Annotated in this window: 51 protein-coding genes (1 of these 51 only partly in view); 1 reads left to right on the top strand and 50 read right to left on the bottom strand. The window is 50.2% G+C overall.

The genetic code is table 11. From position 1 onward, the window contains the following. The 13 genes from AK95_RS27070 to lspA all read right to left on the bottom strand — a co-directional run. Positions 1 to 117: the 5' portion of a TetR/AcrR family transcriptional regulator gene (locus AK95_RS27070; protein ID WP_071223013.1), read on the bottom strand. 468 nt of this gene lie to the left of the window's left edge; the window shows 117 of its 585 coding nt (coding positions 1–117); it begins with the start codon at positions 115 to 117; its stop codon lies off the left edge, out of view. 205 nt (positions 118 to 322) lie between these two features. Further along, positions 323 to 964, bottom strand: coding sequence for an orotate phosphoribosyltransferase (pyrE, locus tag AK95_RS27065; protein WP_071223012.1), 642 nt, complete (start codon positions 962 to 964; stop codon positions 323 to 325). Beyond that, on the bottom strand, positions 961 to 1698 hold the full coding sequence (gene pyrF, locus AK95_RS27060) for an orotidine-5'-phosphate decarboxylase (RefSeq protein ID WP_071223011.1): 738 nt from the start codon (positions 1696 to 1698) through the stop codon (positions 961 to 963). Before pyrF ends, pyrE begins: the two co-directional genes overlap by 4 nt. Positions 1699 to 1717: 19 nt before the next feature. Next, positions 1718 to 4927: a carbamoyl-phosphate synthase large subunit gene (gene carB, locus AK95_RS27055; RefSeq protein WP_071223010.1), complete on the bottom strand. Its 3210-nt coding sequence runs from the start codon at positions 4925 to 4927 to the stop codon at positions 1718 to 1720. 1 nt (position 4928) lies between these two features. Then, on the bottom strand, positions 4929 to 6065 hold the full coding sequence (locus tag AK95_RS27050; RefSeq protein WP_071223009.1) for a carbamoyl phosphate synthase small subunit: 1137 nt from the start codon (positions 6063 to 6065) through the stop codon (positions 4929 to 4931). A 60-nt stretch (positions 6066 to 6125) separates the two neighbouring features. After that, complete coding sequence (locus AK95_RS27045; protein ID WP_071223008.1) at positions 6126 to 7427, bottom strand: dihydroorotase; 1302 nt, start codon at positions 7425 to 7427, stop codon at positions 6126 to 6128. Positions 7428 to 7547: 120 nt separating this feature from the next. Further along, complete coding sequence (locus AK95_RS27040) at positions 7548 to 8459, bottom strand: aspartate carbamoyltransferase catalytic subunit (RefSeq protein WP_201259439.1); 912 nt, start codon at positions 8457 to 8459, stop codon at positions 7548 to 7550. Next, entirely contained in the window at positions 8459 to 9019 is a 561-nt protein-coding gene (gene pyrR, locus AK95_RS27035) for a bifunctional pyr operon transcriptional regulator/uracil phosphoribosyltransferase PyrR (RefSeq protein WP_071223006.1), read from the bottom strand. The genes AK95_RS27040 and pyrR overlap by 1 nt, the downstream gene beginning before the upstream one ends. Positions 9020 to 9335: 316 nt before the next feature. Then, positions 9336 to 10589, bottom strand: a complete 1254-nt coding sequence (locus AK95_RS27030) for an LL-diaminopimelate aminotransferase (protein WP_071223005.1) — start codon at positions 10587 to 10589, stop codon at positions 9336 to 9338. 153 nt (positions 10590 to 10742) lie between these two features. Then, a complete protein-coding gene (abc-f, locus tag AK95_RS27025) occupies positions 10743 to 12707 on the bottom strand; it encodes a ribosomal protection-like ABC-F family protein (RefSeq protein ID WP_071223004.1) in 1965 nt (654 codons plus the stop codon). Between the two features lie 142 nt (positions 12708 to 12849). Then, positions 12850 to 13005 (bottom strand): hypothetical protein, encoded by a 156-nt coding sequence (locus AK95_RS34625; RefSeq protein ID WP_201259437.1) that lies wholly within the window; start codon positions 13003 to 13005, stop codon positions 12850 to 12852. Positions 13006 to 13159: 154 nt separating this feature from the next. Further along, positions 13160 to 14131, bottom strand: a complete 972-nt coding sequence (locus tag AK95_RS27020; RefSeq protein ID WP_071223003.1) for an RluA family pseudouridine synthase — start codon at positions 14129 to 14131, stop codon at positions 13160 to 13162. Continuing rightward, a complete protein-coding gene (gene lspA / locus AK95_RS27015; RefSeq protein WP_071223002.1) occupies positions 14131 to 14631 on the bottom strand; it encodes a signal peptidase II in 501 nt (166 codons plus the stop codon). Before lspA ends, AK95_RS27020 begins: the two co-directional genes overlap by 1 nt. Positions 14632 to 14840: 209 nt before the next feature. On the opposite strand from lspA, the gene AK95_RS27010 reads away from it, so the two are divergent. Next, positions 14841 to 15587: a TraR/DksA C4-type zinc finger protein gene (locus AK95_RS27010; RefSeq protein ID WP_071223001.1), complete on the top strand. Its 747-nt coding sequence runs from the start codon at positions 14841 to 14843 to the stop codon at positions 15585 to 15587. A gap of 73 nt (positions 15588 to 15660) precedes the next feature. On the opposite strand, the gene AK95_RS27005 is transcribed toward AK95_RS27010, so the two are convergent. The 37 genes from AK95_RS27005 to AK95_RS26825 form a co-directional block, all read right to left on the bottom strand. Beyond that, positions 15661 to 16008 (bottom strand): DUF5665 domain-containing protein, encoded by a 348-nt coding sequence (locus AK95_RS27005; protein ID WP_071223000.1) that lies wholly within the window; start codon positions 16006 to 16008, stop codon positions 15661 to 15663. A gap of 237 nt (positions 16009 to 16245) precedes the next feature. Further along, positions 16246 to 19338, bottom strand: coding sequence for an isoleucine--tRNA ligase (gene ileS, locus AK95_RS27000; RefSeq protein ID WP_071222999.1), 3093 nt, complete (start codon positions 19336 to 19338; stop codon positions 16246 to 16248). A 401-nt stretch (positions 19339 to 19739) separates the two neighbouring features. Beyond that, positions 19740 to 20234, bottom strand: a complete 495-nt coding sequence (locus AK95_RS26995) for a DivIVA domain-containing protein (protein WP_071222998.1) — start codon at positions 20232 to 20234, stop codon at positions 19740 to 19742. 172 nt (positions 20235 to 20406) lie between these two features. After that, positions 20407 to 21189 carry a YlmH family RNA-binding protein gene (locus tag AK95_RS26990; RefSeq protein WP_071222997.1) on the bottom strand — a complete coding sequence of 261 codons (783 nt, stop codon included), beginning with the start codon at positions 21187 to 21189 and terminating at the stop codon, positions 20407 to 20409. A gap of 14 nt (positions 21190 to 21203) precedes the next feature. Continuing rightward, on the bottom strand, positions 21204 to 21473 hold the full coding sequence (locus AK95_RS26985) for a YggT family protein (protein ID WP_071222996.1): 270 nt from the start codon (positions 21471 to 21473) through the stop codon (positions 21204 to 21206). Positions 21474 to 21481: 8 nt separating this feature from the next. After that, positions 21482 to 21928 (bottom strand): cell division protein SepF, encoded by a 447-nt coding sequence (locus AK95_RS26980; RefSeq protein ID WP_009589651.1) that lies wholly within the window; start codon positions 21926 to 21928, stop codon positions 21482 to 21484. Positions 21929 to 21930: 2 nt separating this feature from the next. Continuing rightward, the gene (locus AK95_RS26975) at positions 21931 to 22620 is read right to left on the bottom strand and encodes a YggS family pyridoxal phosphate-dependent enzyme (RefSeq protein ID WP_071222995.1); all 690 of its coding nucleotides are present in this window, start codon (positions 22618 to 22620) and stop codon (positions 21931 to 21933) included. Between the two features lie 8 nt (positions 22621 to 22628). Then, positions 22629 to 23486, bottom strand: a complete 858-nt coding sequence (gene pgeF, locus AK95_RS26970) for a peptidoglycan editing factor PgeF (protein ID WP_071222994.1) — start codon at positions 23484 to 23486, stop codon at positions 22629 to 22631. Positions 23487 to 23555: 69 nt separating this feature from the next. After that, the gene (locus AK95_RS26965; RefSeq protein WP_233354800.1) at positions 23556 to 23855 is read right to left on the bottom strand and encodes a YlmC/YmxH family sporulation protein; all 300 of its coding nucleotides are present in this window, start codon (positions 23853 to 23855) and stop codon (positions 23556 to 23558) included. A gap of 199 nt (positions 23856 to 24054) precedes the next feature. Beyond that, positions 24055 to 24837 (bottom strand): RNA polymerase sporulation sigma factor SigG, encoded by a 783-nt coding sequence (gene sigG / locus AK95_RS26960; protein WP_006209087.1) that lies wholly within the window; start codon positions 24835 to 24837, stop codon positions 24055 to 24057. A gap of 77 nt (positions 24838 to 24914) precedes the next feature. Beyond that, entirely contained in the window at positions 24915 to 25637 is a 723-nt protein-coding gene (gene sigE / locus AK95_RS26955) for an RNA polymerase sporulation sigma factor SigE (RefSeq protein WP_071222992.1), read from the bottom strand. Between the two features lie 170 nt (positions 25638 to 25807). Next, positions 25808 to 26854, bottom strand: coding sequence for a sigma-E processing peptidase SpoIIGA (spoIIGA, locus tag AK95_RS26950; RefSeq protein WP_083397741.1), 1047 nt, complete (start codon positions 26852 to 26854; stop codon positions 25808 to 25810). A gap of 388 nt (positions 26855 to 27242) precedes the next feature. Further along, on the bottom strand, positions 27243 to 28373 hold the full coding sequence (gene ftsZ, locus AK95_RS26945; RefSeq protein WP_071222990.1) for a cell division protein FtsZ: 1131 nt from the start codon (positions 28371 to 28373) through the stop codon (positions 27243 to 27245). A gap of 57 nt (positions 28374 to 28430) precedes the next feature. Further along, entirely contained in the window at positions 28431 to 29714 is a 1284-nt protein-coding gene (ftsA, locus tag AK95_RS26940; protein WP_009589690.1) for a cell division protein FtsA, read from the bottom strand. Positions 29715 to 29929: 215 nt separating this feature from the next. After that, positions 29930 to 30685 (bottom strand): cell division protein FtsQ/DivIB, encoded by a 756-nt coding sequence (locus tag AK95_RS26935; protein ID WP_071223069.1) that lies wholly within the window; start codon positions 30683 to 30685, stop codon positions 29930 to 29932. A 60-nt stretch (positions 30686 to 30745) separates the two neighbouring features. Next, entirely contained in the window at positions 30746 to 32029 is a 1284-nt protein-coding gene (gene murA / locus AK95_RS26930) for a UDP-N-acetylglucosamine 1-carboxyvinyltransferase (RefSeq protein WP_071222989.1), read from the bottom strand. A 16-nt stretch (positions 32030 to 32045) separates the two neighbouring features. Continuing rightward, a complete protein-coding gene (murB, locus tag AK95_RS26925) occupies positions 32046 to 32951 on the bottom strand; it encodes a UDP-N-acetylmuramate dehydrogenase (RefSeq protein WP_071222988.1) in 906 nt (301 codons plus the stop codon). Positions 32952 to 33109: 158 nt separating this feature from the next. Continuing rightward, complete coding sequence (gene murG, locus AK95_RS26920) at positions 33110 to 34219, bottom strand: undecaprenyldiphospho-muramoylpentapeptide beta-N-acetylglucosaminyltransferase (RefSeq protein ID WP_071222987.1); 1110 nt, start codon at positions 34217 to 34219, stop codon at positions 33110 to 33112. Between the two features lie 5 nt (positions 34220 to 34224). After that, positions 34225 to 35322: a stage V sporulation protein E gene (spoVE, locus tag AK95_RS26915; RefSeq protein ID WP_071222986.1), complete on the bottom strand. Its 1098-nt coding sequence runs from the start codon at positions 35320 to 35322 to the stop codon at positions 34225 to 34227. 49 nt (positions 35323 to 35371) lie between these two features. Then, the gene (gene murD / locus AK95_RS26910; RefSeq protein WP_071222985.1) at positions 35372 to 36805 is read right to left on the bottom strand and encodes a UDP-N-acetylmuramoyl-L-alanine--D-glutamate ligase; all 1434 of its coding nucleotides are present in this window, start codon (positions 36803 to 36805) and stop codon (positions 35372 to 35374) included. Positions 36806 to 36808: 3 nt separating this feature from the next. After that, the gene (mraY, locus tag AK95_RS26905) at positions 36809 to 37774 is read right to left on the bottom strand and encodes a phospho-N-acetylmuramoyl-pentapeptide-transferase (RefSeq protein WP_071222984.1); all 966 of its coding nucleotides are present in this window, start codon (positions 37772 to 37774) and stop codon (positions 36809 to 36811) included. Between the two features lie 4 nt (positions 37775 to 37778). Continuing rightward, entirely contained in the window at positions 37779 to 39197 is a 1419-nt protein-coding gene (locus AK95_RS26900; protein WP_071222983.1) for a UDP-N-acetylmuramoyl-tripeptide--D-alanyl-D-alanine ligase, read from the bottom strand. Then, positions 39197 to 40681: a UDP-N-acetylmuramoyl-L-alanyl-D-glutamate--2,6-diaminopimelate ligase gene (locus tag AK95_RS26895; protein ID WP_071222982.1), complete on the bottom strand. Its 1485-nt coding sequence runs from the start codon at positions 40679 to 40681 to the stop codon at positions 39197 to 39199. The genes AK95_RS26900 and AK95_RS26895 overlap by 1 nt, the downstream gene beginning before the upstream one ends. Before the next feature lie 60 nt (positions 40682 to 40741). Beyond that, positions 40742 to 42685, bottom strand: coding sequence for a stage V sporulation protein D (locus tag AK95_RS26890; RefSeq protein ID WP_071222981.1), 1944 nt, complete (start codon positions 42683 to 42685; stop codon positions 40742 to 40744). A gap of 86 nt (positions 42686 to 42771) precedes the next feature. Continuing rightward, positions 42772 to 45078 carry a penicillin-binding transpeptidase domain-containing protein gene (locus AK95_RS26885; protein WP_071222980.1) on the bottom strand — a complete coding sequence of 769 codons (2307 nt, stop codon included), beginning with the start codon at positions 45076 to 45078 and terminating at the stop codon, positions 42772 to 42774. An 18-nt stretch (positions 45079 to 45096) separates the two neighbouring features. After that, positions 45097 to 45510, bottom strand: coding sequence for a cell division protein FtsL (locus AK95_RS26880; protein WP_071222979.1), 414 nt, complete (start codon positions 45508 to 45510; stop codon positions 45097 to 45099). 33 nt (positions 45511 to 45543) lie between these two features. Then, positions 45544 to 46497 (bottom strand): 16S rRNA (cytosine(1402)-N(4))-methyltransferase RsmH, encoded by a 954-nt coding sequence (gene rsmH, locus AK95_RS26875; RefSeq protein ID WP_071222978.1) that lies wholly within the window; start codon positions 46495 to 46497, stop codon positions 45544 to 45546. A gap of 76 nt (positions 46498 to 46573) precedes the next feature. Then, positions 46574 to 47011, bottom strand: a complete 438-nt coding sequence (gene mraZ, locus AK95_RS26870; protein ID WP_009590832.1) for a division/cell wall cluster transcriptional repressor MraZ — start codon at positions 47009 to 47011, stop codon at positions 46574 to 46576. A gap of 207 nt (positions 47012 to 47218) precedes the next feature. Next, the gene (locus AK95_RS26865; protein ID WP_071222977.1) at positions 47219 to 48487 is read right to left on the bottom strand and encodes an adenosylhomocysteinase; all 1269 of its coding nucleotides are present in this window, start codon (positions 48485 to 48487) and stop codon (positions 47219 to 47221) included. Positions 48488 to 48527: 40 nt separating this feature from the next. Further along, positions 48528 to 50159, bottom strand: coding sequence for a bacillithiol biosynthesis cysteine-adding enzyme BshC (gene bshC / locus AK95_RS26860; protein WP_071222976.1), 1632 nt, complete (start codon positions 50157 to 50159; stop codon positions 48528 to 48530). 188 nt (positions 50160 to 50347) lie between these two features. Then, complete coding sequence (locus AK95_RS26855) at positions 50348 to 51286, bottom strand: ABC transporter ATP-binding protein (RefSeq protein ID WP_071222975.1); 939 nt, start codon at positions 51284 to 51286, stop codon at positions 50348 to 50350. Then, positions 51283 to 52278, bottom strand: coding sequence for an ABC transporter ATP-binding protein (locus tag AK95_RS26850; protein ID WP_071222974.1), 996 nt, complete (start codon positions 52276 to 52278; stop codon positions 51283 to 51285). Before AK95_RS26850 ends, AK95_RS26855 begins: the two co-directional genes overlap by 4 nt. Positions 52279 to 52291: 13 nt before the next feature. Continuing rightward, on the bottom strand, positions 52292 to 53242 hold the full coding sequence (locus AK95_RS26845; protein WP_071222973.1) for an ABC transporter permease: 951 nt from the start codon (positions 53240 to 53242) through the stop codon (positions 52292 to 52294). 2 nt (positions 53243 to 53244) lie between these two features. Then, complete coding sequence (locus AK95_RS26840) at positions 53245 to 54177, bottom strand: ABC transporter permease (RefSeq protein WP_071222972.1); 933 nt, start codon at positions 54175 to 54177, stop codon at positions 53245 to 53247. A 209-nt stretch (positions 54178 to 54386) separates the two neighbouring features. Beyond that, on the bottom strand, positions 54387 to 56048 hold the full coding sequence (locus AK95_RS26835) for a peptide ABC transporter substrate-binding protein (protein ID WP_071222971.1): 1662 nt from the start codon (positions 56046 to 56048) through the stop codon (positions 54387 to 54389). A 149-nt stretch (positions 56049 to 56197) separates the two neighbouring features. Continuing rightward, positions 56198 to 56584 carry a DUF3397 domain-containing protein gene (locus AK95_RS26830; protein ID WP_071222970.1) on the bottom strand — a complete coding sequence of 129 codons (387 nt, stop codon included), beginning with the start codon at positions 56582 to 56584 and terminating at the stop codon, positions 56198 to 56200. A 12-nt stretch (positions 56585 to 56596) separates the two neighbouring features. Beyond that, complete coding sequence (locus AK95_RS26825) at positions 56597 to 57553, bottom strand: ketopantoate reductase family protein (RefSeq protein WP_071222969.1); 957 nt, start codon at positions 57551 to 57553, stop codon at positions 56597 to 56599. Positions 57554 to 57671: the final 118 nt, after the last annotated feature.

The raw sequence follows: 57671 nt of genomic DNA, 5'->3' as shown, positions 1-57671 counted from the left end.
CGTCATCTTGGAAACGGGGACCGCTTCGGCAATCTGCTCCATGCTCGTCTGCAAAATCCCCTGCTCCATGAACAACCGCTTCCCGGCTTCAAGCACTGCTTCTTTCTTTGTATTCATCTGTTAGACTAAATCCCTTCTATATCAGCATAAGGACACCGATAGCTGGCTGCAGCCGCGTACAGTCCTAATGTAACGATCCAGCCACCCGCTGTCAACCCGGCATCCTCCGCGGATTATCTTTGGCTTTAGAATATAAAAAAGCTGCCGCTCTGTGATAACTCACAAAGGCGACAGCCGGATTATCCTAGCTTGTATAAGTTGTTTACACACCAAAGGAAGCAGGATTCGATCTCCAGGATTGAAGAAGCTCCACATCCTGTTCCTGAATCCGATTCTCGGATAGCGCAACTTCGATCAGCGCTCCGTAGTTGGACAAGCTCTGCAGCGGAATCCCAGCTTCGGCGAAGGCTTGCACTGCTTTATCCAGCTGGTAGCTGAAAATAGCCACTACCGCCAGCGGCTCCGCTCCTGCATCCTTGACCGCTTGCGCCGCTTTTAGCGAGCTGCCGCCCGTGGATATCAGATCCTCGATCACAACCACCTTTTGACCGGGCTTGATCAAGCCTTCGATCAGGTTTTCCTTGCCATGGCCCTTTGCTTTGTCCCGAATATAGGACATTGGCAGATTCATCTTCTGTGAAACAAAGGCCGCATGCGGAATCCCGGCTGTGGCTGTTCCAGCAATGGCCTCAGCCTCCGGATATTGCTCCCGGATGACAGCTGCGAACGATTCAGCAATGTAGTCGCGAATCTCGGGAAACGACATCGTCAAGCGATTATCACAGTAGATCGGGGACTTAATTCCCGACGTCCATGTAAACGGCTGATGGGGCCTAAGAGAAACGGCCTCAATCTTCAGCAAATAAGATGCGATCTGATGTGGAATATTCGCGAGTGTACTCATGCTTGAATCATCTCCTCAATAATCTGTTCTGCTGCTTGTCTCGGGTTCGGGGATTCCGTAATCGGGCGGCCGACAACCAGATAATGACTGCCCTTGCGGATGGCTTCCCCTGGTGTAAGAACCCGTGCCTGGTCTCCGATATCCGCACCGGCCGGACGAATACCTGGTATAACGGTCTTAAACGCTTGTCCGCATACGGATGTTATGGCCTCCACTTCAAGCGATGAAGCGACGACGCCATGCAGCCCCGCTTGCTGAGCCAGCTTCGCATATCGTACGACCGCATCTTCAACCGAACCCGGGATACCGATTTCGTTATTCATGACATCCTGACTCGTGCTAGTCAACTGGGTTACCGCAATGATGGTAGGCATGGCAAGACCCGGGGTGTCCGCCACTGCGGCCTCCGCCCCGGCTTTTGCCGCCTGCATCATGAGAGCCCCGCCGCCGGCATGGACATTAAACATGTCCACACCCAGCCGCGTTACGCTGTTCGCCCCGCCTTTTACCGTGTTCGGAATATCATGCATCTTCACATCCAGAAATACGGAATAACCTTTTGCTTTCAATTCCTTGACAAAATCAGGACCGGCCGCGTAGAACAGCTGCATGCCGACCTTCATATAACACGGGATGCCCTCCAGCTGCTGCACCAATGCCTTTGCGCGCTGGGCATCCGGGTAATCCAGGGCCACCATAAGGCGGCCCGCCATTTCATTGTAGCTGGCGCTCATCTATACCCCTCCTTCTCGATTAAACAACCGGCATTGCTTCAGAAGAGAAATTGATGGTCTCCAGCATCGTCAGAAGCTCACGAACCGTATCGAGCGAGGTCATACATACCACACCGTTTTCAACCGCTTCACGGCGAATTCGGAATCCGTCACGCTGCGGCGTTTTACCTTTGGTTAAAGTGTTAAAGACGAAGTTCGCTTCACCTGTGCGGATCATATCCAGAATGTTCGGCGTTCCCTCGGACAGCTTATGAATGGTGGTCACATCAAGTCCCGCTTCCTTCAATGCTGCTGCCGTGCCGCCTGTTGCGATGATTTTATAGCCAAGCTTATGGAAGCCTTTCAGCAGTGCTGCAGCTTCGGCTTTATCCTTATCTGCGATGGTAGCGATGATCGCTCCTGTTGAAGGAATTTTCATGCCTGCACCGATCAGACCTTTGTACAGCGCTTTGGCATACTTCACGTCTCGGCCCATAACCTCACCGGTAGACTTCATTTCCGGTCCAAGGGTAGGCTCAACGCGGCGAAGTTTAGCAAAGGAGAACACCGGTACTTTAACCGATACATGTTCGCTTTCCGGCCACATGCCTTCCTCGTATCCAAGCTCCTTCAGCTTGCCGCCCATGATCGCCTGTGTTGCCAGGTTGGCCATCGGGATGCCTGTAACCTTGCTCAGGAACGGAACCGTCCGGGAAGAACGCGGATTTACTTCGATTACGTACACTTCATTTTTATAGATAACGAACTGGATGTTAACAAGTCCGCGTGTATTCAGCTCTTTGGCAATCTTGATCGTAATTTCCGCAATCTTGTCCTTCAGATCCTGGGACAAGTACTGAGGAGGATATACCGCAATCGAGTCACCGGAGTGAACGCCTGCACGTTCTACATGCTCCATGATGCCTGGTATCAGCACCGTATCGCCATCGCAGATCGCGTCTACTTCTACTTCTTTACCCATCATGTAACGGTCGATCAGAACCGGATGATCCGGGTTGATCTTAACCGCCTCTGTCATGTAACTCAGCAGCTCGCTGTCGGAGTAAACAATCTCCATGGCGCGTCCACCGAGTACATACGATGGTCTTACCAGTACAGGATATCCCAGTGATTGCGCGGTTTCTACAGCATCATCAACCGAAGTTACCGTTTTTCCTTTCGGTTGAGCAATCTCCAGTCTGGACAGAAGCGCTTCGAATTTTTTACGGTCCTCGGCTTCGTCAATGCTTTCCAAGCTGGTACCCAGAATCTTCACGCCCGCCTTGTTGAGCGGCTCAGCGAGGTTAATAGCTGTCTGCCCGCCAAACTGTACGATGACACCGATCGGTTTCTCCTGCTCGATGACGTTCATGACATCTTCTAGGAAGAGCGGTTCGAAGTAGAGTCGGTCCGACGTATTAAAGTCAGTGGATACGGTCTCCGGGTTGTTGTTAATGATAACTGCTTCGTATCCCGCCTTCTGGATCGCCCATACAGCGTGCACCGTGGAGTAGTCGAACTCGATGCCTTGACCGATCCGGATCGGTCCGGAGCCCAGTACGACGACCTTCTCCTTGGCGGATTCGATCACTTCATTCTCGGTTTCGTACGTCGAGTAGTAGTACGGTGTCGTTGCTTCAAATTCCGCCGCGCAAGTATCAACCATTTTGTAAACCGGGCGCAATCCATGCTCGCGACGCAGGAATCCGATCGACTCCTCGGTTGTGTGGGTGCTGGCATTGCCTTCCGTGCGCAGCTCCGCTATAGCGCGATCCGTAAAACCGAGTCGCTTCGCTTCGTACAGCGTTTCGTATGTCAGTGCCGCTTCGCTGCGAATGTGATCTTCATACTTAATCAGGCGTTCGATTTTGTCCAGGAACCACCAGTCGATCTTCGTCAGGTCCTGAATCTGTTGAAGTCCATACCCCCGGCGGAATGCTTCTGCGATCAGGAACATCCGCTCATCGTCGGCTTTAATCAGACGCTCCTGGAGCACTTCATCACTCAGCTCATTCGCGCCTTTCAAGTAAAGGCGGTGCACGCCGATCTCCAGAGAACGAACCGCTTTATGGATCGATTCTTCGAAAGTCCGGCCAATCGCCATCACCTCGCCGGTTGCCTTCATCTGAGTTCCGAGCTTCCGGTTAGCATGGATGAACTTGTCGAATGGCCAGCGTGGAATTTTGCTGACGATATAGTCCAGCGTAGGCTCAAAGCAAGCATAGGTCTGTCCCGTTACCGGGTTGACGATCTCGTCCAGGGTGTAACCCATCGCGATTTTTGCTGCCATCTTCGCGATCGGGTAACCCGTTGCCTTGGAAGCAAGGGCAGAAGAGCGGCTGACGCGAGGGTTTACCTCGATGACATAATATTGATAGCTGTTTGGATCGAGCGCGAATTGCACGTTACATCCGCCCTCAATGTTCAGGGCACGGATGATTTTCAGCGATGCCGATCTGAGCATTTGATACTCGCGATCGGACAGCGTTTGGCTTGGCGCCACGACGATGCTGTCACCGGTATGAACGCCGACCGGATCAAAGTTCTCCATGTTACATACCACGATGCAGTTATCATTTGCGTCGCGCATAACCTCATACTCGACTTCCTTCATTCCCGCGATGCTCTTCTCGATCAAACATTGTGTGATCGGGCTGTAGCGAAGTCCGGAGCTGACCGTTTCACGCAGTTCCTCTTCGGTTGCGCAAATACCGCCGCCGGTGCCTCCTAGCGTGTATGCCGGACGCACGATCACCGGATAACCGATCTCATTCGCGAAATCAAGCGCTTCTTCCAGAGTCGTTACGATGGTGCTTTCCGGTACGGGCTGATCGAGTTCGCGCATCAGATCACGGAACAGATCGCGGTCTTCGGCTTTCTCGATGGACTCCAGCTGCGTTCCGAGCAGCTTCACATTCTCCTGCTCCAGAATACCGGCGCGTGCAAGCTCAACTGCCATGTTCAGGCCCGTTTGCCCTCCAAGCGTCGGGAGCAAACCGTCCGGACGCTCTTGACGGATGATCTGTGTAACAAAGTCGAGCGTAATCGGCTCGATATATACTTTATCCGCCATGTTTGTGTCGGTCATGATGGTCGCCGGGTTGCTGTTGATCAGCACAACCTCGATACCTTCTTCTTTCAATGCTTGGCAAGCCTGTGTTCCAGCGTAGTCGAATTCCGCTGCTTGCCCGATGACAATCGGGCCGGAGCCGATGACGAGAATTTTTTTCAATGTATCATTTTTAGGCATATTAATGAGCTCCTTTCACGGCTGCAGCCAGAACCGCCTGGCGCGGTTTCCGGATTTCATTCTGTTTATGGTCTCTTATCATCTCAAGGAATTGATCGAACAGATAGCTGCTGTCGAGCGGACCAGGTGCAGCTTCAGGATGATATTGCACGGAGAAGGCCGGGAATTTCGTGTGCTTCAAGCCTTCGATCGTTTTATCGTTATTGTTAATATGCGTAACTTCCAGATCCGTCCCTTTGATGGATTCTTCGTTTACGGTATATCCATGATTTTGGGAAGTGATGTAGCAGCGTCCGCTGGCAAGCTCTTTTACCGGATGGTTCCCGCCGCGGTGGCCGAATTTCAGCTTCTCGGTATCGGCGCCCGCAGCCAGCGCAAACAATTGGTGGCCAAGGCAGATGCCGAAGATCGGATATTCGCCAAGCAGTTCTTTAACCATGTCGACCGCGTATGGAACGTCTTTCGGGTCCCCAGGGCCGTTGGACAACTGAATGCCGTCCGGGTGAAGTCTGCGGATTTCATCAGCTGTCGTGTCATGCGGAACAACCATCACATCGCAGCCGCGGGAGGTCAGTTCGCGCAGGATTCCGCTTTTTGCACCGAAGTCAACCAGAACGATCCGCTCCTTGGAGCCCGGACTTGTAAACATTTGCGGCGTAGAGGTTTTTGCCACCTGGTTGCGGAGTTCAGCGATCGTCGTATCGCCGAGCATTTCCTTGAGCTCTTCCACCGGTTTGTTTGTAGTGGTCAGAATCCCTTTCATCGTACCGTAGTGGCGAATAATCCGGGTCAGCATCCGTGTATCAATCTCGCTGATACCTGGAATACCATATTCCTTTAATAAACTGTCAACACTGTACTCTGCACGCCAGTTGCTAGGAACAGGCTCATGACGACGAACAACGAATCCGTGGACAAATGGTCGAATGGATTCAAAGTCATCCCGCGTAATGCCGTAGTTCCCGATCAAAGGGTACGTCATGGTCACGATCTGTCCACAGTAAGACGGGTCGCTCAGCACCTCTTGATATCCTGTAATCCCTGTATTGAAAACAACCTCTCCGGTCATTTCAGCATCCGCGCCGAAGGATTTTCCGCTAAACAGCGTTCCGTCCTCCAGTAACAATCTTGCCTGCATCCCGATCACTCCTGTCATCTATGTGTAATTTATTTTATTAGTCAATTGCCTAAGTGTTACTTAGAAACCGCTCTTTTCAGACCATTTCACTTCGCCATCCACCCAAGTCATCACCGGCCAGCCTTTCAGCTTCCAGCCAGTAAACGGCGTGTTGCGGCCTTTCGTTGCGAACTCTTCCGGGTTCACTTCTTTCTCGGCTTCGAGATCAATCATCGTCAGGTCCGCGGCTCTACCGGCTTCCAGCACGCCAGATTCAAGACCGAATACTCTTGCCGGATCGCTTGTCATCCGCTTCACCAGCAAGCTAAGATCCCATTTTCCTGTGACAACGAACTGGGTATAGAGCAGCGGGAATGCTGTTTCGAATCCCACGATACCGAATGGTGCAAGCTCCATGCCCTTCGCCTTCTCTTCCGCGCTGTGCGGCGCATGATCCGTTACGATCATATCAAGCGTTCCATCCAGCAGACCTTCTATACAAGCCTCCACATCACGCGGGGTGCGCAGCGGCGGGTTCATCTTCCAGTTGGCATCCAGGCCGGGAATATCCTCGTCAGAGAGAACCAGATGGTGCGGACATACCTCGGCCGTTACCGAGATGCCAATCGCTTTTGCCTGGCGGATCAAGCGTACGGACTGCTCTGTGCTCACATGGCATACATGGTAATGTACGCCGGTGGCTTCTGTCAGCAGTATGTCCCGTCCGACATGGATTGCTTCCGACTCGTTGGGTATTCCTTTCAGGCCGTGCTTCTGAGCGAACTTGCCTTCAGTCACGCAAGCCCCTTTGACCAGCGAGTCATCCTCACAATGTGCAATGACCGGCATGCCCAGCGCTTTTGCTTGGTTCATGGCATCTTTCATCATCTGTGCGTTCTGCACACCAACGCCGTCATCCGTAAACCCGATCGCACCTGCTGCCTTCAAGGCCTCAAAATCCGTCAGTTCGCGGCCCAACTCGTTTTTCGTAATGGCTGCGTAAGGCAGCACCTTGGCCAGCCCCGCTTCGCTAGCCTTATCCAGAACAAGCTTCACGGTTTCCGGCGAATCGGTCACCGGTCTTGTGTTCGGCATGCAGGCGATGGTTGTAAATCCGCCTTTCACTGCCGAGCGGCTGCCGCTCTCGATCGTTTCCTTGTGCTCATAACCCGGCTCTCTCAAGTGCACATGCATATCGATGAATCCCGGTGTGACCAGTTTGCCCTCGGCATCGATGATCTGAACGTTATCGCCAAGTTCCGGCAAAGCTGCGAGATCACTTGTAACCGACTGAATCAATCCGTCTGCAATGACGATATGTTTATCTTCGAGCTGTCCTTGTTCATTGATCACTTTGGCATTCTTTATCACTTGCATTTGCATCTTGGTCCCCTCCGCAGTAGAAGCACCGTTCGCTTCTTTGTATATTGTATAATAAAAATTCATATTTGTGTATAAATATTAATATTTATTCATCCTGTACACCGTATTTCGCGTTTCGAATCAGCCCATCGCCCGTTCCATAACCGCCATGCGAATCGGCACACCGTTTGCCATCTGCTTGAATATCATCGATTTGGGACTTTCCACGACCGCATCGTCGATTTCAACGTTCCGGTTCACCGGTGCCGGGTGCATAATCATCGTATGCCCGGGCAGCTTGGCCGCCCGTTCTTCCGTCAAACCATACTGCTGCCGGTATTCCGCGCTGGATTTAAATACACCTTCGTTATGGCGTTCCAGCTGAACCCTCAGCATCATCACCACATCTGCCTTCAGTGCCTTCTCCATCGAGACATAGGGTGCATACTGGGCTAGCTCTGGTGCCTGCATCGATTCCGGTGCGCAGAATTGCACATGAGCTCCGAACTTCTGCAGTGCCCACAGGTCTGATCGTGCAACCCGACTATGCTTGATGTCCCCAATAATGGATACCGTCAATCCTTTAAGCTCTCCAAAGCATTTCTTCATCGTGTACAGATCCAGGAGCGCCTGGGTAGGATGTTCGTTGTTGCCGTCCCCCGCATTGACCAGCGGGATCGAGATCCGCTCGGCCAGCTCCTGCAGCACTCCGGAGGGTTTCAGCCGGATGACGCCCGCATCGATCCCCATGGATTCCAGTGTCCTCACGGTATCGTAGATCGACTCACCCTTCTCGACGCTGGAGGCTGCCGCTGCAAAGTTCATCACCTCGGCGCCGAGTCTTTTCTCAGCCATTTCAAACGAAAATCTCGTTCTGGTGCTGTTCTCGAAGAACATATTAACCGCAAATTTCGATTTAAGTACCGGCACCACTTTCTCGGACTGTGCTTCCCAATATGACGCCCGACTCAAGATCGATCCAATCTCGTCTCTGCTAATATCCTTCAAGCCTAAGAGGCTACGTTCTTTCAATGAAATGGCTGTTGTCATGATTATCGTTCCTCTCTTTGGCTAATGGTCACTTCATCCTTGCCGTCGATTTCGGTTAATGCAACCGTAATTTCCTCATGTTTGGAGGTAGGAACGTTCTTGCCGATATAATCCGGCCGGATCGGCAGTTCGCGATGCCCGCGGTCTGCCAGAACCGCCAGCTGTATCATTCTAGGCCGTCCGCAGTCCATCAGGGCGTCCATCGCAGCCCGAATCGTCCGTCCGGTGTACAGCACGTCATCGAACAAAATAACCTTCTTGTCATGAATGTTCAGATGTTCCAGGCTGAGCTTCGCTCCTTCTCCCCGTTCTGCAGCCGCTTCTTTGCTGTCTCGGTCATCGCGGTAGGAAGTCACATCGATCTCTCCCCATGGAATCGGCGTGCCTTCAATCTCATTCATTCGCTCAGCGATTCTCTGAGCCAAGAACACGCCGCGTGTGCGAATGCCGACCAGGACGCAGTCCTCAATCCCTTTATTCTTTTCCAAAATTTCATGGGCAATTCTCGTTAGGGCGCGGCGGATGGCCGTCTCGTCCATAATCACATGCTGTTCGTTGCTCATCCTTAAGTCCTCCTTCTAAACGTTTGATTAGCCCTTTCTAGTTCAGACGATCCGTGAGTTCATTACACACAAAAAAACTCCTTGCCCGGCTGGACAAGGAGTTGATCTCATAGAGATAGTGTGGAAAGCTCAGCAACTATCCGCAGACAGAGCTTTGCCTTCTGTTAATGAACCTCGGTTCACGTTACCTTGCCAGCCTCACGGGACTGATTTAAAGGTGCTATTCGATTGAATTCATTATGACAGACCCTACAGGAGATGTCAACCGTAATCAAGTCGAAAGATGTCGCGTACCAAGCGGAGTTATAACATGTCACTAAAATTCAAATTCAACATCGCTAAGTCTTCTGCGAATTTCGGAAATGACGCGTTTCTCTTCTTCCTCACCGTCAGCAATGAAGGTAACGGAGAAGCGTACGAAATGTCCCGCATCATCCCAAGGTACGGTGGAGATCAATTTCTCGCGAATCAGATACTGGGAGAAATCCTCGCCGGATTCAAAACGGCGCCCGCCTTTAACGCCTTTTGGAGCTTCAACGTAGAGGAAGAAGGAGCCCTTCGGCTTCTCGGCTGTAAAACCAAGCCCGTTCAACACGTCCACCAGCATATTGTGACGGCGGGAATACTTCTCAGCGATCTTCTCTGTAATTTGCGGATTGTCCAGACCGTATGCGGCAGCCTTTTGAATGGCGATGAATTGTCCTGAATCGTTGTTGTCCTTCACATCGCCAAACGCTTTAACCACTAGCGGGTTACCGGCGATGAAACCAATGCGCCATCCCGTCATGTTGTAAGATTTGGACAGAGAATGAAGCTCCACGCCAACATCCTTCGCGCCGGGTACGGAGAGAAAGCTAAGCGGCTTCAAGCCGTCGTAAGTCAGTGCCGCATAAGGAGCGTCATGGACAACAACAACACCATACTTCCGGGCCCACTCAACGACCTCGGTGAAAAACTCGACCGTTGCGCTGGCACCCGTCGGGTTGTTCGGATAGTTCAGGTAGAGCAGTTTGGCACGGCGGGCAATGTCCTCAGGGATGGAGCTGAGATCCGGCAGAAATCCGTTCTCTTTTTTCAGTTCCACATTGTAAACTTCACCGCCCAAATACTTGGTATGCGTACCGAGTACAGGATATCCGGGAACCGTCATAATGGTGATGTCCCCAGGATTAATGAAGCAGGACGGCAGCATCGCCAGTGCCGGCTTGGAACCGATGGAGTGCAGAACTTCTGTAGCGGCATCAATGCCTTCTACGCCAAATACATTCTTCAAGTAGCGAACGGCTGCTTCCTTGAACTCCGGAATCCCATTATCCGCATAGCCGCGGTTTTCCCGCTTCCCTGCTTCTTCTGCAAGCTTCGCCACGATGCCTGCATCCGCCATCTCATCCGGCTCGCCAACCCCCATATCGATCAGCTCCGTCCCAGGATGCTCCTGCTTCGCCGCTGCCTTGGCTCTTTTGATCTTCTCGAATTTATAAATGGCTGTATCTTTGCCATAATTAGCACCGCCGATCCGGTTGGCAAAGTTCTGTTGAATGTACGTTTCCTGATATTTATCGATACTCATGATTTGTATTCATCTCCTACTCTAAGCTTTCATACTCATCCTAAATATGCAGGAAAATCACAACGGGAGCCATGCATTATATATCAAATGATTTGTACTTTTTCGGCTGGTGGAGCTGGTAAATCATAAGGTGTTCATATTTGAATTTGTACTTTAAGTTAGCTCCAGCCATTCCGCAAGGAGCTCGTCACGACTCGCGGATAACAGCTCTCGGTCGTTCCAGCGCTGCTCGAGTTGCGACAGATCCGTATCCTCGTGTAAATCGCCGCCTTCTCTCTCAAGCCAGCCGTCAAGCTCCCGAATGCGGGTCTCAATACGAGCAATTTCCTCCTCCAACCATTTGGCCCTTTCAGCGGAAGAACGATCCGCATTTAATTTCTTGGTAAGCAGAGCAGGGCTATCCTTCGCTTGGGGCTGCGGCTCCGCCTTCTGTTTGGGGATACCCTCTCTCCCCGCTGATAAATCCCTTGTCTGAAGTTCAGCTTCAAGCCGTTCTTTCTTATCCCGGAAATCATCATAATTTCCATGATAGACCGTCAGCTTCCCTTGATTTAAATCCCACACTTTGCGAGACACTTGATTCACGAAATAACGGTCATGGGAAATGGCAAGAACGGTCCCCGTATAACCCTGCAATGCATCCTCCAACGCTTCACGGGAGGCAATATCCAGATGGTTCGTGGGTTCATCCAGAAGCAGCAGGTTCGGCTTCTGATGGATGAGCAGCGCGAGTCTCAATCGTGTCCATTCCCCTCCGGACAGCTGCCCCACCGATCTGAATACGGCCGCGCCATAGAACAGATACCTTGCCAATATCCCTCGGGCTTCTCCCTCTTCAACTCCGGCCTTCTCCCGGAAATATTGGAGCACCGTTGCCTTCGGATTGTCCGGTTCCTCCTGCTGAGCCAAGTAACCGACATCGACACGCGAACCCCATTCAAGCAAACCGGAATCAGGCGTCAGCTCGCCCAACAGCACTTTAAAAAGCGTTGTTTTCCCGCTGCCGTTCGAGCCCATCAGCGCGATTTTCTCACCGAATTCGATTAGACCGGATGCCCCCCTCAGCACCGCCTGTTTCCCATAGGAAACCTCAACTTGTTCAAAGTATGCCACGCGGCGGCCGGAACGATCCTGAGGATTCAGGTCAAACTCAGCCTGTCTTCGTTCCAGCACGGGTCGCTTGACCCGCTCCATGCGCTCCAATGCCCTTCTCATGGAGGCCGCGCGCTTGAAAAACTTCTCATTGCCGCCAATCCGGCCGAACTCTTCAAGCTGCTTGATGGATTCCTTCATCTTCTTGATTACTTTCTGCTGCTCTTGATATTCGGCGAACTGCTGCAGCAATCGCTCTTCCTTCTCTTTCATGAACGCGGTATAGCCGCCATGAGCACTGAAAACTTCGCCATCTTCAATCTCTATCGTTTTGGACACAACCCGGTCCAGAAAATATCGGTCGTGAGAAATAATGACGCAAGTTCCCGGATATTCGCGCAAGAATTCCTCCAACCATTCCGTGCGTGCTAAATCCAGATGGTTGGTTGGTTCATCGAGCAGGAGCAAATCCGGCTGTACAATTAGCTGCGATGCCAGCACGACACGTGTCTGTTCTCCTCCCGATAACGAACCAAAGGCCAATCCGTACTCACTCTTGGGTATTTGCAGCCCGGTAGCGATTTTATCGATGCTTGCTTCCAGCTCATAGCCGCCCTCTGTTTCAAACCGTTCCTGAAGCGCTGAGTATTTCCGCAGCACTCGATCGAGCATCTCAGAATCTCCGGCGATGTCCGGGTCACTCATTTTTTCCTCAAGCCCCGTCATTTCCGCTCGGTAATCCTTCAAGTGACGCAATCCCTGTGCCAGTACATCCTGCACCGTCCATGTATCCATATGGCTCGGAATTTGCTCCAAATATCCGATTTTCGCCCCCTTCTTGATGGCCAGCAGCCCCTCGTTGGGCTGATCCAGACCCGCAAGCAGGCGCATCAGCGTCGACTTTCCGCTGCCGTTCCTTCCAATAAGCGCGACCTTCTCGCCTTCCTGTATTTCAAACGATATCTGGTCCAGTACCAGATGAGCACCGTGGTATTGCGTCAGTTTCTGTACATTGATCATATTCATTTTAGGTTTCCTCCTGTATGCTGCGAACAATTCTACTCGTTCGCCGAGCGTATAGATTAAGGAGAAGACCCGGACTGCAAACGCAAAAAGGGCCCACAGAGCAAGCTCCGCAGACCCTTAAGAATAGTAAGCCTCAATAGGCTTAATCCGTGTAGGCAGGCAGGTGACTTCTCGCGATGGTACAAACCGTATCATTAAAATTGGACAGACCTCTCCCGTTGTAGAGAAATGCATGAACAATGCCAGCCATAGCTATAGGCAGCTGGCTAATACGGTTGTTAACCATCTCGATATTCATCCTGCTCACCTCCTTCATTAAAGTTATCGTCACTATAACATATCCATGGTTTGGATGGCAAGAGAAATAGCCCCACAAAGTGGAGCCTATGCTTCGATGCTTATTCCAAATGCTTTGCGGGGACCCCAAAACCTATAAATGCAAAAAGGGACCGCTAGCGGCCCCTTAAAATCGTCAACAGTTCTTCCATATCATCCGGCATCGGTGCCGAAAACTCCATGTACTCCCCCGTAGAGGGATGGATAAAACCCAAAATGGCGGCGTGAAGCGCCTGACCGTTTAATTTAATCCCCTTGCTCTTGCCGTATACAGGATCACCTACGAGAGGATGGCCGATATACTTCATATGCACGCGGATTTGATGCGTACGTCCCGTCTCCAGCTTCAGCTCGAGAAGACTGTAATCCCCGAACCGTTCCACTACGGTAAAATGAGTCACCGCATGTTTGCTGTTCCGGTCCGTGACAGTATACAGTTTACGATCCTGCGCGTCGCGGCCGATAGGAGCGTCAATAGTGCCTTGATCATGACTGATGTTGCCGTGCACCAAGGCCAAGTAACGGCGGTTCACGCTGTGATCCTTCAGCTGGGCGGCAAGAGAAGCATGAGCTTTATCATTCTTCGCTGCCATGATCAGACCGGTTGTATCCTTGTCAATCCGATGGACGATGCCGGGGCGAAGCTCCCCATTAATGCCCGATAAGTCTTTGCAGTGAAACATCAACGCATTCACAAGCGTCCCTGACGAATGTCCCGGAGCCGGATGGACCACCATCCCTCGAGGTTTATTCACAACTATGACATCCGCATCTTCATACGCGATCTCAAGCGGGATGTCCTCCGGAATAATCTCTACTGCCGATGGCTCAGGAATTTTCAGCAGGATGCGGTCACCCTGACTCACCTTGTAATTGGACTTAACCGGAACTTCATTCACGAAAACATGTCCATCCGTAATCCATAACTGCACCTGGGAGCGCGAGACATCCTCACCGAAGTTCTCCGTTATGTATTTATCTATACGGGTTTTGGCAGATTCGGCATCCACCGTCCATTCGAAAACTTCCGCTTCGTGCCCCGTTTCACCTGTCCATTCCGGACCTGTATCCATACCGTCTTGCAACATTATTCATTCCCTTCTGTGCCAGAAACTTCACTTGTTGTCTTTATCTTCTCGCGTCTTCCTTCCAGAAGCGTGTCCAATATGATCAATCCCACACCGATGACGATACAAGAATCGGCAATATTAAAAATCGGGAATGTGTAGCTGCCAAAATTAAATTGCAGGAAATCGACAACCTCCCCCATCAACAGGCGATCGATGAAGTTTCCGAGTGCCCCGCCAAGCACAAGCGCAAGAGCGGTAGGCAGCAGCTTCCGTCCTTCCTTCGATACCTTCCGCAGGTACCAGACAATTCCGCCCACAACGATTAGCGTCACAATAATGAAGAACCATAATTGATCCTGCAGTATGCCAAACGCGGCTCCACGGTTTCGGCTGGACGTAATGAGGAAGAAGTCTCCAATCACAGGGATCTGTTCATACATCTCAAGGTTCGAAGCAATCAAGTACTTGGTTCCCTGATCGATAAGAAATAAAACAAATGCAATCAAATAATACACCACTTGTTTATGTCACTCCGTTCTTGTCTTCTCCAATCAGGCGATCACCTCGCTGATTGGTCCGTAACTCGTCTTATTGTAGCACAGCGGCTCAGAAATCGTCCATTCCTGTCCATTGGCGAGAACATTTTCCGTCAGTAAAACCATCTCAATGGGTGCACTCTATACACATGAACCAGAAGGTCAACTTCGGACCATGAAAGGAGCCTGACATGTCGCATCTAACTCAGGAGCAACTCAATAATTTACAACAAAAGCTGATGGATCGAAAGGTTGAGCTTGAACGGCGCATGGTATATAACGACCAGCATGGGCTGGGGGAATCAGAGCGAGATATGACCGGCGAGCTGTCCCATATTGATAACCATCCCGGGGACTTGGCAAGTGAGATGTTTGAACGAGAAAAAGATCTTGCCCTTCAGGATAGGGTGGATCAGGAGCTGCAGCGAGTTATTTTTTCGCTTGAAGCGATTCATCACGGCCGTTACGGCGTGTGTCTTACCTGCGGCCAGCCGATTCCATACGAACGGTTGGAGGTTCTCCCGGACACACAATATTGTGTAAAGGACACGCCTCGTGAACGAGTCTCCCGCGATCGTCCGGTTGAGGAGGAAGTCCTTGCTCCCGCTTTTGGAAAATCGAGTATGGATGAGCATGAATATGCTGCATTTGACGGCGAGGATGCTTGGCAGATCGTTGAAAGCTGGGGGAACTCCAACTCCCCTGCGCTGGCGGAAGGCAACGAAATTGACAGCTATAACGAGATGGATATCGAGAATGGCGATGATCAAGGCGGATTTGTTGAAGTGTATGAAAATTTCGTTGCAACCAATATCGATGGCTCCGAAGTGTTTATCGTACGAAGCCCGCAATATGTCGATTACCTAAACCGGGGCGAAGGAAGCTATCTGCTTGATCCCCATGGCGATCCTGATGATGATAATGAATCCTTCAGCTAAATAAGCGTTTACGACCGGCAGCATATTATGAAATCTCAGCGGCTGCCGGGCATTACATATTCATATAGATCACTCACGTCAGCTCAAGCTGACGCTGAACGATCCGGACAATATCTGCAATGTAGTCGCCGATAATAGGCAAATTCAATGCACCAAGTGCCTGAAGAACATAGATAATGGTCGCCGCAAAAAAGGTAAAGCCAATCGCGATTCCCACACCGCGGGCCGACCCGGCCAGCAAATTGGTCCAAATCAACTTCCATGGGCGGTTCAGCAGCTGGGTATACTCCGCGATCCGAGCCTTCTCCAGCTGCTGTGCTATGTCCGTGGTCATGCGGTGTATGGCGCTCAATTGGTCCCGCTCTTCCTCGAGTGATTTTTTTTGTTCAGTTGGCACCCCGGCATCCGGTTTCTCCGCCATTTCTTCCGCCCCTTTGCCTATACTAATCGACTTCAAATTATAGACCCAGAGCAGCTACATTACCTTGTATGCTCGGAATCTGCTTACCATTACATATCAATTCGCTGATTATTATGCATCTATTGGAAGCATCTCATTCGTTTGTGAAAATACCCTTAAGTATTCGATATTTTTTATAAAATACAAAAAAACACTGCCCCTGTAGATAAGGGCAGTATTTTTTAACCAATTTATAACTTAGGCGATGTGGATGCCGATGGTTTTGCCGCCAAGCTCAACCCGCTCCATGCCTTCGCTTTGTGCAAATTGCAAATCGTTCACAAGGACATTCTCGCGCAGCACATCTTCAAATGCGGTGATCGCAACTTTAAGCTCTTCATCGGTATCGAGGGTCAAGTTCACCCGCTTCTCGATCGGCAGGTCCAGCTTCTTGCGCGTATCCTGTACGGCACGCACCACTTCGCGAACCCAGCCTTCCTGCTCGAGCTCCGGCGTGATATCCGTATTAAGCGCCACGGTTAAGCCATAACCTGAAGCGGATGCAAAGCCTTCCTTCGCCTTCTTCTCCACCAGCAGCTCTTCGGACGTGATCTGTAATTCTTCACCTTCCGGCGATGTCACGTTCACGCCGCCCGTTTGGACCACCTTGCGGGTCTCGTCACTGCTCATGCCTTTCAGGAACCCTTGCAGGAAACCGATATTTTTGCCGTATTTCTTGCCTGCAACTTTTAAGTTCATTTTCAGCGTGAAATCAACGAAACCACTGTCGCTGGTCTCCACCTCAATCGCTTTGACGTTGATCTCATCCCTGATGATGTCTTCATATCCCGCGAGATCAAACTCGCGATCCATGGATACGATGAGCTCGGACAGCGGCTGGCGCGTTTTGATCCCGGTCTCGTTGCGGACGTTGCGCGCAAGCTCTACGATCTGTCTAGCCGTCTCCATGTCCTGCTCGAGCGCCTTGTCGATCAACGCTTCGTCTGTTTGCGGGAAGTCGGCCAGATGCACGCTCTCACCGCCGCCGCCCAAGTTGACGAAGATATCTTCGGACAGCATCGGCGTGAATGGTGCCATCAGCTTGGAGAGGGTCAACAGCACGTGCGTAAGCGTCCCGTATGCGGCCAGCTTATCCTCCCCGAGTCCGCTGCCCCAGAAACGGTCGCGCGAACGGCGGATATACCAGTTGCTCAGCTCATCCACGTAAGCTTCGATTGCTTTGGCCGCGTTCAGGAAATCATTCACGGCCAGTCCCTTGTCAACCACTTGAATCAAACTGTTCAGTCGGGACAGAATCCAGCGGTCCAGCTTGTGGTTCGATCCCTTGAAGTCATGCTCCTTCGGATCATAGCCATCGATGCCGGCATACAATGTCAGGAACGCATGGGTGTTCACCAGCGTATCGACAACCTTGGATTTGGCTTCGCCGACGATTCCTTTCGAAAAGCGTTTGCTGTTCCATGGTGCACTGTCAGCGAGCAGCGCCCAACGGAACGCATCTGTGCCGTACTCTTCGATGATTTCCCAAGGATCGATGACGTTGCCCTTGGATTTGGACATCTTCTGTCCGTTTTCATCAAGAATATGTCCTGTGGCCATAACCGCTTTATAAGGCGCTTTACCCGTAAAGAGAGTCGATACGGCAAGCAAGCTGTAGAACCATCCGCGCGTCTGGTCGATCCCTTCGCAGATCATATCAGCAGGATACTGCTGTTCGAATTTCTCCTTGTCTTCGAATGGATAATGGTATTGCGCATACGGCATCGATCCGCTGTCAAACCATACGTCGATGACTTCCGAGGTCCGTTCCATGACGCCGCCTTCACAGTGAGGGCATTTCACTTTCACTTCATCCACATACGGCTTATGCAGCTCCAGATCCTCCGCTACCTCGCCTACGGCGTTAGCCCGAAGCTCCGCAATGCTGTGCGGCGAGAATTGCCCTTCACAAGAATCGCAGACCCATACGTTAAGCGGTGTTCCCCAATAACGGTTCCGGCTAATATTCCAATCTACCAGATCTTCAAGGAACTTGCCGAAGCGGCCTTCGCGCACATGGCCCGGATACCAGGTGACCTCATTGTTGTTCGCGATCAACTGATCCTTAACCGCTGTCGTTTCGATAAACCAGCTCTCCATCGCATAATAGAGCAGCGGGGATTTACAGCGCCAGCAGAATGGATAGCTGTGCTCGTATTTCTCCTTGCTGTACAGAAGTCCTTTTTCAGACAATGCCTTCACGATGTCCAGATCGCAATCCTTCACGAAGCGTCCGGCAAAATCCGTCACTTCGTCGGTATAACGGCCTTGGCCGTTCACCACACTCACGAAGCTGATGCCATTCTCGCGGCATACGCGATAGTCATCTTCACCGTGCGCAGGAGCCATATGCACAATCCCCGTACCGCTTGCATCGGTAACAAAGGATGCGCCGACGATGAGATTCGCTTTTTCCGCTTTTACAAACGGGAACGGAGGATCGTAAGTCTTGCCGACCAGCTCGGAACCTTTGAGTGTGGACAGAACGGTAAAGTCGCCCTTCATGACATCCTCTACCAGATTCTTCGCCACGATATAGATGCCGTCCTCCTGCTCGACGCGGGCGTAATCCATATCGGGATTCACAGCCAGTGCCACGTGGGATGGAAGCGTCCAAGGCGTCGTTGTCCATGCCAGTACATACTCTCCGCCGTCATGCAGCTTAAACTTCGCTGTTGCGCTAAGGTCTTTAACATCCTCATAACCTTGCGCCACCTCGTGGGAGCTGAGTGTAGTCTGACAGCAAGGACAGTATGGGCTCACGCGATGACCGCGGTACAGAAGGCCTTTATCATGAATCGTCGCCAGAATGTTCCATACACTCTCGATATAGTTGTTCTCAAGCGTGATGTAGGGATGATCCAGATCGGTCCAATAAGCAATTGCCTCGGTCAGCTCGCGCCACTTGTGCTCATATTCAAATACGCTGGCTTTGCATTTTTTGATAAAAGCTTCAACGCCATAATTCTCGATCTCCTGCTTGCCGGAGATGCCAAGCTGCTTCTCTACGCCAAGCTCAACCGGAAGCCCGTGCGTATCCCAGCCCGCTTTCCGAACGACATGGTAGCCCTTCATCGTCTGATAACGGCCCACAAAATCCTTGATGACGCGGCCAAGGACGTGACCGATGTGCGGCGCACCGTTAGCGGTCGGCGGACCTTCGTAGAATACATAATTCGGCTTGCCGGCCCGCAGCTCGATTGATTTCTTAAACGTGTTCTCCTCGTTCCATTTGTTCAAGATGCGCAGCTCTCTTGCCCGCGCCTTCTCCTTGACGTCTACTCTGTTCATACAGATCTTCCTTTCATTTCGTAAATGTTCTGTGAAAATAAAAAAAGGCCTCATCCCCCAAGGGACGAGAACCTGTTCTCGCGATACCACCCTAATTTCGCACGGTCGACTTCAAATGGAAGTCTGCCCAAGCGACACCTCAATGTCCATGCCTGTTCGTAATAGGCAAGGTCCGATATAACGTTCGGCTGACGGTTCAGCTTACGCACGCGGTTAAACGCTTCAGCTTCACTTCTCCGGGATGATCTTCTGCTTGGTCTGAACGCCGGGCTTTCAGCAACTGCCGGCTCTCTGAGGAACAGATCCTTCGCGTACTATTCCCATCAACGAATGGTTGTATGAATCAACAATATGTTATTAGTTATAGACTTTTTCACGGAAAAAGTCAACCGGATACCCGCCTAGTATACTTCTTTTGGTTCAAGACTCGGTTCCCGGTTCTCGAGCGTCTCCCAGCCTTCTTGTTTCAACAGCTCCAGCTGCGCCTCAACCAGGGAACGGAAGCGGGTGCGGTAGATGGAAGCCTGCTTCTTCAGTTCTTCAACCTCAAGCGCGATTTTGCGGGATTTACCGAGCGCATCATTAATGATCCGGTCCGCATTCTTCTCGGATTCCTTAATGATCAGCTGGGCTTCCTTCTTCGCGTTGTTCTTCAGCTCATCCGCCGCCTCCTGAGCGACAATGATGGTCTTAGACAAGGTTTCCTCAATATTCGAAAAATGATCCAGTCTTTCTTGCATCGCAATAAGCTGGTTGCCCAACTCTTTGTTCTCCCGGATCACACTTTCATAATCCTTAATAATCTGATCCAAAAACTCGTTGACCTCGTCCTCATCATAACCCCGAATTCGACGAGCAAATTCCTTGTTATGTATATCAAGCGGCGTCAATGGCATGGTGTGCACCTCCTAAATATATGGGCCTTACAGGACGGTTCATCCGCTGTGTTAGCCAAACCACCCGTCCGTGAAGACAATAGCGGTCATTTACGATTTATCGGTAAATCCATTGTTATTTTGAATGACACTTTGTACTCATTCGACAAAAAAACGGCAATTCCTTCAAAGGTCAGGCATATTTCCCAACCTTGATACGGTACCGCCCTTTTTTCGTCAGGCTTCCTGTCTCCAAAACTTTAAACCGTCCAAAGCCTTGGATGGAAACGACATCGCCTTCTTTTAAATTCGTTGAGGGGTCCTCTTCCACTTTCCAGTTCACGCGGCATCGGCCAGCCTTGATCGGCACCACGATTTTCGTCCGGCTGATTCGATATGCATCACTGGCGATTCCGTCCAGTCTCATGGAAGATACCGTAATATCCATCGCTTCGAAATTCGTGCGGGCAACCTCAAGCTTGTCCAGCGGCAGCAGTTCCGTCATCACATGCACCCGGTGGACCTGGCTCAGATTCAGATGGAGAAACGCGCTGATATCGTCGGCAACGACCGCATGGCAGCGATCCGCGAGCACATGGATGTCACCAATCTTCGATCTCTTAATGCCAAGACCCAAAATCGAACCCATATAGTCGCCATGCTCCAGCTCCAGAAACTTCTGATCTCCGGAAGAAATACTGAGCACCTTCATCTTGAAATCCTCGCCTTCAAGCGCTCGGTAATCCGGAGCGATCCACGCCCGGGCGCGTTCTGCATCAGCATGTCCACCATCAAACATGGCATGCACATCCGGATGACGATTCACGAGCGATTCCAGAATGAATCGCTGGCGAGGATCCAGAAAATCCGTCAGTTTCGCTTCATGATATTGTCCGGCATTGACAACCCACTCCCAAGCCCGGTCCACAAACTCCCGTTCATCCTTGTGAAAATGATCGTAGATGTCCAGTTTCATCGCTCATTCACCTGCTATAGGAAATATCCGAGAATTGCGTACACGCCACGCTGTGCCAGTTGCAGCACGAACAATGCGACAATGGGGGAAATATCGATCATGCCCATGATCGGCGGAATAAACCGGCGAAAAGGCGCAAGATAGGGCTCTACCAGCTTGCCAAGCAGTTCGCCGACAAAGCTTTCTCGTACATTCGGAAGCCATGACATTAAGACGTAGACCAAAATCATGTAAAAATAAATTTGGAACAGCGTTCCAACGATACTGTAAATTTCGTAGGTCAAAGCCTAAATCACCTCATTCTGTTATATTCATGCTCGTCTGCTAGAATCTCCGAGATCGAACCTTGGATCTCCACGGTATCCGGCGTGCATAGAAAGATGTTCCCGCCCACCTTCGAGATTCCGCCGCTAAGCGCATACACGGTTCCGCTGAGAAAATCGATAATGCGCAGCGCCTGATCATTCCTCACACGCTGCAGGTTGACCACAACCGTTCGGAATGACCGCAGATGATCTGCAATCTCCTGTGCTTCATCATATGAACGAGGCTCCACTAATACAACCTTAACGTTCTTCTGTGAATGAATGCTTACGATATTGCCGCTTTTTTGGTTCTTCCGATGATCAAACGGCGTTGCCTCCACCGGCTCTTCCTGCGAGGCCAGAACCTCGCGTTCCACAACTTCTTCTTCCTCTTGCAGTCCCAAGAAATTCATAAACCGGTTCATCACGCCCATCGTCAATCCTCCTCTTTCCCTACTAAAATCGAGCCGAGACGCACCCAGGTCGCCCCTTCCTCTATGGCTACTTCAAAGTCATTGGACATGCCCATGGACAATTCGGTCAATGGCTCCGCCGTAAGCGCCTGCTTGTTCAGCTCATCTCTTAGTTGTCTTAAACCACGAAATACAGGACGCGTTTGCTCCGCCGACGATTCGTATGGAGCCATGGTCATGAGTCCGGTCACCTTTACGTGTGAAAGACTGTTGATTTCCTTCAAAAACTCGGCTGCTTTCTCAGGAGGCAAACCATATTTGGATTCCTCGCCCGAGATATTGACCTGCATAAAGGCGGATACCTGCAGATTCAGCGCAGCAGCCCTCTTCTCCAGCTCATGGGCCAGAGATAAGCGGTCGAGCGAATGAATATATTGAAATTTATCAATGACATCCCGAACCTTATTGGTCTGAAGATGACCGATGAAATGCCATGTGCCGCGGTTTCCAAGAGCGTTCCATTTCGTCTGGGCATCCTGCCAGCGGTTCTCGCCGATATGCTGCAGTCCCTGGTCCAGTACCGAAGCTGTCATATCCAAGGAGACATATTTAGTAACCGCAATGATATTTACATCCGTCCGGTTCCTGCCGCTTCTTGCGCAAGCCTCCGTGATTCGCTGTTCCACTTGATCGATACGTTCCTTCAAACTCAAGGGACGACTCACCTCTTTCTCATCCCGATCCAGCTTGCCATACGACCCGTTGTTCCTCCATCTTTACGATAAGAGAAGAACAGATCATGATTGCAGCTTGTACACCATGATGTACATTCGATATGTTCCGCCATTATTCCTGCTTTAATCATAATGTGTCTGTTTATTTCTTTCAAGTTCAGCATGTATTTCCCGTGTCCCTTGTCGATATAAAAAGCTGAATTTGTAACTTTCTCGGATGTGTTTCCCTCGATTCCGATATCGCGGACACGATCCATGACCCGATCATCCACCTCGTAGCAGCACTCGCTTATGGATGGACCAATCGCAGCGTGAATGTGCTGAGGCAAGCTTCCGTATTCCACAACCATCCTGTCGACCATTTTCTCAGCGATGCTTCCCACGGTCCCCTTCCAGCCAGCGTGTGCCAAACCGACAGCACCCGTAACCGGATCCCAAAAATAAAGCGGAACGCAGTCCGCGTAGAAGGACGTCAATAAAACGCCGGGAACATCGGTTACTAGTCCATCCGTATTTTGAAAAGCCGAGGCTCGGTCCAAACTTCCTCTGCCCCTGTCCTTATCATGAACCACGCCAATCTGAACATCATGGACCTGTTCACCGCAAGTCCAATCTTCCAGAGAAAAACCCAATGCTGCAGCGGTTCGTTTCCGGTTATCTACGATGTCACCCGGCTCATCTCCGACATGAAAGGCCAAATTCAAACTATCATAGGGGGCTCGGCTTACGCCGCCATGCCGGCCTGTGAAGCCGGCCGTGAGTGCGGCGCTTCCTGATCCCCCACTCCATTTTTCAAGCACAAACAGACTCGGTGTCTGCTGATCTTGTCTAACAAACGGTTCCATGCGCATCCCACCTCTATGACCAGTGTAACAGAAAACCCACGCCGGAGACACATTAACCGGATCCTCTGTTTAGAAGGATCGCCGGTCCGGCCGGTCCAGGTATTCCACCGATTCCTGATCATCGGGCGTTCTTCGCAATTCCTCCATTTTGACAAGGACGACATCCGAACCAATCTTGACGATATTCCGCCACGGAATGATCAGGTCGCTCCCGCCGCCGAACAGCCCCATAAATTTACCGTAACTTGGCACCACAATCGCTTCGATCCGGCCCTGCCGCAAGTCCAGCTCCAGATCGCTGATCTGTCCGAGCCGTTTGCCATCAATGATATTAATAACATCCTTCGTTTGAAAATCGGAAATTTTCATCTTTTTCCCCACCATTTGATTATCAGGTATCATGAGCATCACACCTTAGATGTATTTGAAGGTTAGCCGTCCGTCCATCCATCTTCAATCCATATCCCTCTGTTCAATATATGAGCCGCTTAGATAAAATAGCTTATCTAAATTAAAAAAACGATCCCATAAACGGGATCGTTATCTGTTCGTTTGATTGCTGGTCTTCTTACGTTTTGACGTGCTTCTGCATCTGCTTGATCGCTGACTTCTCCAGGCGGGACACTTGAGCTTGGGAGATGCCGATTTCATCCGCAACTTCCATCTGGGTCTTGCCTTCATAAAACCGCATGGATAAAATCATTTTCTCGCGTTGTCCGAGCTTGTGCATCGCTTCCCGGAGCGCAATTTCCTCAATCCAGGACACATCTTTGTTCTTATCATCACTGATTTGATCCATCACATAAATCGGATCGCCACCGTCATGATAAATCGGCTCAAACAGCGAAACGGGATCTTGAATAGCATCTAGTGCAAAAACAACGTCTTCCTTGGGCACGTTCAGCGCTTCGGAAATTTCAAAAATCGTCGGTTCACGCGAGTTCGCATTTGTCAGCTGATCCCTGACCTGAAGTGCTTTGTAAGCAATATCACGCAGTGATCGGGAGACGCGAATCGGGTTATTGTCCCTTAAGTATCGACGTATTTCTCCGATAATCATCGGTACGGCATAAGTGGAAAATTTAACATTTTGCGATAAATCAAAATTGTCGATGGCTTTCATCAATCCGATGCAGCCCACCTGAAACAGATCATCAACAAACTCTCCCCGATTGTTAAACCTTTGGATGACGCTGAGCACCAGTCTCAGGTTGCCGTTCACCAGTTTTTCTCGAGCCGATCGTTCATTGTTCTGCTGCAGATTATGAAACAGTTCCCTCATTTCCACATTCGTCAGAACAGGCAGTTTTGACGTATCCACACCACAAATTTCAACTTTGTTTCGCGTCATGATGACTAACCTCCCAAGGAGAAACATTACTGTACATTATCTCCGAGGGGGGCTATTTTATTCCTTACGATTTCCAGTTACACCATCTTGTTGAATTCTTTGCGGAGCCTCTTTATAATTCTCTTCTCCAATCGGGAAATGTAGGATTGTGAGATTCCAAGCAGATCTGCCACGTCTTTTTGCGTCTTTTCCTCACCATCCTGAAGACCAAAACGAAGCTCCATAATCATGCGTTCCCGGTCGCTTAATTTATCGAGCGCTTTTTGCAGCAGCTTCCGGTCGACCTGCTCCTCGATATTACGGTAAATGGTGTCATTCTCAGTACCTAGTACGTCGGATAGGAGCAATTCATTGCCGTCCCAATCGATATTCAGCGGTTCGTCAAAAGAAACCTCGCTGCGGGTTTTGTTATTTCGGCGCAAATACATCAAAATTTCGTTCTCAATACAGCGCGAGGCGTATGTAGCCAGCTTGATTTTTTTCTCCGGGTCAAACGTATTCACCGCCTTAATCAAACCGATGGCACCAATCGATACCAAATCCTCGATGTTAATGCCGGTGTTCTCGAATTTGCGGGCAATGTAAACGACCAGACGCAGGTTACGTTCGATAAGCATGGCACGGGTGGCTGCATCCCCGGTAGGCAGCTTCTTGAGCAAGAACTCCTCTTCCTCTTTCGTAAGCGGCGGCGGGAGCGCCTCGCTTCCTCCGATATAGTAGATTTCCTGACTCTTCAGGCCTAGCAAAAAAAGTACGCGATAATACTGCAGCTGCAATGCTAATCTCCATTTAACGGGCATCTCTTATCCTCCTAAACGTTTTCCCGTAGGGATAACTGGCTTCATAAACGTAATTTCAATTCTTCTAGTCCGGCATGCTCTGGAAATGTCATAAAGGTTTTCAAAGACTTATTCATGAGTCCGCCGTATTGATGGCAAACTAGAACACTATGAAAATGGCTTCATGGTTATCATCCTGCGTTCTTGGCTGCACCTGATTCCGGACCGGTCCCCCCATTGAGCGATGAAGCGTCCACCTCGGATTTGCAGCTTCCATCGGACACCGGCTTGTTTGAATTGGCATCCATCTTCGTCGTACCTTCTCCTTCCGTTAATGCCGGATGGATAATGGCCCTGTATGCCCTGTCACCCGAGAGCGTCCCGCCATCAAGACCAATCAACACCTTGGATGCCGAATATTCAAATCCTCCCAGTTCGATCCGTACCATGTCGGGCTTTAACGCAAGCATGAAAGCAGCCCCCCGGTTGACACCGCGATAGGGAACAAGCCGCAGGCGGTCTTGCCATTCAAATTCCTCTGCCGCGAGCCCCATGATTAATTTGTCCGGTTCCCCCTCCATCAACTGTTTGCTCCATCCCTGAGGCAGGTGGGCTTCCCACAGTGCTGCTTCCATCACCATAACCGGCGTGCGGGTTAAGGGATCACTCAATTGGTTACCTGTATCGAGCAGCCCCACACAGGATATTTTGGCGCTGCCGATCCATACCGACACCTCTCCCAATAAGGCCTCCCGGTTCTCGGTTTTACGTTTCGTGGTCTGAACGGCTTTAAATCCGAATACAACTACAAAAAAGGTAATGCACGCAAACCAGAATCCCACCTTCAATTCAAACGATAGTCCTCCCGATGTCGTATACCATATCCCGCTAAACAGTTCTCCCGAATTTTGGACCAGGTAATGAACACCGATAATGCCTCCGGCCGCCGCAAAATTCACCATATAAAATGCTCCCAAATTTCGCAGATAACTCTGTAAGCTTGCAAAGCCGAAAGCAATCCATAACATGATCAACGAAAGTCCAAATTTGATGAGAAAAGTAAACAAAAATGAGAGTTGCGGGACAAACATCATGACGACATACAGTGCGCCTACCACAGAGGATAATACGAGTCTCCACCACCTTGGCTTGACCCTGCGCATCCAGGCGGTCAAAGCCAGCAACATGCCGTCAATGACGAGGTTTGCCAAAAATATGAGATCAATATAAACAACCAGGTTGTTCACCTGCCTAGTCGAAGAATCACTTCGGTTATCCTTCTGTTGTTTTCTGGGCAACGGGAGATGTTACTAGTATAAGAAGAATAGAATTCAAAGTCTGTCTAAACCTGTGGGCGGATTACAGACTTTTTTTGTCGATGAAGGGCAGTTTTTAGAGACCTGTACCAGGAGCAGCCTCTTAGCGTTATCGGCGATCTCTATCTTGGCAGGAAAGCTCGGGGAATATCCTTAATTTCCACAGTAATTGCTGATTGGACTTTCATTCGTGAAAGTGTGACAGCATTCAGCTGTTGGCCTTGTAAATGAAATAAAAGGAAGATAACGAGGCGTGGATATAAAAATAAGCCTGTCTTCATCATGATGACGAAGCACAGGCTTACCGTTATTAATCATTATTGCGGGAACGATTGCGAAGGAAAGTAGGAATATCAAGCTGATCATTGCTGCTCTGATTGCCAAACGGCTTCAGATTCACATTACTCTTGTCCGTTTCCGGCTGCTGTTGTTGCTGTTGTTCCCCTTGCGGCATTCCAGGACGACGTACCGGCGGGATTGGAGCAGGCTTGCTCTCAAATCCGGTAGCGATAACCGTTACCTTGATTTCATCCTTCATGCTTTCCTCAATGATCGCACCGAAGATCATGTTCACTTCCGGATCAGAAGCAGATGTTACAATCTCGGCCGCTTCATTCACTTCATACAAGGAAAGATTGGTCCCTCCCGTAATATTCATGATCACACCGCGAGCACCTTCGATAGAGGTTTCAAGCAGCGGGCTCATGATCGCCTTGCGGGCAGCCTCGGAGGCACGGTTCTCACCCGTAGCCAGTCCAATACCCATCAGGGCCGAGCCGCGTTCTGTCATGATCGTTTTCACGTCGGCAAAGTCAAGGTTGATCAGACCCGGTACTTGGATCAGATCAGAAATGCCCTGAACGGCCTGACGCAACACGTTATCAGCTTCTCGGAACGCTTCCAGCATCGGTGTCTTCTTATCCACGATCTCCAGCAAGCGATCATTCGGAATGACGATGAGTGTGTCCACTTTCTCTTTCAATGCTTCAATGCCAAGCTCCGCTTGGGAAGCACGCTTGCGTCCTTCGAACGTAAACGGACGAGTGACAACTCCAACCGTTAAAGCCCCGCACTCCTTAGCGATTTCAGCAATGACAGGTGCAGCACCCGTTCCGGTTCCGCCACCCATACCGGCCGTAACGAATACCATATCGGCACCCTTCAGGGTGTTCATGATCAAATCGCGGGATTCTTCCGCAGCCTTCTTGCCTACGTCAGGATTGGCGCCGGCACCAAGTCCGCGAGTGAGCTTGTCCCCGATTTGCAGTTTATGTTCGGATTTGGCAAGGTGGAGTGCCTGAGCATCCGTATTGACCGTAATGAATTCAACACCCTGCACACCATTCTCAATCATTCGGTTAACAGCGTTGCTTCCGCCGCCACCTACTCCGATTACTTTTATTTGAGCTAAGCTCTCCATTTCAAAATCAAATTCCAACATCTAATCCATCTCCCCCTCAATGTGCGTGGATGGCACGTCCACAGTCGAATGAATCCGCTATATAAACTCGCTGAACATCTTTTTCAGGCGTTCAATAAATCCCGGCTTCTGGCTGGTCTCCTGAGTTGCTGCGACAGGATTTTGCTGCTTAGCGCGGTTCACCGGTTTCTTGCTATTTCCGCTGCTGTTGTTGCTTCCTCCTGTATTGCGTACACGTACGTTCCGGATTGCATTATGGAGGATGCCGACTCCGCTGCAGTATCCCGGATCACGAACACCGATGAAATCGGGAACCGCAATCCGTACGGAAGTCGCCAGCTCATTTTGTGCCACCTGCAGCACACCAGGCATGGACATAGTGCCCCCAGTAAGTATATAACCACCAGGAAGCTCGCTGTAACCCAAGCGCTTAATTTCTTGGCGCACCAATTGGAAAATTTCCTGAACGCGAGGTTCTATGATAGCTGCCAGATCTTCCTGAGTGAACTCCTTGTCCACATTGCTTCCAATTCTTGTCACCTTAAACGTTACTTCGTGTGCGGCACTCTCGATCAGCGCGCATCCGTACTTCAGTTTAACCTTCTCTGCTTGATCCGTCAGCGTTCGCAGGCCATATGCAATGTCATTCGTAACGAAATCTCCACCAACCGGAAGCGTCGAAGTTGCGGCAATGCTGCCTCCCTCGAACACAGCCAACGTGGTTGAGCCCGCCCCGACGTCAACCAGCACCGAACCCATCGTTTTCTCATCCTTGGACAAGGCCAGCTGTCCGGCACCAAGCGGAATCAGCACCAGATCCTTCACTTTCAGACCTGATTTCTCCACACAACGTAACAGGTTATGTATTGCCGTTTTGGCGCCAGTAATAATCGTCGCTTCAACTTCCAGTCTTACGCCGATCATTCCTCGCGGATCAGAGATTCCTTCCAAACCGTCAACTACAAACTGTTTAGCAACCACATCGATAATTTCACGATCCGGAGGAAGCGCCACGACTTCCGCAGCTTTCAGCACGCGGTCGATGTCCTCTTCACCAATTTCGCGATCCTCGTTCGATACTGCCACAACTCCATGGCTGGATTGAAGTCCGATATGATTTCCAGAAATGCCGACATATACTTCGGATATTTGAATACCGACCATACGCTCCGCATGATCAACAGCGCTGCGAATGGATTGTACGGTCTGGTCGATATCTACAATTGCACCTTTGCGAATTCCCTCCGAGTCGGCAGATCCAACTCCAATAATATTAAAGGTTCCATTATTAACTTCCCCAATAATAGCACGAACTTTGGATGTACCGATGTCCAAACTAACAATGATGTCATTGTTGCTCAAGCCCTGGCACCTCCTGTTTTTAGCAAATTAATTTTGATTATAAAGAATACATTTCTACTTATTCAACACTCGCAGGTCTTTCCCTCTTTTTTCAACATTTTTTTTACTGCCAACATTTGCTATAACAGGCCGTAAAAGTCATTCAAAAAAGAAGAGCCGAAACAAGTTGTCAATACTTTCAATTGTACCATTTATTCCAATCCCTGAGTAGGGGGTTATTGCCCTTCTTCCGCGTCTTCTCCAACTTCTTCTACAAACGGCACGTAAGAGTCTGCTTCCAGCATCGTAATCACACCCGGCCGCTCCATTTCGGTAACCTGATTCAGATATTCTACTTTGTCACGGAGCAAGGAGACCGAAGTGATAACTTCGAATTTGGAACGTGTATACATCTTGATTCGATCCGGAAAAGATAGCGTCGGTGACGGCATGATTTCCGAGATATCGGAGGTCAGGCTGCCCGAAATCTCCGCAAGCACTTCACTAAGCACAGCCTTGTTGGGGTCGCCCGGATCCCAATTGGTCAAAATAGGCTTCTCAACGGCAATACCGCTCGCTGTAACCGGAACCGAGGTGCCGCTAGCCAGTATGGCTTGAAGTTCCCCGCTGTCAGACAGCTCGTAGGCCACCGTAGGATGTTCCGTCACCACGATGCTGACTTCGCCCGGAAAGCTCTTGACCACTTCCGCCGACTTAATCGTTCCGAGCTTCAGCAGGCGTTCCTGCACATCTTTCGGCTCAACGCCAAAGTACTGGTCTCCGATGTGGAGTCCGCTTTGCTTGATAAGCTGCTCATTGGTATTAAACGTATTGCCTGTAAAATGAATCTCGGTAACTTGGCTGACTGACGACCGGAAAAACAGAATCGTCAGCAGGGCTACGAACAGCAGCAAAAGTATCCATATGATTTTTTTGGCTGTTTTCGGTTTAGGCTTGTCCTGCTTCAGGACAGGCATATGTGTCTTGGACATATCCACTCTCTCCATAAAGACCTGTTATCCCCTCCTTGTTCGGAGGGGAAGCCCAGGACCTCAATTGGCTAAATCAAGCGGTTTTGGCACCGGAGATTGACGATAGATCCGAGCGCCTAAACCTTGGAACATGTTTTCAATACGATCATAACCGCGATCAATATGGTGAACTTGCTCCACCACGGTCGTTCCCTGCGCGGCCAAACCGGCAATGACGAGCGCCGCCCCAGCCCGAAGATCGGTTGCCTCCACCGTAGCTCCATAAATTCTCTGAACACCGCGTATAAACGCGTAGTTCAGATCCGTGGAAATGTCCGCCCCCATACGGGAGAGTTCCTCCACATGCTTGAACCGTCCTTCGAATACCGTCTCTTTCATCACGCTAAATCCGTCCGCCAAGGACAGCAGGACCATAACCTGAGATTGCAAATCAGTCGGGAACGAAGGATACGGTGAAGTCACGATACGTTCCACCGCTTTAGGACGGCTCATACAGCTTATGTTTATTATATCATTGCATATACTGGTTTGAACACCGGCGCGCTTTAGCACATGTATAAGGGAAGTTAAATGAGATGGATTGGTCTTTGTAAGCGTTACACTACCGCGGGTGACGGCTGCTGCGATCATGACGGTGCCGGCAACGATCCGGTCCGGTATAATCTCGTACTCGCAAGGCTCCAGACGCTCCACGCCATGAATCGTAATGGTATCCGTTCCTGCGCCGATAATGTTCGCTCCCATCTTGTTCAGGAAATGCTGAAGGTCCTGAATTTCAGGCTCTCTGGCGGCATTGGTGAGCACCGTTGTGCCAAGCGCAGTTGCTGCTGCCATCATGATATTCTCCGTTGCCCCTACGCTGGCAAAATCCAGATGAATATCCGTTCCGACCAGCCGGCTTGCCCTGCAATGGATCTTATCGTTACTCTCTTCGATTTCCGCACCAAGCGCCTGCAGTCCCTGAAGATGGAGGTCGATCTTGCGTTCTCCGATCGCGCAGCCCCCTGGCTGATAGATCGTCACTTCACCAAAACGGGCCAGCAGAGGTCCCATCAAAAAGATGGAGGATCGCATCTGCTTCATTAAATCTTCCGGGACATGAAACGAATTGGCAGACGAGGTATCCACGGTTACCGTCTCCAGCTCATGCTTGCATTTGGAGCCAAGACGGCTGAGAATGCTGAGCATCACTTCAATATCCAGCAGGTGCGGGACATTGCTTAATCTCACAGTCCCTTCTGCCAGAAGACTAGCTGCTAGAATAGGTAAAGCTGCATTTTTTGCTCCATGGATACGAATGGTTCCAGATAGGGGCCTTCCACCCTCAATCACCAATTTGTCCAATGTATCACCTCCGAGTTTACCGCTCGCCCAGAACGTACACCTCAGGCACCATATGAATTCCGTTCTTTTCCGAGATGGTTTCCTTAATACGTTCCATCAAAGCGAGCACGTCCTCTGCTGTCGCTTGACCGGTATTCTCAATGAAATTGGCATGCTGTAAAGAAACTTCTGCGCCCCCGATCCGCAGGCCCTTAAGACCGGCAGCCTCGATCAACCTCGCGGCATGGTCACCGGGCGGGTTGCGAAAAACACTGCCTGCCGTTGCGGATTGGAGCGGCTGTGTACGCCGGCGACGGTCCTTGTAGGAGGCCATAACAGCTGAAATTTCTTTGCGGTCTCCTTGACGGAGCCCAAATACCGCTTCAGTCACAATCCCTTTTCGTTCATGCAGAATGGAGTGTCGGTAATCAAACGCCATATCTTTCGCAGCATACGTAACCAATTCCCCTGTTTCCAGTACAATGTCAGCGGACTTGAATATGCGTGACACATCAGACCCATGGGCACCTGCATTCATGTAGACGGCCCCTCCAACCGATCCAGGAATGCCTCCGGCAAATTCAAGACCGGATAATCCTTCTTTTCCGGCCAGAACACTGAGCTTGACAAAAGACAGACTGCCGCCTGCAGTTACCGTCTCTCCGTCAAAATGAAGCCCCTCAAATCCCTGGCCCAGCTTGATGACCGCTCCCCGAATGCCTTTATCGGCAACCAACATGTTTGAACCGCGGCCCAATTGTGTCCAAGGTATGTGATGGGCATGGAGAAGGGTGACCAGTTCCCTGAGTTGTTCCTTGTTCTCAGGTATAATCAGGCAATCGGCTGGTCCGCCTATTTTCCACGTCGTATATTTTGCCAGCGGTTCATTCCATAACACTGTTCCGATATTGGCTTCTGATAGTAGCGATTTCCACTGCTGCATTTTAAATAAACCTCCCCTTGACTTTCAAAACCAAAAGGCCATTCCTTCAACTGGATGAAGAGATGGCCGCTGTCAGTAATGCCGGCCTCATGGGTGTGTCACGATTATAGAGTATCTTATGTCAGGCTCCATAGGTGTGTGACAATCGCCCAGCCGATTTAGCGTTTGCCGGTTAACCGGCGGATTTCTTGAACCATGACGGATGCCGAATCCGGTTTGCCGAGCTTTTTCGCAGCCGCGGACATCGCCTCTCTGGAAGTACGACTGGTCATGATCTCCTCAAGCTTTGCGAACAGCGATTCCGCCGTCAAATCCTTTTCGAGAATCATGCTGGACGCACCCGCTTCCTCCAATTGCCTCGCATTTGCCTCCTGATGGTTATTGGTGACGTTAGGTGAAGGGATAAGTACGGATGGAATACCAAGCGATGTAATCTCCGCCAGGAATGAAGCTCCTGCACGGTTTACAATCAGCGAAGTAGCCGCAAGTACTTCCGGCATATTATGAACGTATGGCACGATATGAAGTTGATTTGGCATGGTACCGAGCTGGGACAGAATGGATTCCCGCGTGTTCTCAAAATAAGTTTCGCCCGTAACAAACACGAAATGTACACCCGGCAGCTTCTGTATGAACGGCGCCATCCCGATCATCGCGTTATTGATCGCCTTGGCACCCCGGCTTCCGCCGACGATCAGTACGACTTGGCTGTCCACCGGAATGCCGAGCGTAGCAAATCCACGTTCACGATTGGCGGATAATACCGTTGTCGCACGTGGATTTCCTGTATATACCGTTCTTTTGGCTTTAGGAAAAGAAGACTCCGATCCCTCAAAGCTGACCGCCACCGTATCCGCATAGCGGCTGAGGAACTGGTTGGTCAGGCCGGGAATCGCATTCTGCTCATGAATCATGGTTGGTATCCCGAGCTTGGCCGCTGCATAAACCACCGGACCGCACACATAACCTCCGGTACCGATCACGACATCGGGTTTAAATTCCTTCAGCAGGGCCTTCGATCGCTTCACGCCTTTGAAAAAACGCATGATCGTCTTCACGTTATCCAGCGACAGCTTGCGCCGGAACCCCGTGATATCGATGCTCTCAAACGGCAGCTTCTCCTGGGGTACAAGCTTGCTTTCGAGACCCCGCTTGCCTCCGATATATAAAAACTCCGTTTTCGGATCTTCCTTTTCACATTGTCTTGCAATGGCAACGGCGGGGTAAATATGCCCCCCCGTTCCGCCGCCGGTCAATACGACACGCATACCCTTCACCTCGCATAACGGGAAATATTTAATAGAATGCCCAGCGCCGTCAGCATCAGCGTCAGTGAGCTGCCTCCGTAACTGATGAGCGGCAGCGTAATCCCTGTTACCGGCATTAAACCGATAACGACACCGATATTGATAACGACCTGTATGGCGACCATGCCCACGATCCCAACAGCCAGCAGACTTCCAAAGCCGTCGGATACCGTCATGGCCACTCTCATGCCCCGCCACACCAAGGCAGCGAACAAGAGCAGTACAATCAAACCGCCAATGAATCCAAGCTCTTCGGCCAAAATCGAAAAAATAAAATCAGTCTGCGGCTCAGGTACATAAGCGTACTTCTGACGACTCATGCCAAGCCCGAGCCCGCCGAGTCCGCCCGGCCCTATGGCATAGAGGGATTGAATGATCTGATAGCCTGCGCCAAGCGGATCGGACCATGGATCGAGAAACCCGGTTATCCGCTTCAGCCGGTAGGGGGCTGTCAGAATCAAGCCAATGAAACCGGCAACCCCGCCTAATGCGAGAAAGCCCAGATGCTTCATCTGTGCCCCTGCGGTAAAAACAATCATCATCGCAGCTCCAAGCATAACGGCACCCGTACCCAAATCAGGCTGCAGCATAATCAATCCGAATGCCAGTCCGATTAAACCAAGCGGCGGCAAAAGCCCCCTGGTAAAAGACGTAATATCATAATCTTGCTTACTGAGCCAGCGTGATAGAAACAGAATCATGCCCAGCTTCATAAACTCGGAGGGTTGAATTCCGAACGAGCTGATGCCGAGCCAGCTTCTGGCTCCGCCGCGAACAACGCCGATCCCTGGAATAAGTACGATAATCAGCATAAAAAAGCAGACCAGCAATGCAAGCTTGCTGTATTTCTTCCAAACCCGATAGTCGGTCCTCGATGTGAAGTACATGGCAGCAAGCCCCAAACAGGCAAAAAACAGCTGACGCTTCACAAAATAAAACTTATCGCCATAGTCATGAAATGCGAGGACGGATCCTGCGCTGTATACCATGACGATTCCGATGGCCAGCAGGGCCAAAATACAGATAAGCAGCCACAGATCGGGCGCCTGGCGGTTCTTGTTCATGGAAAGGCCACCTCGTACATCCTTAGTAGGGGCTTATCCACCCCCCTACTTAAAGGTTATGCACCGCCTCTTTAAAAATGCGTCCTCGATCCTCGAAGGAAGGAAACATGTCCCAGCTCGCACATGCGGGAGATAGTAGAACAATATCCCCGCTCTCTGCGAGCCCGGCAGCCTTCTGGACAGCCGAGGTCAAAGTCGCGGCGGCGTCCTTCCCATTATCGACGAGGAAGATGTCCTTTAATCCGGCTTTGGCAGCAGCCTTCGCGATTTTCTCCTTCGTTTCGCCAAGAAGCACGACGGCTTTCACCCGTCCTTGCAAGGAAGGAATCAATTCCTCATAATCCGACCCGCGGTCAAGCCCGCCTGCAATTAATACGATAGGCTCCTTGAACGAAGTCAATGCCATGTGCGTCGCCTTGGAGTTCGTTGCCTTCGAGTTATTGTAATAGGATACGCCCCGAAGCTTGGCAACGTATTCCAGGCGATGCTCAACGCCGCGGAAGCTGGATAAAGCTTCTTCCAGCTTATCGGGGGCAACGCCGGCCGCTATGGCGATCGCACAGGCAGCCAATGCATTCCCTACATTAAATCTTCCGGGCAGTCCGATGTTCTCCACACGGATGATCTCATGCGTAAACCCTTCGCCATCTGTATAGATCAGCATACGCCCCTGATCGTCGTCGTCCGAGTCCTGGGTACCGGCAACATATGGCGGCATTACGTGAACCCCTTCACGAAGGCTCTCGCTCATCGAAAAAGGCACGATGCGCGCCTTGATATACGGAACAAGGTTTCTGCACACGGGATCATCCCAATTGAGCACAGCGGTATCATCCGCAGTCTGGTTAGCGAACAGCTTGGCTTTGGATGCAACATAATCATCCATCCCGCCATGGTAATCAAGATGCGTTTCCGCAATGTTAAGAAGGCAGGCAATACGCGGCCTGAACTCCTCTGTTCCTTTTAATTGAAAGCTGCTCAGCTCAACAACCATCCAATTGTTTTCAGTTGCTTCTGCTGCAGCCTCGGATAGAGGCGTGCCGATATTGCCGGCTACAATCGGGGATAGACCAGCGCTTTCCAGCAGCTTGCCTACCCAGGTTGTCGTCGTTGTTTTGCCATTCGAGCCTGTGATGCCGATGATCGGTGCTTCACACAGGTGATAGGCGATTTCAACTTCGGTCACGACAGGAATCTTAAGCTCCAGCGCCTTTTGAACTGGCGGGGCGGAATACGGAATTCCGGGATTTTTGACAAGAAGCGTTACACCGGGATGAATAAGATCATCGGGATGTCCACCGCAAATAACAGAAATACCCAAAGCCTCGAGCTCCGAAGCTTCAGGACACTGTTCTCTTTCCTTTCTATCGTTCACAATGACGGAGGCTCCGGCTTGATGCAGCACTTTGGCTACCTGCACTCCGCTTTTGGCCAGTCCCAGTACGACGATATGCTTATCCCGATAATCTTCTAGCTGCTTCATATGTTACAACCCCTTGTTGATATAAAGTCCGAGTCCCGCAAGTATCAGTCCCACGGCCCAAAATGTAAAGACGACGCGCCACTCCGACCACCCGGATAATTCATAATGGTGATGGATCGGGCTCATTTTGAATATTCGCTTGCCTCTGGTTTTGAAGGAAACCACCTGAAGCACAACGGATAACATTTCTATGACGAATACCCCGCCAATAATGAGGAACAGCAGCTCGCTCTTGGTTACGATCGCTATGGCGCCAATAGCGCCCCCGATTCCTAAAGACCCTGTATCTCCCATGAACACTTTAGCAGGGTGAGCGTTAAATACCAGAAAACCGAGTACCGCACCGATCATCGCCGCTGCGCAGAATGCCGCCGCGAACGACGTAGACTGGATCGCCACAATGGCATAAGCGCCAAAGGCAATCGCACTGACACCGGACAGCAGACCGTCCACTCCATCGGTGAAATTGACCGCATTGGTGACCGCAAGCATCATGACTACGATAAACGGATAATAGAACCACGGCCCCCAATCAAAGGACCAATCCATACCTGGAACGCTTATCGCGGTGCTATGGCCGTTGGAGATCAACAGCCAGCACATAATGCCGGAAAACAGAAGCTGTCCAAACAGCTTCTGCCTGGCCGTGAGTCCTAATGATCTGCGAAATACGATCTTAATATAGTCGTCAAAAAAGCCGATCAAACCGAAACCGAGCGTCGCTACGATCATCACATAGAAATCAGTATCGACAGGAGAAAATTTAATATAAGTCAGTGTAAAAGCAAGCAGAATCACAACGCCGCCCATCGTTGGCGTTCCGGCTTTTTTCAAATGGCTCTGCGGACCGTCGTTCCTAACCTGCTGGCCGAACTTCATCCGCCGCAGCAGCGGAATGAGCAGCGGAGCCGATATCACCGCAAGCACAAACGCTACACCGATTGTCAATAACAGCAATTGAAAGTCCATCAGCTCACCCCCTCACTCCGTTGTTGCCGCCAGGCAGGGCCTTCAAGGCGTCAACCACGTGTTCCAGCCTCATGCCGCGCGAGGCTTTCACCAATACGATATCCTTCTCCGTTACCCGCTCCAGCAAGGCTTCGATCAGTTTTTCTTTATCCGTAAACGGAAGCACTGCTCCTTCAGGAAAGCGGTCTTTCGCTTTCCTGGCCGTGTGAAGCGACAATGGGCCGAAGGTGAACACAAGATCCGTGTTGTCCGGAGATAAGTAATCTCCAATCTCGGCATGGAATTCCTCTTCACGCTGACCAAGTTCCAGCATGTCCCCGAGAACGGCAATTCGCCGGTGGTAGCCTTTCATATCACCAAGCACGTCCAATGCCGCCTTGACCGCGGTAGGACTCGAATTATAAGCATCGTTCAGCACGGTGACCCCAAACGCAGTCTCCACGGCTTCAATCCGCATGCTCGACAGCTTCAGATTGGCAAACCCGCTGCGAATAGCTTCATCGCCGATTCCCAAATGGGCTGCTACAGCCATCGCCGCAAGCGCGTTGACTACGTTATGACGTCCAAGAAGCGGCAAGCTAAAGCCTTCGCCCGCATGCCGGTTCGAAGTGAAGATGATTCCTCTTGCATGGAACATAAGTCCCGTCGGATAATCGTCATTGGTTTCTTGATTGCCAAACGTAAATGTTCGAAGCCCTTCTGGCTTCACCGTAGTTTCTTCAGCAAGCACCTGGCGGATCAACGGTTCGTCCCCATGGTAAATCAGCAAGCCGCCCGGCTTCATGCCGCTAATAATTTCAAGCTTGGCGCGGGCGATTTCTTCGCGCGAACCGAGCTGAAGCATATGCGCTTCCCCTACGTTGGTAATCACCGTCATATCCGGACGTGCAATGCTCGAAAGCAGTTCAATCTCATGACGTCCGCTCATGCCCATCTCAAGCACGATAATATCGGTATCTTCCTTCATCGCGAGGACGGTTAACGGAAGACCGATATGATTGTTGTAATTGCCTTGCGTCTTGTGAACGTTAAACGTGGTTTCAAGCAGTGCGGACACCATGTCCTTCACGGTGGTTTTTCCGTTGCTGCCGGTTATGCCCACCACCTTGGCGCTGCTCTCGGACAAATAGGCCGCCGCAAGCGTCTGGAGCGCCGTTAACGTATCCTCCACGAGAATGAGCGGCAGGTCGGGAATCGGTTGATGATCTCTCTGCCAGAGCACTGCGCCGGCTCCGCTGGCGATCACGCTCTCCGCGAACGCATGCCCGTCAAATTTCTCGCCAACAATCGGAACAAACAAATTTCCCGGCTGTATGGTTCGGGAGTCGGTACCGACCCCTTGAATGATAATATTGTCATCTTGGTTACGTGAGAGCGTCCCGCCGCACATGTCGGCGATGCTCTTTAATGATTTATGGATCACTATTGTCTGCCCCTTATCGCGTCTTTGGCTACGATGCGGTCGTCAAAATCTAGCACTTCGCCCGCAATCAGCTGGTAGGTCTCATGACCTTTCCCCGCAATCAATACTACATCGCCCGGGCTTGCCATTTCAATAGCCTTTTCAATCGCTTTCCGGCGATCAACGATGAGCTTGTAGTTTTCTGTTGACACTTCGTCCTCAATCAAGCCGGCTTCGATATCCTTCAGGATCAAATCCGGATCTTCCGTGCGGGGATTATCGGAAGTCACCAATACAACATCGCTATATTTCGCAGCAATTTTACCCATGATCGGCCGTTTGGTCCGATCCCGGTCGCCGCCGCAGCCGAATACCGTGAGCACCCGGCCTTCAGCGAATTCATTAACGGTACGCAGTACATTTTCGAGTCCGTCCGGCGTGTGCGCATAATCCACGATCACGGCGTACGGCTGACCTTCATCCACGACCTCCACGCGGCCGTCAACGCCGGGCACGGACTCCAGGCTGTTCTTGATATCCTCGAGAGGGATTCCCTCAAGAAGCGCGGCAGCGATCGCGGCCATGGCATTATACACGTTGAATTTCCCTACCATTCGAATCGCAATATCCGCACTGCCGCGGAAGGTATCCACATGGAACGAGGTGCCTTGAGCGGTGATCGAGATGTTGCTTGCCCGTATATCCGCATCTTCTCCCAAACCATAGGTAATCACTTCCGCCGCCGTCTGCTTGGCAAAATAAGCCGAAGCCTCATCATCCGCATTCAGGACGGCATATTTGCGTGATGGTTCATCCTTGGCAAAAGCGTTGCCCAGCCGGGAGAAAAATAACCCTTTTGCCCCGCGATATTCTTCCATCGTATGATGGTAGTCCAGATGATCCTGCGTCAGGTTTGTGAATATAGCCGTTCGGAAGTCCGTTCCCTTTACCCGCCCCTGTTCGAGCGCATGCGAGGATACCTCCATCACGCAGCACTCGGTGCCTGCGTTCGCCATATCGTTCAAGTAACGCTGAAGCTCCAGCGCCTCTGGCGTCGTTCTTGGCATCGGGAAGGACTGACCGTCGTATTTCATCTGAATCGTGCCGATCAATCCGGTCTTCAAACCGTAATCATTCATGATCGTCTCGATCAAATACGTTGTCGTTGTCTTGCCGTTCGTTCCGGTTACGCCAATCATCTTCATGCGGGAGCTCGGCTGATTATAAAAGGCGTTCGCCAAACCCGCCATCGCAAAGCGGCTGTCCCTCACGATGACTTGCGGAAGGTCGACCTCAAGCTTTCGCTCAACAACCAATGCCGCAGCGCCTTGGTCAGCGGCCTGAGCTGCAAACTGGTGTCCATCTACCGTATGGCCCGGCAGACAAATGAACAAATCCCCCGCTTTCACTTGTCTTGAGTCTGTTTCAATCCCCGTGATTTCAACTTCTCCGGATCCTTCGATAACAGCAGCAGCCAATACGGATGATAATTGCTTCAATTTCATTGTTATCCCTCTCTCTATATATCTGCATCATCGTCCCTCGCTCCCGAATCGGATGATGCCTTAATGTTCGTGCTTGGTTCCCTCGGGTTCTTCACCCATATAGATCCGAATGGTAGACCCTCGCTCTACCCGACTTCCCGGCTTCGGAGCCTGGGAAATCACTGTGTTGCCGGTCCCGGACTTGGCCAGCATGAAATTCATATTCAGATCCTCATACAGATCCTGAACCGTAGCTCCGACCAGGTTCGGTACAGTCACGGTTGGTGTCTCACCATACTTGTATTCACGGGCAAGCTGGTCTTTACGCGGCGGAACATTCATATAATGCAGCGCATCCTCCAGGATGTTCTGCACGATCGGAGCAGCTACGACGCCACCGAATTGAATGCCCTTCGGATTATCTACCGCCGTGTACACCACAATCTCAGGATCATCGGCAGGCGCAAATCCGATGAACGATACGATATGCTCGGTCGATGAGTACCGGCCATTAATAACCTTCTGGGCGGTTCCCGTCTTCCCTCCGACTCGATAGCCGTCGATGAAGGCCGGGCGTCCGGTCCCTTTGGCAACGACGCTCTCGAGCGCCTCGCGCACTTGCTTGGATGTTTCTTCCGAGATCACTTGTCTGACAAGCTCCGGCTTGATTTCCTCGACCGTCTCTCCCGTTTCTGGATTGACCCACGCCTTGGCCACATGCGGCTTAAACAATTTGCCGCCGTTAATGGCGGCGGACACTGCAGCAACCTGCTGGATCGGCGTAACCGATACCCCTTGCCCAAATGCCGTTGTCGCCAGCTCAACAGGACCGACGTTGTCGAGTTTGAACAGGATGCCATTCTCTTCCCCATTCAAATCGATCCCCGTCTTTGCCCCGAAGCCAAAATCGCGGATATACTGAAACAGGCTTTCCTTGCCCAGCTTCTGACCTAACGCCACGAAGCCCGGGTTGCAGGAGTTCTGGACAACCTCCATGAAGGTCTGGCTGCCATGGCCGCCTTTTTTCCAGCAGCGCAGTCTCGCTCCACCGACTTCTACCGCTCCACTGTCAAAGAAGTGGTCGTTCTTCAGGTCGACCTTGTCCTCTTCAAGGGCAGCGGCAAGCGTAATAATCTTGAATGTCGAGCCTGGTTCATAGGTCATCCAGATCGGCAGGTTGCGGTTGTACGTCTCGGCTGAAAACTCCTGGTAATTGGCAGGAGAATACCCTGGCCTGCTGGCCATTGCCAAAATCTCGCCAGTCTTGGGGTTCATGGCAATCGACCAAGCCCCATTCGCCTGATACTTCACCATGGCTTGATCAAGCTCTCGCTCCATAATGGACTGAATCGATTTATCGATCGTTAGCTCCAGATTCAGACCATCACGAGGCTCAACATACTTTTCCGAGGAACCCGGCATGATTCTCCCGCCTGCGTCGGACAGATAGGATATTCCGCCTTCAAAGCCTTTCAGTTTGTCGTCATGCATGGCCTCCAAGCCGGTAAGTCCCTGACTGTAGGCCCCCGTGAACCCCAATATATGGGCTGCGAGATCGCCATAAGGATAATACCGTTTGTTATCCTCAGCAACAACGATACCCGGCAGCTTCAAATCACGAATTTCCTGAGCCAGCTCCATCGTAATTTTTCGTCCACCGGGATTTATCCGTTCCAACCTCGAACGTTTCGTAATGATTTTCTTGATATCGGCTTTGTCCATGTTGATAAGCCCGGCCAAGGTTTCGGCCGTATGGTCCGGATCTTTGATTTGTACAGGAATCGCCCAAATGGTCGGTGTTGTTATATTCGTAACCAATGCGGTTCCGTTACGATCCAAAATTTCACCACGCTGGGCCGCAAACGGAATGTCGCGGCGCCAGAGATCCTCCGCCTTCGCCGACAGCTCCGCGCCTTTCCCAATCTGCACATAAGCCAGTCTGATAATCAGTGCTGAGAACAGCAGGAGCAGCAGCAGCAGGCTCCAGAGCAGCCTTCTCCGCTGCGATACCTTGGATACTTTCACCTAAGCTTCCCTCCCTGTTTGAACCCGAAAGCTCATGATATGCGTTCTTCACATGAGTATTCGGGACAAACCCGGGTTAGAACAAGCTATTCCCCTTCTGTCTTGCCTTGTCCTTGGTCGATTGCCTCGACATCGTTATCGGCAGTTCCTTCCGACTCTTTTTCATCGGTTTCTTCCCCGTTCGCATTTTCGCTGCCAACGGAGGAAGTTTCATCGGAACTGCTGCTTCCCGTGATCAACTCTTGAGCCGACTTCAGCGTTAACTGCACGATTCGCTGACCATTCTCCTTGGCTTCCAATTGCGAAACAACGTAGCCTTCACCCTGAACATTAACCTTTACTTTCATCAAAGTGAGCACTTCCATGGCGTCCCTAAGCGATTCACCCTCTAAATTCGGTATTTTCATCGTTGGACTATCCTCGGTAAGAAGATAGATCCGTTGACCTGCACTAATGATCGCATTGGCAGGCGGGTATTGCTCCTTCACCGTGTTTCCGTTGCCCAAGGTCTCAAACGCCACTCCATCCTTCAGCAGCTTGGCTTTTACGTCACTCAGCTTCAACCCCGTAAAATCCGGTGCTTTCAGGGAATCCGTCAGCGATGTTCCTGATTTCGTTTTTTCCTTATCCTGCTTTGCATTCGATTTGGGAACGCCCCAATAATTCAATGTTTTGGAGACGATCTCTTTGAATATAGGCGCTGCCAGCTTACCGCCGCCTTGTTCCTCATTCGGTTCGTCGATAATGACCAGCACGGCAATCTTCGGATTCTCGACGGGAGCGTACCCAATGAATGAAACCACTTGTTTCGAACGGTCTTTATATCCGCCTCCGGATTTTATAGCGGTACCCGTTTTGCCGGCAACACGATAGCCCTCAATATACGCATTCTTACCTGTACCGTTTAATTGGTCAGCAACGACCTGCTCAAGGTAAGTCCCCGTTTCTCTTGCGGCCTCAGGAGATATGACCTGGCGCACGACTTTCGGTTCGATTTTCTCAACCTTGCCCGTGTTGGGGTCCTCGATCTGCTTCACCATGTGAGGCTGCATGAGCTTGCCTCCGTTGGCAACGGCCGAAATGGCCGCAATCTGTTGAATAGGCGTTACGGATACGGCGTAACCGTAGGTCATGGTTGAAATATCGGAGTCATAAGTCATATTCAAGGTACCGAGAATCTCCCCCGGAAGATCAATGTCCGTTTTCTGCGTAAACCCAAAATCCCGAATATAGTTGGTAAATCGCTCCTTGCCGAGCATTTCGTATCCCAATTTTACAAATGCCACGTTACTCGACCTTTTTACGCCTTCCAGGTAGGTAATGGGGCCCCAGCCTACGCTGTTAATGTCCCGGTGGGTTCTTCCACCAGCTCTTATGGATCCGGATTGATAAATAGCACCCGGGTTAAACAGCTTTTCCTGCACTGCGCTGGCCAGCGTAACAATTTTGAAGGTTGATCCCGGCTCATAGATGGACCGCACGGCATGATTGTTAAAATTCTTTTGATTCCATTTCGAATATGTATTGGGATCAAAAGTCGGCATATTGGCCATCCCCAGTATTTCCATCGTGTTCGGATCCGCTGCGATTACCGTCATACTGATTGGTTTATATTGGTTATACGTGTCGCGCATCGCTTCCTCGATATAATACTGGATTGTATCGTCGGTCGTCAGTACTAAATTTTTCCCATTTATTGCAGGCTGGTATAATTCATCCTCGCTGGGCAGCTTGACTCCCTTCTTGTCGCTCTTGTAAGAAGCGAATCCATCGGTACCCTTCAGCATCTCGTCATAATATTGCTCAATACCTCCGATCCCCTTTCCTTGACGATCGGTATAACCCAACATATGTGCAGCCAATGTCTCTTTGGGATAGAAGCGTTTCTGCTCGCGTTGAAAGCCGATGCCCGAATCGGGAACTTTGCCTGCGGCCTTCAATTTATCATTCAAGCTTTCGCTGAACGCTTTAACCTCTTCCATCTTCTCCTTGTCAATCTTCCATCCTTCATTGCGGACTTCCACGCCCTTAAGGTATTCCCCATCCTTGCCTTTGGCTTGAACCATTTCACGAAGCTTGTCCTCATCCTTGCCGAGAGTTTCATGCAGTCCTTTAACGACCTCATTCTCCATGCCATTAGCCTGAATGACCGCAGGATTCACAATAACTGTAAAGGCAGGCGCATCCATGGCTAGAATATCGCCGTCCCGATCCATGATCGTTCCTCGCGTGGCTGGAAGATCCTGTTTACGCGACCATTTCGATAAAGCTTGTTCCTTCCAGAAGTCGTTATCGATCACCTGCAGCCAAAACACCCGACCAATCAATAAAGCAAAAAAGAGGGTTATACATCCCCCTATTAGCACGGTACGCAGTTTGATTTTTTTTATCATCGGTCAAAACCTCACACTTCAATCATTTTGTCCCGAGTCCGAATTCTGTGTCTCGGATGACCCCGAGACCGGTGATAGATGGATCGTATTATTGTCATCAATAGGGACATAGCCCAGCTCTTTCGCCTTGTCCAATATTTGCGTCTCCAGTGTTTGCTTCTCAACCTGAAGCTGATTGATATTTCGTTTAGCTTCGAGTGTCTTATTTTCCGTCGACTGGATCTGCCGGTTCAAGTCATAGGAATGAACATGACTCATGCCAATGACACCCATGACGGCAACCACAAATACCACGGACAGCAAATACAACAGCTTTTCTTTTTGCGGAAGCTGGGAACGACGTTTGACGACTTTTGTCTTCTCGAGATAAGCGGACTGCTGCGTTTCCTTCTGTCTCTCCTGTACGGCTAAATTGCCGCGCGTGTAAGCCATGGCTGATTCTCCTTCTTCAGGGATTTTATGTTTCTACAGTTTCTCCGCAATCCGCAGTTTCGCCGAACGCGCCCTTGGATTACTCTCAATCTCTTCCGCAGAGGGGATAAGCGGTTTGCGGTTCACCAACTTCAGCTCACCTTGGCCGCCTCCGCATACACACATCGGAAAATCTGGAGGGCACGTACACTTGGGAATGTAACTGTTAAAAATTTGTTTGCATATTCGGTCTTCGAGCGAGTGAAACGTGATGACCGACACTCTTCCTCCCGGTGCAAGACATCTCACGGCTTGGTGAAGTGCGTCTTTGAATGCGCCAAGCTCATCATTTACCGCAATCCGAAACGCTTGAAAGCTTCGTTTGGCCGGGTGGCCGCCCGTTCTCCGAGCTGCGGCCGGAATCCCTTCCTTAATCATCTCGACAAGCTCGCCGGTTGTCTGAATAGGGCTCTGTGCCCTTCTTTCAACAATGACCTTGGCAATTCGCCTTGAAAATTTCTCTTCGCCGTATTCATACAATATTCGCGCGATTTCCTGTTCCGGCCATTCGTTTACAATCTTGGCTGCGGTAAGCTCGGCGGATTGATCCATCCGCATATCCAGCGGGGCATCATGATTGTAACTAAACCCTCTCTCCCCTTCATCGAACTGTGGAGAAGATACGCCCAAATCGAACAGTATACCGTCAACTTGCGGCTGCCCGTTCTCGTCAACCTCCACTTCGTTTCGGAGCACCTCCTCCAAATCACGAAAATTGGTTTTGACGAGCGTGATCCGGTCCACATACGGCTTCATGACTTCCCGGGCGTTATTCAATGCCCAGTCATCCTGATCCAATGCGATTAACCGACCTTTCGAACTTAGTTGGGAAGCAATCAGCGAGCTGTGCCCTGCTCCCCCGAGCGTACAGTCAACATATATACCGTCTGGTTTGATGCGCAGCCCTTCTGTCGCTTCTTGCTTAAGCACTGTGATGTGATGGAACAAAGCTGCAGCCCTCCATTGTGTCTCATTCATGATTTTAAGTGTTACTTGTCCATTTCAATACGATGTTCCCAGCTGGTTATAAATCAAAATCAAAATCTACCAGCTTCTCAGCAATGTCATTGAATGCTTCCTCCGACTGCTGATAGTAATTCTGCCACTGCTCCTTGCTCCAGATCTCCACTCGGCTCGATACGCCGATGACGACGCATTCCTTCTCGAGCTTGGCGAACTCGCGCAAATTGCCCGGCAAATTTACCCTTCCCTGTTTATCCCATTCACATTCCGTCGCCCCGGAGAAAAAAAACCGGGTGAATGCGCGTGCATCCGACTTCATGAGCGGCAGGGATTTGAGCTTCTGTTCCATGATGGCCCATTCATCTTTGGGGTATACAAAGAGGCAATTGTCCAATCCGCGGGTTACGATAAACGAGGTGCCCAGGAGGTCACGAAACTTAGCAGGGATAATGATTCTCCCTTTATCGTCGATGCTATGTTGAAACTCCCCCATGAACATCAGGCACTCCACCCCTTAACCCCGATTCCCCACTTTGCACCACTTTCCACCACTTTAGGATAATAGATTCGGCGTCAAGAATCAAATACCTTCTAACGAGCATTTGTTTTTTTGGAACTTTCTCTCAGAACAGTCGCACAAAAAACCTCCTTTCATCCCGCTTGGGGATGGAAAGGAGGTTTGCAAATGATCTAAAGCTGCTGCTGTTTAGTGCTGAGCCCAGCTGTCCAAGTAAGACTTCTGCTCAGCGCTCAGGCTGTCGATTGTAATACCTAGACTTTCCAGTTTATATAAGGCAACCTGTTCATCCAATTCGTAAGGAACATTTACAACGCGGTTACCGATGTTCTTATACTGATCATTCACGTGTTTGAGCGACAGTGCCTGAAGCGCAAACGTCATATCCATAATTTCCGCCGGATGTCCGTCACCTGCCGCCAGATTCACCAAACGGCCTTCAGCAAGCAAATAAATCTTACGGCCATCTTTCAGGTGATATTCTTCGATATTGCGCCGAACCGTCCGAACCGATTGAGACCGTTCTGACAAATCCGGTTTATTGACTTCCACATCGAAGTGACCGGCATTGGATAAAATGGCACCGTCCTTCATGACATCAAAGTCTTCCCCGCTGATGACATCGCGGTTACCCGTGACGGTTACAAAGAAGTCTCCCAATTTGGCCGCTTCGCGCATTGGCATGACGCTGAAGCCGTCCATATAAGCCTCAACGGCCTTAATCGCATCAATCTCGGTCACAATAACGTTGGCACCAAGACCTTTGGCACGCATGGCCACGCCCTTGCCGCACCAGCCATACCCTACAACAACAACCGTCTTGCCTGCAACCACCAGGTTGGTCGTCCGGTTAATTCCGTCCCAGACCGATTGTCCGGTACCGTAACGGTTATCAAACAAGTATTTGCAATATGCATCGTTCACGGCAACCATCGGAAATTTCAGAGCTCCTTCTTTCTCCAAAGATTTCAGTCGCAGGATGCCTGTCGTTGTCTCTTCCGCTCCGCCCCGAATTCCTTCAAGCAGATCGGTACGTTCGGAGTGCAGAATCGTAACGAGATCCCCGCCATCGTCGATGATCAGATCCGGTCTGGTCTCCAGTGTTGAAATGAGATGCTGCTTGTATTCCTTAGGATCCGGGTTATACTTGGCAAACACCGTGATCCCGTCTTCTACCAATGCGGCACATACATCATCTTGAGTTGACAGCGGATTACTTCCCGTAATCGTCACTTCAGCGCCGCCGGCCTGAATGACTTTCGCCAGATAAGCGGTCTTGGCTTCCAGATGCAAGGAGATGGCGACTTTCAACCCTTTGAATGGCTGTTCTTTCTCGAATTGTTCACGCACCCGGTTTAATACCGGCATATGCGCCTGGACCCAATCAATTTTCAAATGACCTTCCGGTGCCAGTTTCAAGTCGGTAATATTGCTGGTTTGTATGGATGATGAGCTCATTTAACGGCCTCCTATGATCTGAAGTTTGAATTCCTGATCGTTATACGTAAACAATCCTGTGAATGCCCGAAGCAGCGTATGGGATTTCCATCAGGCGATCCACCAGATTCAATCCATAACGATTCATGTAATCCAGAATGTTGTATACCCTCTCCTGAGGTTTCCCTTCCGGCAACAACGTCTGTTCAATACGCTTCCACTGTGCCAGCGCGGCCTCATGCTGCTGTTCCAAGGCATTCCGGGATTTACTTAACAGGTAATCCATCTGCTCCAATATTTTATCTTTATTGGTTAGACCTAATTTTAACAGTCCACTTTGCATTTTGCCAAGATCTTCTATTAAAGGCTGATATAATGCTTCAAATTGTCCCCGGGTTTGACTGAATCGCGCTTCCAAATTCAGCTCGTCTTGGCTGGCGAGCCAAGCCTCACGCTTCTCGGACAAGCGAAGCTGGACATCCTCGAAGGACAATCCGTATTTCTCCATCAGCTTATGGACGGTTCCATCTACGATGGAGAATGACATTCTTGGGATGATCAGCGGCATCTGCAAACCCAAGTCGGAGAATGCATAACGCGTAATCGCCCAATAGGAAATCTCGCCTGGACCGAGTATCGTCCCGAGCACGGGCAGCAGCGAATCCTGCATGATTGGACGGGTCAACACATTGTTGCTGAAGCGTTCAGGGTGCTGATGCAAATCCCGAAGCAGTTCATCTTCCGTCAGCGAAACGATGCCTTTCCGGTCTGAGAATACACGTCCTTCTCGGTAAAGCAGCAAGCGTCTGCCTTCATGCAAGTAGAACAAGTTAGCCCCATTCTCGGATACATCAGCCTGGACTTCATAACCCTGACCCGCGATATCCCTCGCAGCCTGCTGGTACGAAAGTCCCATTTGTTCGTTGCGGGTAATCAAGGATTCGAATATGGGTACTTCCAACGCCCGAAGTCCCGGGTCTGCCGAATCCAGGAGTATCAGCCCATATTTGCCGAACAGATAGCTGATCAGTTTAGCGAATGCCTCGCTGAGCCCGGCCGAACCGTTTAGCGATTCCCTCGCCAGTTTCAGCAGATCTGCCTTATATTCGCTGTCTGCCAATTGAGTCTGAAGCTCTGCCAGCATCGCATTCCAATCTTCCTCGGCAACGTCAGTATAACTAACTGACGTCCTGAGTCCGTCCTTGGCATCAAGCTTGATCTTGGAAAGCTGCAGATCCTGATTCAGGAAGTACGTATGATTTACTTCATCCCAATCATGATCCTCCCCGGCGATCCAAAATACAGGCACGACAGGACGTTTCAAGCGCTCTTCCGCCTCGCGGGCCGCTTGAATAACGGTAATTGCTTTATATATGACAAGCAGAGGTCCAGTGAACAAACCGCTTTGTTGTCCACCAACCATCGTAACCGTTCCTGGCTGCTCCAGAAGTTGGAGTGATTTATGTACAGCGGGATGATCATTGTGTTTCTTATTGTACGTCCGAAGACAATCCGCCAGCGCTTTACGCTGAATTCGTTTGTCTTCAGAAAGATCCAGCCATTGTACCCGCTCTGCAAAGCTGTGCTCGCCGCGGTAATCTTCACCGTAGAACCCGCTTACCCGGTCGAAATGATGAATATAATCCTGAGCGAGACGCGAGGCGAGGGATAATGGTTCCGGAACGATATTCATGAGGTATGCCTCCTATTCTACGTCGCAACCAAATCTAGATTGTGCTTAAATTTAATTTCTTCTATATTATTTTGCCTTTCTTGATTGTACCGAATGTTGGCATTCTGCGTCAAAGGAAAAGAATAAGCCGCCGGCACGATGCCAGCGGCTATTCTTGAAGCTGCTTCCTCATACTGAGGCCCGTTTATTCAAGCGTAGGCTTTTGCAACCCAGTGTCCTTTGGACACTTCAACCAATTCCGAATCCTTCACGTCCAGTTGAACCGTTCCGTCTTCGCCTTTGGCAGCTGAAATCGGCCCCTGCATATCGTCTTCCAGCTTGAGCCGCTTTTTGTTTGCCTCAATTTCCGGATCCGGAATCGGAATCGCGGACAGCAAGGTTTTGGTGTAAGGATGGATCGGATTTGCATAGAGCTCTTCACTGTCTGCCAGCTCCACCATTTTACCCAAATACATAACCGCTACCCGGTCACTGATATGCTTAACCATGGACAGGTCATGCGCAATGAAGAGATAGGTCAGGCCAAGTCGGTCCTGCAAATCTTTAAGCAGGTTAACAACCTGCGCCTGAATCGAAACGTCCAGCGCCGAGATCGGCTCGTCACAGATGATAAATTTAGGGTTTACCGCGAGAGCACGGGCAATCCCGATCCGTTGACGCTGACCGCCCGAGAATTCATGTGGGTAGCGCGTCGAGTGGTCACTATTCAAGCCGACCATATCCAGCAGCTCCTCAATCCGCTTCTTGCGTTCGGCGCGGCTGCCTGCCATACCGTGAATATCCAGAGCTTCCCCGATAATATCCGACACCGTGAATCTTGGGTTCAGCGAGGCATACGGATCCTGGAAGATCATCTGCATATCGCGGCGCATGGCCTTCATCTTGCCCGGAGACAGCTTGTAAATATCCGTTCCGTTAAAATTAACGCTGCCTGCCGTAGGTTCATAAAGGCGGAGAATCGTCCGTCCCGCAGTGGATTTACCGCAACCCGACTCTCCCACCATACCAAGCGTTTCGCCTTCACGAATAAAGAAATTCAGATCGTCAACCGCTTTAAGAACCTGGCCTTTGCCCACGTTAAAATACTTCTTCAGGCCTTTTACCTCAATCAAGTGGTTATCCTTCATGAACCTTGCGCCTCCTTCGCCATCGGATGCAGATTCCAGCAGCGCGCCGTGTGCGTGTCGCTGAATTCCGTTGCGCCCGGATCCACCCGTTCACAAATTCGCATAGCTTCGTCACAGCGAGCAGCGAACGGACAGCCTACAGGTGGTTTAATCAGATCCGGCGGTGTTCCGATAATCGGAATGAGCGGTTCGTCTTTCTTCTGATCCAGACGCGGCATGGAACGAAGCAAACCTTTGGTGTAAGGGTGCTGCGGATTTTTGAAAATCTCCCATTTCGTTCCCGTTTCCACCACTTCACCTGCATACATGACGATGACACGGTCACACATGCCGGCAACAACGCCGAGGTCATGCGTGATCAGAATGATCGATGTGCCCAAACGTTCCTGCATTTCCTTCATAACGTCCATAATCTGTGCCTGAATGGTCACGTCGAGTGCCGTTGTCGGTTCGTCCGCAATCAGCAGGGTCGGCTTACACGCAAGCGCAATGGCGATCATCGCACGCTGACGCATGCCGCCGGAGAACTCATGCGGATACTGATTAAAGCGCTCCTCCGCATTTTTGATGCCCACCAGCTTCAGCATTTCTATGGCGTGTTTTTTGGCTTCGGAGAAAGACATTCCCTGGTGCTTGATCAGCACCTCTGTAATTTGTTTGCCTATTCTAATGGTCGGATTCAGCGATGTCATCGGATCCTGAAAGATCATTCCAATATCCTTGCCGCGAATCGCTTCCATCTGTTTATTCGTTTTTTTGAGAAGGTCTTGTCCTTGGAAAATGACCTCACCCTTTTTTATTTCTGAGGGCGGGGACGGAATCAATCGCATAATGGTCTGGGCGGTAACACTTTTACCGCTTCCGGACTCACCGACGATGGCAACCGTCTCCCCCTTGCCGACTTCAAAATTCATGCCGCGGACTGCCTTCACTTCACCGCCGCGAACACGAAACGATACGTTGAGGTCCTTTACCTGCAAGATCGGTTCCATACCTTCCCACCTCCTATTTTTTCAATTTCGGATCAAGCGCATCACGCAATCCATCACCGAAAATGTTAAATGCTAACATCGTCAAGCTGATAAATAGAGCAGGGAACAACATCCGCCATGGATAGTACATCCATCCGGACAGGGCATCATTAATCATGGAGCCCCATGAAGCAACCGGTGCTTGAACTCCAAGACCCAGGAAGCTCAGGAATGCCTCGGCAAAGATCGCGCTTGGAACCGACAGGGTCAAGGTGACGATAATCGGACCCATCGCATTCGGAATCAAATGCCGGAACAACAGGCGCGCGGTTCCCGCTCCCATCGAACGTGAGGCGAGGACATATTCTCTGCTCTTCAGCTGCATAATCTCGCCCCGCACAATCCAAGACATGTTAATCCACCCGGTGATGGTTAAGGCGAGTATGATCGTTCCTAAACTTGGTTCAAATACAACCAGCAGCAAAATCGTAACGAGCAGGTACGGAATGGAATACAAAATTTCTGCAAACTTATTCATGAACTCATCGACACGGCCACCGAAATAACCCATGATGCCGCCATATATTACACCAATCATCAAGTCAATCGCAGCTGCTGCAAGACCAACGGTCAAGGATATCCGAGCTCCCATCCAGGTACGAACAAACACGTCGCGGCCCAGATCGTCGGTTCCAAACCAATGTTCTGATGAAGGCGGCATATTCGTATTCATCAAATCATTCGTTTCATAATCATAGTTAGAGATCATCGGGCCGATAATGGCCATGATGACAATCAGGATCATAATAACCAAGCCCGTCATAGCAAGCTTGTTCTTGCGCAATCTTTCCCAGGAATCTCTCCAGGAGGACAAACTTTCACGCTGTATTACCTCGGATTGTTTCTCATCAGGACCAATTTTCTGAAAATCTTCAGGCTTTAAGTTTAGTGCCGCAGGATGAGGCATACTTTGTTCTTTCTCCATGTCTACCTCTCCTTTCCGCCGGTCAATTTAATGCGTGGATCCACAAATACATATACGATATCTGTAACGAAACGCGCCAGCATCAGCAAGATGCCGTAGAATATGGTAATCCCCATAATGACTGTATAATCGCGGTTTGTGATACTTTCAACAAACTGCTTGCCAATGCCGCCAATGCCGAAGATCTGTTCAATAACGACCGAACCGGTAATGATGTTCGCTGTCATTGGCCCGACGTACGTTACGACCGGCAAGATGCCGTTACGGATGACGTGACGGAACATAATGGCGAACCAGTTGAGACCCTTAGCCTTCGCCGTCTTGATATAATCCGAATGCAGCACTTCCAGCATGCTGGATCGCGTTAATCGTGCGATAAATGCAATCGGTTGAGCTGATAGGGCCATAACAGGGAGTACGTAGTCGAGCGGTCCTTCAAAGCCCATAACATTGAAAATGCCCGCTTTCTCTGCGAGAACGTATTGCAACAATGACGCAAGTACGAAACTCGGTACCGCGATGCCGAGAACCGAGATGATCATGGCGATGTTGTCAATCAGCTTGCGGTGATACAGAGCTGCAAGCATCCCTAGCAAGACACCCACGATAACGGATACTACGATCGCGATAAGACCCAATCGGAGTGAAGGGCCAAATGTGTCAACAATAATATCAGTGACGGACTGTCCCTGTTTCTTCATAGACAAACCAAAGTCACCTTGAACGATATTGCCCAAGTATTTCGTATATTGCTGAAATACCGGTTTATCTAAATCATACTGCTCCATCAGCCTCGCCAAAATTTCAGGCGATGGCTTTTTCTCTCCCATAAACGGATCGCCCGGTATGGCTTTCATAAGAAAAAAAGTGGCTGAGATCAGTATGAACAACGATACAAGCATATAAAAAAACTTACTCGCCACATACCTCAGCATTTCGCTAGCCTCCTGATCAGTTGTTCTAAACCAAGCCGTCTATATAATTGTATTATTCTAGAACGGAACTGGCATCCCTTAACTTTCACCAACGGACACAAGATTTGGAAACCTTGCGCTCATACAAAAAAATCGGGATATATATGAGGTTTAAATGCCCCACATATATATCCCGAACCGTAACCTTTTATAAATGGTTTTACAAAAGACTACTCGATATATGCACGTGTGAAATCGATATCACCCTTATAATCCAGATGCAGATTCTTCACCCATGGTTTAACCAAGGACACGCTGGAGTAATAGTAGATCGGCATTACAACTTGGTTTTCTTCAACGAGAATTTTCTCAGCTTTGGACATCAGCTCCATGCGTTTAGCGTTGTCGCTAGTTGCATAAGCATCCTTCACAAGTTTGTCATATTCTTCGTTCTTGAAGCCAGTATCGTTGTTACCACCGTTGGATGTCCACATATCGATATAAGTCATCGGGTCGTTATAATCTGCTCCCCAACCGGAACGGGCAACTTGATAGTTCAAATCCGTACGGTTCTTCAGGAATACGCCCCACTCTTGGTTTTGTACCTTCACAGTAACACCGAGGTTATTCTTCCACATATCTGCGATAGCAAGCGCAATTTTCTTGTGGTTGTCATCGGAGTTATGGATCAGAGTAACTTCCGGCAATGTGGTATAGCCTTTTTCCTTCATACCTTGCTCGAGCAGTTTCTTAGCTTCTTCAAGATTTTCATCGAAGTAAGTATCCGGCACCTCTTTACGGTACTCGTCGGACTCACCTTTGATACCAGGAGGAACAAAACCGTGTGCAGGAAGTTGTCCACCTTGCGTGATTTTCTCTACGATCGCCTGACGATCAATCGCCATGGCAAATGCTTTACGGATGTTCACGTTGTCAAATGGTTCTTCTGTTGTGTTAAAGATATAGAAATACGTTGATGAAATCCCTTTGATCATCAGTTCATCGCCCAATTCCTTCTTGATCGCATTGAGCTGATCCGTCGGAATATTTCCTGTTGGATGTCCTGCATAATCCAATTCATCGTTACGATAGCTTGAAAGTTCAGTTGCCGAGCTGTTCACGATACTCATTTGAACTTTTTCAAGTTTGATTCCATCCTTGTCCCAATATTGGTCGTTCTTCACAAGCTCGATCTTTTGACCTTTGGTCATTTGTGAAACTTTGAACGGACCATTACCGATCAATGTTTCCGGTTTGGTTGCCCAAGAAGCATTACCTTCAACAGAGCTGTGAACCGGGAAGTACGTTTGGAATGACATCAAGCTGAGGAAGTATGGCGTTGGGTTTGCCAGCGTAACTTCGAGCGTATAATCATCGGTTGCTTTTACGCCGACTTCATTGGCGTCTTTGATCTCTCCAAGATTGTAAGCTTCAGCGTTTTTGATGTAATAGAGCTGATACGCATATGGTGATGCAGGAGTAAAGTTCGGATCAAGTACGCGTTTCCATGCATACTCAAAATCTTTTGCTGTTACTGAATCGCCGTTACTCCATTTGGCATCTTTGCGAAGGGTGAAGACATATTTCAATCCATCTTCAGAAACATCCCATTTTTCGGCTACGCCAGGCTCTTCAGAGCCATCTGCACCCTTGCGAACCAAACCTTCAAATACAGCACTGATTACTGTATTCGATGTGTTATCCTGAGCCAAGCCCGGATCCAATGTAGGAGGGTCGGAAGCAAGGTTCATACGGAAGACTTGCTCTTTAGGCTTGTCCGCCGTTCCGCCGTTATTAGCGCCTTCGTTCTTGTCAGCTCCACACGCTGCCAAAACCGAGCTGAAAGCAAGAATTAGCGTCATGAGAAGCAGTAATTTCTTTTGTTTCTTCATCTTGCGGTATCCCCCTCATAGATTTTAGGTATATGCTTATCGATTATACAACCAGTGGTCAAAAAAATCCAGAAATCAATAAATTGAAAAATCTGCCTGACCCAGAGATCAAACAGATTTATCATATAATACTAGTTATTAGATTGTACTTACATCATCTTAATTATGTAGGAGAGGAGACCAAAAAATGTAAAAACTATATAACCAAAACTCATGCTGACAAAACCCAGACGCCACACGGCGCGAAGAAGCCTCTTACCGTTAACCTTGCCTTTCCAGCGGTTCTGCGCACTGCCGATCAACCCCGCTGCAATGAGCAGCATGAGGAGAATGAGATAAAAACCGAATTTGGACTGGAATGTATTATTAAACAAGGCGGAGACGGAAAACAGCATGAAAAATGTGGTTACATCCATGGCCAGCTCCAGCGCTTGCTTTCGATTTTTATTTCTTTGCAAGACAACGAAATACACCAGTAAAAACGGAATGAACGGAAAAAGACTTAATGTGTGAAACAGCCCCTGCAAGAAACCCATGCTAAAGACCCCCTATGTATTCATCCCCTCGATGAGCTGTGTGATCAGCTCGTGTTTTGGCACAAAAATGCCATATTTTTGACCCAAACGGACAATGCTTCCGTTAATCCAGGCAACTTCCGTCGTTCTGCCTTCCGCTACATCCTTAAGCATGGAAGACGTGTTACCTGAAGTTGATTTGCAGACGGATAGGATCCATTCCCAAAGCCCGCTTCCATAAGAAATTCCAGCCGCTTCATATACGGCGATCCCTTCATTATATAACTGCTTCATAAGCCTGACTCGTTCTGGGGAAGTTAACAGCTCTCCATTAGGAATCCGCCACAATGCTGTCAAAGGATTAATGACCGCGTTTATCAGCAGTTTACGATAAATCATCTCATCCATTTCATTCGACAAAAAAGCTTCAAATCCTGCTCTATTCAGCTGTTTAACAAGCTTATTTTCATGATCTTCCTGAGAGAAAGCCTCTATTGGGCTCCCGGCAGGTTTCATTTTGCCGATTGTCGTCGTTCCGTGACCGGCGTGCAAAACGGAGACGCTGCTTGTACGCTTGGCCCCTTCCGTCGTAATGGCAGCGTAGAGCGTCCACATCGGCAGCAGGCCCTGAAGCCGCTCCAAATGGCCTGTACCGTTCTGAAAACATAGGAGTCTGCGGTGATCTTGCCCAAATAGAGCCAGCATCTCCGTTGCCATCTCTTCGATCCCTTGCTGCTTGAGCATGAGGAAAAGATAATCCGCATCGGCCCCGCCACCCGACTCGGCAAAGGATGACCATGAGCTGACCGAGAAAGCATGGGCGTCAACGACCTGCTGCCGGCCCGGCTCCTCGATGGTTATGCCGGAAGCCCGAAGCTTGTCCGCCTGCTCCTCGCTTCGGCACCATAGCGTGACACGGCAGCCTGAATCCGCAAGTTTTCCCGCATATAACAGCCCCAATGAGCCGGCTCCGATAATATGGATATTCATGATAATCCCCCATTATTGTAATCAACCACAAAGTACTAGTCCTAGTATATATCAGAATAATCTCCTATACGCACAAATAACCCGCCAAGCGCATGAAATGCACTAATGCGGGTTACGG

Source organism: Paenibacillus sp. LC231 (assembly GCF_001860525.1).
In the GTDB taxonomy this organism is placed as follows: Bacteria; Bacillota; Bacilli; order Paenibacillales; family Paenibacillaceae; genus Paenibacillus_AQ.
The sequence above is the reverse complement of the archived record's forward strand: the minus strand, read 5'-3'. Positions and strand labels throughout refer to the sequence as shown.

Bases quoted from the DNA above. Each gene is read 5' to 3' on its own strand.
- AK95_RS26965 (WP_233354800.1), bottom strand. From the start codon at position 23,855: ATGAAAATTTCCGATTTTCAAACGAAGGATGTTATTAATATCATTGAT.
- AK95_RS27050 (WP_071223009.1), bottom strand. From the start codon at position 6,065: ATGCAGGCAAGATTGTTACTGGAGGACGGAACGCTGTTTAGCGGAAAA.
- pyrE (WP_071223012.1), bottom strand. From the start codon at position 964: ATGAGTACACTCGCGAATATTCCACATCAGATCGCATCTTATTTGCTG.
- AK95_RS26855 (WP_071222975.1), bottom strand. From the start codon at position 51,286: ATGAAGGATAACCACTTGATTGAGGTAAAAGGCCTGAAGAAGTATTTT.
- ileS (WP_071222999.1), bottom strand. From the start codon at position 19,338: ATGAACAGAGTAGACGTCAAGGAGAAGGCGCGGGCAAGAGAGCTGCGC.
- AK95_RS26885 (WP_071222980.1), bottom strand. From the start codon at position 45,078: ATGATAAAAAAAATCAAACTGCGTACCGTGCTAATAGGGGGATGTATA.
- AK95_RS26990 (WP_071222997.1), bottom strand. From the start codon at position 21,189: ATGAAACTGGACATCTACGATCATTTTCACAAGGATGAACGGGAGTTT.
- AK95_RS26845 (WP_071222973.1), bottom strand. From the start codon at position 53,242: ATGGAGAAAGAACAAAGTATGCCTCATCCTGCGGCACTAAACTTAAAG.
- mraY (WP_071222984.1), bottom strand. From the start codon at position 37,774: ATGGACTTTCAATTGCTGTTATTGACAATCGGTGTAGCGTTTGTGCTT.
- AK95_RS26840 (WP_071222972.1), bottom strand. From the start codon at position 54,177: ATGCTGAGGTATGTGGCGAGTAAGTTTTTTTATATGCTTGTATCGTTG.
- mraZ (WP_009590832.1), bottom strand. From the start codon at position 47,011: ATGTTCATGGGGGAGTTTCAACATAGCATCGACGATAAAGGGAGAATC.
- AK95_RS27045 (WP_071223008.1), bottom strand. From the start codon at position 7,427: ATGCAAATGCAAGTGATAAAGAATGCCAAAGTGATCAATGAACAAGGA.
- AK95_RS26850 (WP_071222974.1), bottom strand. From the start codon at position 52,278: ATGGAACCGATCTTGCAGGTAAAGGACCTCAACGTATCGTTTCGTGTT.
- AK95_RS27030 (WP_071223005.1), bottom strand. From the start codon at position 10,589: ATGAGTATCGATAAATATCAGGAAACGTACATTCAACAGAACTTTGCC.
- AK95_RS27010 (WP_071223001.1), top strand. From the start codon at position 14,841: ATGTCGCATCTAACTCAGGAGCAACTCAATAATTTACAACAAAAGCTG.
- sigE (WP_071222992.1), bottom strand. From the start codon at position 25,637: ATGCCCGTTAAATGGAGATTAGCATTGCAGCTGCAGTATTATCGCGTA.
- AK95_RS26825 (WP_071222969.1), bottom strand. From the start codon at position 57,553: ATGAATATCCATATTATCGGAGCCGGCTCATTGGGGCTGTTATATGCG.
- murG (WP_071222987.1), bottom strand. From the start codon at position 34,219: ATGCGTGTCGTATTGACCGGCGGCGGAACGGGGGGGCATATTTACCCC.
- AK95_RS26895 (WP_071222982.1), bottom strand. From the start codon at position 40,681: ATGAAATTGAAGCAATTATCATCCGTATTGGCTGCTGCTGTTATCGAA.
- bshC (WP_071222976.1), bottom strand. From the start codon at position 50,159: ATGAATATCGTTCCGGAACCATTATCCCTCGCCTCGCGTCTCGCTCAG.
- sigG (WP_006209087.1), bottom strand. From the start codon at position 24,837: ATGACGCGAAACAAAGTTGAAATTTGTGGTGTGGATACGTCAAAACTG.
- AK95_RS27020 (WP_071223003.1), bottom strand. From the start codon at position 14,131: ATGTTGCAAGACGGTATGGATACAGGTCCGGAATGGACAGGTGAAACG.
- AK95_RS26830 (WP_071222970.1), bottom strand. From the start codon at position 56,584: ATGGGTTTCTTGCAGGGGCTGTTTCACACATTAAGTCTTTTTCCGTTC.
- pgeF (WP_071222994.1), bottom strand. From the start codon at position 23,486: ATGGAACCGTTTGTTAGACAAGATCAGCAGACACCGAGTCTGTTTGTG.
- AK95_RS26980 (WP_009589651.1), bottom strand. From the start codon at position 21,928: ATGGGCGTGATGAACCGGTTTATGAATTTCTTGGGACTGCAAGAGGAA.
- AK95_RS26835 (WP_071222971.1), bottom strand. From the start codon at position 56,048: ATGAAGAAACAAAAGAAATTACTGCTTCTCATGACGCTAATTCTTGCT.
- AK95_RS34625 (WP_201259437.1), bottom strand. From the start codon at position 13,005: ATGAATATCGAGATGGTTAACAACCGTATTAGCCAGCTGCCTATAGCT.
- AK95_RS26880 (WP_071222979.1), bottom strand. From the start codon at position 45,510: ATGGCTTACACGCGCGGCAATTTAGCCGTACAGGAGAGACAGAAGGAA.
- AK95_RS27005 (WP_071223000.1), bottom strand. From the start codon at position 16,008: ATGGCGGAGAAACCGGATGCCGGGGTGCCAACTGAACAAAAAAAATCA.
- pyrR (WP_071223006.1), bottom strand. From the start codon at position 9,019: ATGAGCAACGAACAGCATGTGATTATGGACGAGACGGCCATCCGCCGC.
- pyrF (WP_071223011.1), bottom strand. From the start codon at position 1,698: ATGAGCGCCAGCTACAATGAAATGGCGGGCCGCCTTATGGTGGCCCTG.
- spoVE (WP_071222986.1), bottom strand. From the start codon at position 35,322: ATGAACAAGAACCGCCAGGCGCCCGATCTGTGGCTGCTTATCTGTATT.
- murD (WP_071222985.1), bottom strand. From the start codon at position 36,805: ATGAAGCAGCTAGAAGATTATCGGGATAAGCATATCGTCGTACTGGGA.
- abc-f (WP_071223004.1), bottom strand. From the start codon at position 12,707: ATGAATATGATCAATGTACAGAAACTGACGCAATACCACGGTGCTCAT.
- murB (WP_071222988.1), bottom strand. From the start codon at position 32,951: ATGCAGCAGTGGAAATCGCTACTATCAGAAGCCAATATCGGAACAGTG.
- AK95_RS26935 (WP_071223069.1), bottom strand. From the start codon at position 30,685: ATGTCCAAGACACATATGCCTGTCCTGAAGCAGGACAAGCCTAAACCG.
- AK95_RS26995 (WP_071222998.1), bottom strand. From the start codon at position 20,234: ATGCCATTGACGCCGCTTGATATACATAACAAGGAATTTGCTCGTCGA.
- AK95_RS26865 (WP_071222977.1), bottom strand. From the start codon at position 48,487: ATGAGCTCATCATCCATACAAACCAGCAATATTACCGACTTGAAACTG.
- carB (WP_071223010.1), bottom strand. From the start codon at position 4,927: ATGCCTAAAAATGATACATTGAAAAAAATTCTCGTCATCGGCTCCGGC.
- ftsZ (WP_071222990.1), bottom strand. From the start codon at position 28,373: ATGTTGGAATTTGATTTTGAAATGGAGAGCTTAGCTCAAATAAAAGTA.